Raw genomic sequence first — 56,624 nt, 5'->3', positions numbered from 1 at the left:
GCAATGAGCCGCGTTGCGGCGATCATCGGCGGTGGTGTGATCGGCGGCGGATGGGCCGCCCGCTTCCTGCTCAACGGCTGGGACGTGCGCGTGTTCGATCCTGACCCGCAGGCCGCGCGCAAGATCGGCGAAGTGCTGGACAATGCCCGCCACGCGCTGCCGATGCTCTACGATGTGGCCCTGCCCGACGAGGGGCGGCTTTCCTTTTGCCCCACCATGTCCGAGACGGTGGCCGGGGCAGAGTGGATCCAGGAAAGCGTGCCCGAACGCCTCGCCCTCAAGCGCAAGGTCTTCCAGACCATTCAGGAACACTGCGACCCGGGCGCGGTGATCGGCTCGTCGACCTCCGGCTTCAAGCCGTCGGAATTGCAGGGCTGCGCCACGCGCGCCGAACAGATCGTCGTCACCCACCCGTTCAACCCGGTCTACCTGCTGCCCCTCGTGGAACTGGTCACCAGCCCAGCGAATGACGCAGGCCTCGTCGCCCGCGCACAGGACACGCTGACCGCGCTCGGCCTCTACCCGCTCCATCTCACCCAGGAGATCGACGCCCATATCGCCGACCGCCTGCTCGAAGCTGTCTGGCGCGAGGCGCTCTGGCTGGTGCATGACGGCATCGCCACCACCGCCGAAATCGACGACGCGATCCGCATGGGCTTCGGCCTCAGATGGGCGCAGATGGGCCTCTTCGAGACCTATCGCATCGCGGGTGGCGAGGCGGGGATGAAGCATTTCATCGACCAGTTCGGCCCCGCCCTCGCCTGGCCCTGGACCAAGCTGATGGACGTGCCCGATATGACCGACGCGCTGGCCCAGCGCATCGCCGATCAATCCGACGCGCAATCCGGCCACCTCTCGATCCGCCAGCTGGAGCGAAAGCGCGACAACAACCTGATCGCGATGATGCGCGCCCTGCGCCAGCAGGGCAACGCCGCCGGACGGCTGATCAATACCCACAATGCGCAGCTGCCGCGCCCCGCCGCCGCACCGGACGGCCCGCTCATCACGCAGGATCGCGTGATCCCGGTGGACTGGACCGACCGCAACGGCCACATGAACGAGGGGCGTTACGGGCAAATCTTCTCGGATGCCGCCGATGCCGTGCTCGACCGCATCGGCGCAGGCCCCGATTACATCGCCGCCGGGCACAGCTATTTCACGGTCGAGACCGGTCTGCGCTTTCTGGCCGAGACCCACGCGGGCGAGCGCGTCGAGGTGCAGACCCGGATCACCCAGGGCACCGGCAAGAAACTGCGTTGCTGGCACGAGATGCGGCGCAAGGCGGATGGCACGCGGCTCGCCACCTGCGATCAACTGATGATCCATGTCGGCCTCGACACGCGGCGCAGCTGCGACCCAAGACCAGATATTCTTGCAAAGGTTGAGGCGCTCGCCGCCGCCCATCAGAGGCTCGCGCCGCTCACATCCGGCTAAACCCCGGTGACAAGCGCGTGAATACCGCGGTTCGCCCATTGCTTTTCACGCTCCAACTGTCAGCTTGGTAAGGGGCTGATATCGGGAGGGACGCAATGCGGCACAACCTATTGGCGACTCTAACAGCACTCTGCCTGCTCGGCACGCCAGGGCTGGCGGGAGATGCCGCGCGCGGCGAACGGCTCTTTCGAGACTGTCTCGCCTGTCATTCCGTGATCGACGAAACCGGCGCAACAGTGGCGCGCGGCGGACGCACCGGCCCCAATCTCTTCGGCGTGATCGGGCGGCATGCAGGCAGCGTCCCGGATTTCCATTACTCCACCTCGATGGTCGCGGCGGGTCAATCCGGCCTGCGCTGGAACGAGGCCGATTTCATTGTCTACGTGAAAGACGCCACTGCCTTTCTGCGCGACTATCTGAACGATTCCGACGCGCGCGGAAAAATGGCCTACAAGCTGCGCGACTCCGTCAAGGCGCGCGATGTCTGGGCCTATCTCGGCACCATCGCAAGCCCCTAGGCGCAGTTTCGGATCACCCGACATCCCGCAACGTCGTCCGTGTCTCCGGGCCGGGCGGATGGATCACGTAGCACCCGCGCCCCGCCTCCTTCGCCGCGTAGAGCGCCTGGTCGGAATCGGCCAGCATCCGCGCGATATCGGCGTGATCATAAAGACTGCGCAGCGTGGCCCCGATACTGGCCGAGATCCGGCATATCCGGCCGTCATGCTCGACCGGTTCCTCCAACCGCCGGATCAGACGGTGCGCCACATCCGCCAGCCAGTCACGCGCGTTCGAGCCGACGAAAAGCAGGATGAACTCATCCCCCCCAACCCGCGCGATCACGTCGCTCGGGCGGATCAGCGACAGCATCCGCCGTGCAACCACTTGCAACACATGATCCCCCGCCGCATGACCATGGGTGTCGTTCACCCGTTTGAAATAATCGAGATCAAGATGCATCAGCGCGAAGTCCTCACCTCCCTGCACCATACGGTCCAGTATGTGATCCAGTGCGCGCCGGTTCTTGAGCCCGGTCAGCGTGTCGGTAAAGGCCTGTTCCTGCGCCGCGATCCGCGCCCCTTCCAGCCGAAGGTTGAGCTTGCGCGACTCCTCCATCGCCGCCGATTTCGCCTCCAGCATGTAGAGCATTTCGGTCGCAAGATCGGTCGCCGCGAAATCCGCACCGGTCAGGCCAAAATCCCGCACCGCCTCGATCACCGAAATGCCGAAGGACAGGTTGACCAGCGCGCCGCGCTCCCCGGCCATGTCGAGCGGGGCCAGAACCCCCTTGAACGCATGGCGCGGCCCCGCGCGCAGCCGCAGCCGCAGCCGCGCCCCGTCCAGCGCCAGCAGCCCCGTCATGTCGTGCACCCGCGCCGGGCGCACTAGCTCGAACAGGTCGAGAAACCGCGTCCCCGTCACCGCACGCGGCATGATCACCTTGGCCAGGGTCGGCCCGGCCTGCACGATATGGCCGGTCGGGGCCAGCACCGCGTGCATCGGGCATATCCGGTCAAGCACCGCCAAGAATGCCTCATGTGACACCCGGCTCATCCCGCCTGCTGCCGCGCTGCCAGATCGAACGCCCGACCACTGGCAAAGCCCTCGTCCAGCAGCCGCACCTCGATCAGTTCCGCCGCCTCGGTCGCACCGCGATGCTCCAGGACGACCAGCGCGCCGTAATCGTCGGCCATCGCGCGCAGCACCCCCATCACCACCGGGCCAAAGCGCAACCCCTTGCACTCGTGCAAGCCGACCTCCAGCCGGTAGAGCCCGGCACCATCGGCATGCAGGCAAATCGGCGGCAGATCGAGGTCCGCCACGGCCAGCCGCGCGCGCTCCGGCAGATCCTCCAGCGAATGCAGGAAATCGGCGAAATCGACGCCGCTGAACCGCAACAGCCGTCGGATAGGCTCCACCTTGGGATGCGACACCAGATAGGTGCCCACATCCTCCAGCAGATCAGACCGCGCGCGCGCCAACCGGGCACCCAGCGCCGTCAGCACCCGCTCCGTCACCTCCGGCTCATAGCGCATCAGCGGCTCGAACGCGCCATAGCCCAGATCGAGCCCCGACATCACCTCCTGCCACAGCCCGTCGCCATAGCTGTCGCGGGTAAATCTTTCCAAGGCGCGGTTCACCAGCCCGTGCATGACATCTCTCCCCTCGTACCCGCGCAGCATGGCAAGAAAATCTTAACATTCGCTGAACGGCTGATCGCCGGCACCGGCGCACCGCTTGCCAAGGACCAGCAGCATTGTTACATCTTTCTCATCCGTTGGGGTGCCCCTTGGGGCTGAGAGGCGATGCGCCAACCCACCGAACCTGATCCGGCTCGCACCGGCGTAGGGAACGGAGACCGCGCACCCGCGCCCCTCCCCCATGCCCGCGTTCCGGCCGAGAAGAGAGGCCGCCCATGCGCCCCGACGCGCCCGCGCTTACGCTCGACGGCACCGCCCATATCGGCGGGTTGCACGTCTTCGGCCCGCTGCACCTCACCGTGCCCGCAGGCCGCATCACCTGCCTGCTCGGCCCCTCGGGCGTGGGCAAGACGACGCTGCTGCGCCTGATCGCGTGCGTCGATGACGTGACCGATTTCACCGGCCAGATCACCGCCTCCGACGACCTGTCCCTTGCCGGGCGCATGGCGCTGATGGCGCAGGGCGATCTGCTGATGCCCTGGCTCGACGTGCTCGGCAATGTCACTATCGGCGCGCGCCTCCGGGGCGAGGCGCGCGATCGCACCCGTGCCATGCGCATGCTCGCCCGCGTCGGGCTCGAGGATCACGCGCACAAACGCCCCGGCGCGCTCTCGGGCGGTCAGAAGCAGCGCGTCGCCCTTGCCCGCACCCTGATGGAGGACCGCCACATTATCCTGCTCGACGAGCCGTTCTCGGCGCTCGACGCCCGCACCCGCACGCAGATGCAGGACCTTGCAGCGGAACACCTCAAGGACCGCACCGTGCTGATGGTCACCCACGACCCGGCCGAAGCCGCACGCATGGGCCACGCTATCCACATCCTGACCGAGACGGGGCTGGAGGACGTGACACCGCCCCCCGGCACCGTGCCCCGGCCCGTGGACGATCCCGAAACCCTCACCGCGCAGGGCAGGCTCTTGTCGCGCCTGCGCGCCCCCGCCTGAAAGGACCCCCCATGCGCCCCACCGATCACCTGCAATCGCTCTGCGCCGAGGACTGGCAGGCCGCCACCCGCCACGCCTTCACCGATCAACTGGCGGCGGGCTCCCTGCCCGAGGACCGCATGCTGGCCTATCTGCGGCAGGATTATCTCTTCATCGACGGCTTCGTGCGGCTTCTGGCCTCGGCCATCGCCCATGCGCCCACCCTGCCCGACGCGATTCCGGCTGCGCAGTTCCTCGGGCTGATCTCGGGCCCCGAAAACACCTACTTCATGCGCGCCATCGAGGCCTTGGGCGGTCAGGCAGAGCCACCCGCCCCGGCCCATCCCGTCACCGCCGAATTCCAGACCATCATGCGCGACGCCGCGCAATCGGGCCGCTATGAACAGATGCTCGCGGTGCTGGTGGTCGCCGAATGGTCCTATCTCGACTGGGCCACGCCGCATGCCGACAAGGCAGACGACCTACCCTTCTGGTTCGGCGAATGGATCACGCTGCACAGCGGCGACGGCTTCGAGAGCGTCGTGGCCTACCTGCGCGGCCAGCTCGATGCGGTCTGGCCCGGCCTCTCACCCGAGGACCAGCGCGCGGTCGAGGCCACCTTCTCCCACGCCACCCGGCTGGAACGCGCCTTCTTCGACGCCGCCCTCGCAGGCTATCCCGAAAGATGAGCCGCCTGATCACCATCACCACCTCCACCGCGCTTGCCCTTGCGCTCTGGCAGGCGCTGGTGGTGCTGGCGGCCCTGCCGCCCTTCATCCTGCCCGGTCCTGCCCGCGTGGCCGAGACGCTTTGGGTCAGCCGCGCGCTCATTCTCGAACACGCAGGGATCACCGCCGCCGAGGTGCTGATCGGGCTGGCCCTGGGCGCGATCCTCGGCGGGCTGTCGGCCATCGTCCTCGCCGCCTCGCCAATGGCCCGCCGGTTGATCCGCCCGATGATGGTGTTTTCACAGGCCATCCCGGTCTTTGCCCTCGCCCCCATCCTGACGCTCTGGCTGGGCTACGGCCTCTGGTCCAAGGTCGCCATGGCGCTGCTGATCATCTATTTCCCTGTCACCTCGGCCTTCTTTGATGCGCTGATGCGCACCCCGCAGCACTGGCTCGATCTGGGCCGGATCATGGGTGCCAACGGCCCGCGCCTGATGTGGCATATCCGCGTCCCCGCCGCCCTGCCCGGCTTCGCCTCGGGGCTGCGCCTCGCCGCCGTCTACGCCCCCATCGGCGCGATCATCGGCGAATGGGTGGGGGCCTCCAAGGGGCTGGGCTACCTCATGCTCCTCGCCAACGGCCGCGCCAAGATCGACCTCATGTTCGCCGCCCTAATCGTGCTGGCCATCTTCACCCTCCTGCTGCACATGTCCGTCGACCGCGCCTGCCGCCGCTGGCTGGATGGCACGGCGATGGGGTGAGGGCGAAGATTTGCGCAGGGTGAGGCGGCGTTCGGCTGAGGTCCGCTTGGAGCTAAATTTGATGGTCGCTGCTGCTCGTCCGGATGGCCGCTCTGCACAAGACGCGAGTTTGCAAAGCACGTGAGTCGGAGAAGTGGGATAGGATGAACGGTCGAGCCATGCCACATGGAGGCACTATGCGCCAACGGAGGCGGACATAAGCTGTCTCAGCCGTTCTGCCGACGGCACAGTGCGCCGGGTCGAACGCCTTACACATCCGACTCACGCCATTTCAGTCGTCTCTTGGAACATGCGGCAATTTATGGGCGATGCCTTTGTGACAATCAATGCAGGTTGAGCCGTCCCCGAGATATTCCCCTGTTGCCACCGGTTCCATCTTGTCGCGCGCCCGAGACGACTGGTGTTCGAAATCCATCGCCTCAAAGCTGTGACAGTTTCGACACTCGCGAGAATCATTGGCCTTCATCGTCTCCCAGACATGGGTGGCCAGTTCGAGCCGCTTGGCCTCGAACTTCTCCGGTGTATCAATCACGCCTGTGAGCTTGCCCCACAATTCGCCCGAGGCCTGTATCTTGCGCACCACTTTCGGCCCCCACTCGTGTGGGACGTGGCAATCCGAGCAGATGGCCCGCACCCCGGACGCGTTTCGGTAGTGCGAACTTTCTTTGTATTCGACATACACTGTGTCACGCATCTCGTGGCAGGAAACGCAGAACGCGAGGCTGTTAGTGGCTTCCATGCCGGTGTTGAGCCCACCCCAGAAAATGATCCCGGCGACTAGCCCGATGCTCAGCAGCACACCCTGCCCGATCTGTATGCTGGGCCGTGCATACCAACGCCACAGTTTCCCAATCCATTTGAACATCGGCGCAAGTCACCTTCTTTTACGTCAGACTGCCCGGGCGGTTTCTAGCCCCGACCGCGAGTTTCATCCTGTGTCTGTCGAGTGCCGTTATTCTTTCGGAAGTGTTGCCAGGTAGGCCAGGATATCGGTCGCAACCTGATGGTCGATTGCGCGCAAGGCGGGCATCCGTTCGTTCGGCTGACCGTTCAAAACCTTGTGCATGATTTCCCATGGGTTGCCCATAAGCGAGCCAAGAGGCGGCATCTCTTTGGGCAGCTTGCCGTCGACCCCGTGGCAGTTGGCGCAGACCGTGTTGTAGACCTGCTCCCCTTGCACGGCGTTGCCCTTGGGGGCTTTGGTCGCGCGGTCGATGTAAACGTCCATGTCGATCTGACCAGCTGTGACAAAGTTTGCCAGATCCATGAGATCGGCTTCCGACAGCTTGTCGCCATAGCCATGCGCGTCGCCTGTCAAAACCGCAGTCACCGCCGCCGGATCACCGCCCGCCATACCGTTGATGCCCTTGATACCGGTCGCGTGCTTACCCGAGGCATAGGCACCATCGACACCCATTCCGTCCCATCCATGACATTCCTTGCAGCGCCAGTTGGCGCCTGGATTGTCGGCGTATTTTTCGTTCGCTGCGGGGTAAAGCTTATGGGATTCTGTCGGGACCTCCGCTTTGATCTCTTTACACCACTTATCAAAGAGCCGTCCGCCGCGCGCGATGGAGCCCTGATCTTGTGCCATCACCGAAGGCGCCATGAAAAATGTGAGGAGAAGTCCTGTGGTTGTGGCTTTCAGTACTGTTTTCATGAGGTAATCTCCAATTCGGTGCCAGAAAATGAATTTCCCCGGCCCATTCCACCGAAACAGGCTGAGCCAGAGAACACGGATCAGAAATCCGTGCGAAAGTAGGACTTTGATTTTCTTCGGTATTTGATCGGGATCATTGCGGACAGGTGTGCGCACAGGCAAGAGTGAATGCATATGAGCCCTGAGGAATGGAAGCGCGCCTAAACCGAGGTTTAGAAAACTGAACCGAGGTCTAGACGCTGGACCCGGCACTTCTGCAAAACACTTTGGGCACATTGGAGGAGTTGCATTGCTGCTCAGAGCAAGAAAAGAGCCCGGAATAGAGCGAAGCGCTATGATCGTCGCGCTCTACTTCTTCTGTGCGCTGGTATTCGGAATAGACATCATTCTAGAGATCGGCCACGAAATGCGTGAAGAGCAACACCCGTCCTTTTCGTCGACGGTCCATTTAGTCATGGAACTGTTCGCCGAAGCAGCCCTGATCTTCGCCGTGATCCTATCGTGTCAATCCTACTTTCGACTTCGGGAAATTTCAAAACACGAGCACGACCTTGGGCATGCAATTCGCACAGGATTCGACAAGATCCTCATGGCAAAATTTCATGCCTGGAGCCTGACCAAGAGCGAACGCGAGATTGCAGTTCTGGCCATCCGCGGCGTCAGTATCCGGAGATTTCTGTTCATCGAAAGTCCAAGGAAGGCACTGTCAAAAGCCACTTGCACAACGTCTATGTGAAAGCCTCGGTGGGGTCGCGTTCAGAGCTCCTCGCGGTGTTGATGGATGAATTGTTGTACAGCCATGATTTGTCGCTGGACCCTGTGCATACTCCGACCGTGGTTCACGATATCAACCAAGCACGGGGACAGTCGGCCGGATAGGTTGGCATATCTGTTGGGTGCACAAGCATTTTCGTTGCATCGTGAACAGCCTTGTCCCGGCTTCATCCACATCGCTAAAGCTTGTGTCGCGCTAAAATGAATATCAGCTTTTGGGTCGGGAGCAGACGTCGCCTTGAGCGGCACCCCGCAAAACTGTCGCTCAGAAATTTATTCCCAAGCCTCCCCAACCCTCTTCATCTTGCCCCAAATACTCAATCCCCGACCAGCCTCAAGCGCACCGCCGGAATACCGACAGAATACCGACGCAATACAGCCCCCGGTTTCACCCCCCCCCTCAGAAATCCGTCGGGGCCCCGCCCTCGGCCTTGCGGCGCTCCACGAACGCCGCCAGTTCCTCGCGGATGCTCTCGTCCATCGGTGGGGCCTCGAAGCCTGCGATGATGTCCTGAAAGACCTGATGCGCCCGCGCGGGCGTCCAGACGGCCCCCGCCGCCTCCCACGCCTCGTAGTTGCGCCAGTCGCTCAGGAAGGGCGCGTAGAACGCCGTGGTATAGCGGTCCTGCGTGTGCTGGATGCCAAAGAAATGCCCCTTGTCGCCAACCTCGCGGATCGCGTCCACGGCGATCTCGTCCGGCCCGGTCGCCGTCAGCATCGGGTCCATATACCGCTGAATATGCTGCAAAATCTCGCAATCCATAATGAATTTCTCCGGGCTCGCGATCAGCCCGCCCTCCAGCCAGCCGGCGGCATGATAGACCATGTTGGCCCCCGCCTGCACCGCCGACCACAGGCTGTTCGAGGTCTCCCACATCGCCTGCCCGTCGGGCACATTCGCAGCACAGACCCCGCTCGCCCGCATCGGCAGCCGGTAGAACCGCGCCAGCTGCCCGGTCATCTGCGTCGCGCGCATGTATTCCGGTGTCCCGAACGCGGGCGCACCCGATTTCATGTCCACATTCGAGGTAAACGTGCCAATCGCACAGGGCGCGCCGGGCCGGATCACCTGCGCGAGCACCACCGCACAAAGCGCCTCCGCGAGGCTCTGCGCCACCGCCCCCGCCATCGTCACCGGCGCCATCGCCCCCGCCAGCGTGAAGGGCGTCACCACCAACCCTTGCCCGCGCCGCGCCAACCGCATCCAGCCGTCGAGCATCGGGTAATCGTGCTTCAAGGGCGAGGTGGAGTTGATGTTGGTATACATATGCGGCGAGGCCTCGAACTCCTCATGGCTCAGCCCGCCCGCGATGCGTACCATCTCCATCACATCCTCGACCCGCTCTTTCCCGAGGCAATAGGCATGCGCCACCTTGTCGGTCAGTGTCAGCTTGTCATAGAGCACGTCGAGATGCCGGACGCTCGCGTGGATGTCCTGCGGCTCCACCGGATAGCCGCCGACGAAATGGATGCAGTTGAAATACTGGCTCAGTTTCAACAGGTTCTGGCACATCTCGCGGGTGCCCGTCACCTTGCGCCCGATCTTCATGTCCCAGTAGCTCGGCGGTGACGACACGTTGCCGAAATTGAGATGATTGCCGCCGATGGTCAGCCGCCGGGCCGGGTTGCGCGGCGTGATGGTCCAGCTCTCGGGGGCCTTACCGATCATCTCCATGACGAAATCGCGGCCCATGCGCACGTTCTCACCATTGATCTCGCAACCGCCCGAGGCGCGCAGGATCTCGACCGCCTCGGGGTTCAGAAACTCGATCCCGATCTCTTCGAGAATGCGCATCGCGCCGTCATGGACCGCCTGCACCCCCTCGGGGCGCAGCGGCTCGGTGGGTCGGTCGGTATTCACCGGCGGGTTCCACGGCATCTGTTCGATCACCGCCGTGCCACGCCGCGCAGCACTGCCCGCACGTCCGCCCGTCCGTTTCCTGCGCTTGAGATCCTCGGCCATGTCACGCCCTCCCGGTGCTCGTCTCCGTCAACGAAACACCGCGCAGATGCGCTCTACATGCCGCTTTGCGACTCATCTTGTCGTTTTTGCCTTGGCCGGTTTCACGTTTGCAGCGCGAGCCGCCGCCGCCCCGTGTGCCAGAGGTAAATGGCGAGGCTGCCGACCACGATCACGCCGCCTACCAGCATCATCGGCGTCGGCTCCTCACCCACCCCGATCCAGACCCAGAGCGGCCCCAGCACCGTCTCCAGCAACAGCAGAAGGCTCACATTCGAGGCATGGGTATAGCGCGAGGCAAGCGACAGCGAGAAGAACGACACCGGCAGGATCACCAGACCGCAGACCACGATCGCCCAGACGGTGCCATCGGCCATTTGCGCCGGACCGGTGATCACCACGCCCGTCACCCCGGCAAGCGCCGCCCCAAGCCCGATCAACAACGGAATCGGCAGATCAGGACGCGCCCGCAGGATCACGAAGTTGAGCGCGAGCACCATCGCCACGCCAAGCCCCGCAAGCGCCCCCAGAAGCGCATCCGAGGTCAGCGTCACCGCCCCCTTGCCGCCAAATACCGCGAGCGTGATGCCGCAGAGCACAACCCCGATCGTCACCCATGTGGCGCGGCGGGTCGGCTCGCCGATGATGATCCGGGCGAAGATGGCGGCAAAGACCGGCACCGTCGCCACCGCCAGCAGCATCACCGCGACCGGTGCATGCGCGATCCCGAGGCTGAAAAGCGTCGCATTGAAATACTGACAGACCACGATAGCAAGGCCAAAGCCGGTGCCCAAAAGCGCCACATCGCGGCCCAGCCGACGCGAGGTGATCGCCCAAAGCGCCACCATCACAGCGCCCATCAAGAGGCCGCGCCAGCCGACCATCTGATACCCGCCCATTCCAGACCACCGCATGAAGAGCGCATCAGGCGTGAGCGTCAGCGCGCCGAACGTGGCGAGAAACAGGCCGAACAACGGGTGTCGCGTCATGCCAGAAGCCAATCCGGCAGATGTCCGATATCAGGCATGACCACATCGGCCAGTGGCGCAAGATCGGCCTCGACCGCCGTGCCGGTCAGCACGCCCACCGTCTGCATCCCCGCCGCGCGCCCCGCGATCAGGTCATGGGCGCTGTCACCCACCATGACCACGCGTGCAGGCTCCAGCCCCATGGCGCGGGCAAAGGCCAGAAGCGGCCTGGGCGCGGGCTTGGCCCCGTGCCCCGAGTCGAAACCCGCGACGAAATCGAAATGCCCCAACACCCCCGCCGAGGTCAGATGCGCCTTGGCGCCGTATTCGGTATCGTTGGTCATCACACCGAGACGCAATCCGCGTGCTGCCAGCCCCTCGAGGAGGGGCGCAAGCGGCACGGCGGGCGCAAGCGGCGCACCGGCCGCGCTCAGCATGAGATGGGTTTCGATATCCTCGACCAGACGCCCCGGCAGCGCGCGGCCCAGACATTCGGCGGCCTCGCGATTGGTGCCCGCGACGATCGGGCTCGTGGGCCGGAAGCAGCGCGCCGCCAGATCGTAATGCGCAACCTCGGCGATCCGCGCCATGACCTCGGCCTCTCCCTCGGCCAGATCGCGGATCACCTCATGCGCCCAGACACTCCAGGTCGCGTGAAAATCGAAAAGCGTGCCGTCCTTGTCGAAGAGGACCCCGTCGGCGCGGCTCATGTCCAGCTCATCTGCGCGCCGCCCGGCAGGGCCACACGCGCCATCATCGGCGTCTCGTAGCTCAGCCCCTGACCGTCGCAGAAAGCGACAACCCAGGCATCGTCCATCATCAGGAAATCCAGAACCGACCCGAGGAATTCCGGCTCGGTCGCGCGGGCCCGCAGATCGGCCTCCGACGCCCCGGTCGCCCCCAGAAACACCGGCAAGAGCTCTTCATTTCCAGCCAGCCAGCCCAGGGCCTGCAAGGCGATCGTTTCGGCGGATTCCTGCTGCATCTTCATCTCGGTTAATTTCTGGAAAGGTTTTCTTAACCTCTGCCATGGATAGTCGATGACGTGCAAAGGGCAAGTCAGAAAGGCGCTCCGCCGATGTCAGGGAAAATTCTGATCGTCGATGAACTGGCCACCAACAGGATTGTCCTGAAGGTGAAGCTTTCAGCGACGCCGTATGACGTCCTGCAAGCGGCCAGTGCGCAAGAGGCGCTCGACATCGTAAGGCGCGAGCGGCCCGATCTTATCCTGTCCAGCAGCCAAGTCGCGGGTCTGGCACTGGACGACTTCATCGCGGCGCTGCGCCGCCTCACCGGGGCGACAGGCACGCCGATCCTGATACTGCAAGCGCATGATTGCCGTGACGAACGGCATGCCGCCTTGCGCGCCGGGGCCGACGACATCCTGACCAAGCCCGTGACCGAACCGCTGCTGCTTGCGCGTCTGCGCAATCTCCTGCGCCAGCATCACACCGACCACGAACTCGCCGCACAGGCCTCGGGCGGACGGATTGAACCGGGCTTTTCCGATCAGCGATCCGATTTCATGACCGCAGGTCGCATCGCAGTGATCGGGCAGACCCGGGCAGAGGCGATTCAGCTGCGCGACCGGATCACGGCGCATAGCGCGCATGCCTGTACGGCTCTGACACTGGACGCCCCGACGGCACCGGGACTGACCGATATCTACATGATCCGCATTTCCATGGCTCAGGCCGAGGACGGTTTGCGTCTGCTGGCCGATCTGAAGGCGGCTCAGCGCACCCGGGGCTGTCCGGTCATCGCCCTGCTTGACCGCGATGCCCGCCCCCTCGCCGTGACCTTGCTCGATATTGGGGCCGACGACGTGATCGCCGCGCCCATCGACCATACCGAACTCGCCTTGCGGCTCGACAATCACCTGCGCCGCAAACAGCGCAACGAGGGATTACGCGCCCGCTTGCTCTCGGGCTTGCAGGCGGCCATTGTCGATCCGTTGACCGGGGCCCATAACCGCCGCTATGCCCTGCCGTTTCTTGAGCGCCAGATCAGCGAAAGTCGCGCCAGCGACACGCAGACCGCCGTCATGATCGCCGATCTCGATTTCTTCAAACGGGTCAATGACCGCCACGGCCACGCTGCGGGCGATGCGGTGCTCTGTGCCATCACGCAGCACCTGCGCAGCCAGTTGCGCGACGGCGATGCGCTCGCCCGGATCGGCGGTGAGGAATTTCTGCTCATCCTGCCCGATACACCCCGCATGCGCGCGCTCCAGATCGCCGAACGCCTCTGCCACAGCGTGCGCGAAACACCGATCCCCCTGCCCGGCAGCGGCATGTCGCTCACCGTCACGATCTCGATCGGCGTGACCATCGGACGGCATCGGCCCGGCCTGCCCGCCCCCACCGTCGAGGGGCTGCTCAACGAGGCCGATCGCGCGCTCTACCTCGCCAAGGCACAGGGCCGCAATCAGGCCAGCTTCTGCGCCCGCTCCGCCGCCTGATCACCTCGCTCCAGAAACACGCGGGTCGAGGTGCCGCGGCTGGCAAATATCTCCGGATTGGACAGGGGCATGTCAGGGCAAAGCGTCCGGTTGGCGAACTATTAGACTTTCGTCTCTCCGACCTTATCAAGTTTGCGCCATTTCGGAGTTTCCAACACGATGCAGATCGAGCCAAGAATGAAGCCCAAGAAAACAGATTGCAAAACAAGCGGACCGACGAGAATTGCAAACCCGAGCAACCTCGTCGCATACGAGTTGATCGCAATATCGGCAAGCATGACGCTCAGAGCTAGAACGACACCCAAACGCCTCTTTCGGGACAGCAAAACGACGACCACCAGTATATCGATCCAGATCAGGCCGCTCCAGAACACTTCAATTGGAAGCGGGGCGGCCTTGTAAGAACGCCACCCGTAGTAGATGAAATCTTTGCCCTGTGAGAGCGCGCCTATGGCGAAGCACAGAACATAGATCGCGATTACGAAACGCTGTTTGGAGATTGGGCTGCTAATCATTGAGCCCGCTTAGCGACATCAGCATAACCGTCAACTTGGGCTCGTTCCAGGCCGCCTCCAAAGCGCGGCGTTCAACAAGCCCCGCGCTGGCCGACACAGGTTGAAGAGACACCTGCCCCCCGGCTACCGCAGGGCTCCACCCGGGCATTTTCTTTTGCGCCAAAGCCGCGTAACCCTGTGCGGGACAGCGACCAACAGGCAGGGATGGCATGCGATGGCAAAGACGATGATCGGGGTGATCGGCGGCTCGGGGCTTTACGAGATCGACGGGCTGGAAAACGCCACCTGGCAAACGGTCGAGACCCCGTGGGGCCCGCCCTCCGACGCGATCCTGACCGGCACGCTCGCTGGCGTGCCGATGGCCTTTTTGCCCCGCCACGGGCGCGGCCATGTGCACACACCCTCTTCGGTGCCTTACCGCGCCAATATCGACGCGCTCAAACGCCTCGGCGTGACCGACGTGATCTCGGTCTCGGCCTGCGGCTCGTTCCGCGAGGACATGGCCCCGGGCGATTTCGTCGTCTTGGATCAGTATATCGACCGCACCTTTGCCCGCGAGAAAAGCTTTTTCGGCCCCGGTTGCGTCGGTCACGTCAGCGTCGCGCACCCCACCTGCCCGCGCCTCTCGGAGGCCTGCGAGCGGGCCGCGCGCGACGCAGGCATCACGGTGCATATGGGCGGGACATATCTGGCCATGGAAGGCCCGCAATTCTCGACCGTGGCGGAATCGAAACTGTACCGCGAGGCCTTCGGCTGCGACGTGATCGGCATGACCGGCATGCCCGAGGCCAAGCTCGCCCGCGAGGCTGAACTTTGCTACGCCTCCGTCGCGATGATCACCGATTACGACAGCTGGCATCCGCATCACGGCGAGGTCGACATCTCCGATATCATCGCCACGCTCTCGGGCAATGCCGACAAGGGCCGCAACATGGTCCGCCGCCTGCCCGCTCTGCTCGGGGCAGAGCGCGCGCCCTGCCCACATGGCTGCGACCGCGCGCTCGAGTTTGCCATCCTGACGGCCCCCGACCAACGCGACCCGGCCCTCGTGGCCCGACTCGATGCCGTGGCGGGCCGGGTGCTCGGCTGATCGCGCGCCGCTCAACTCTTCGCGCGCGGGCTGTCACATCACTGGACGCCCGCGCGCGCCATCCCCATTAACAAGGGCATGACACGGATCATCGACACCCTCGCGGACCAGAACTGGCGCCACGGAATGGGCCGCCGGTTCGAGGCAATGACCGACGAGATTTTTCAGGTGATCCGGTGGATGCTGGTGGTGGGGCTGGCCAGCTATCTGGCGAAAACCCATGACGCGCTCATTCTGAGCCTGACCTACTGGGTACTCTCGGCCCTGCTCTTCGGCTATGTAGCCTCGCGCTTCCTGCTGCGCCCCGAGATCCCGTTTCTCGGCAACCCCTCCGGGCGCATGGGTCGCCTGACCCAATCAGCGCTCAATTTTCTGCTCTGCGTCGTGGTCTTCGGCCTCACGATCTACGCCGTCAGCGCCCTGACCGAAGCCATCGCCGCCTATCGTGGCGCGCTCTGACCCCTTGCGCCATCCGCGCCGCTGCGGCAGAAGCGATGCGCAACCGCCCGGAGAGCCGCCATGCCGCCGCCCAAGACCGTCAAGGATTACATCCGCACCATCGTCGATTTCCCGCATGACGGGGTCATGTTCCGCGACGTGACCACGCTCTTCGCCGATCCGCGCGGATTTCGCATCGCCATCGACCAGATGCTGCACCCCTATGCCGGTCAGCCGATCGACAAGGTGGTGGGACTGGAGGCGCGCGGCTTCATCCTTGGCGGCGCGATCGCGCATCAACTCTCGGTCGGCTTCGTGCCGATCCGAAAGAAGGGCAAACTGCCCGGCGCAGTGATCTCGGAGGAATACCAGCTTGAGTATGGCGAGGCTGTGGTTGAACTCCACGACGACGCGATCAGCGCGGGCGAGCGGGTGCTCCTGGTCGATGACCTGCTGGCCACGGGCGGCACGGCCGCGGCGGGCATCCGGCTCGTCGAACGTCTGGGCGGTGAAATCACCGGCTGCGCCTTCATCGTCGACCTGCCCGATCTGGGCGGCCACGCGCGCCTGACCGAGATGGGCATGGAGGTGCACACGCTCTGCGCCTATGACGGGCTCTGAGCCGCCGAACCTAGCCGATCAGTTCGAACCGCGTCACATCCACCAGCCCCCGGTCGGTGATCTTGAGGGCCGGGATCACCGGCAGCGCCAGAAACGCCAGTTGCAGGAACGGCTCCTGCAACGTGACGCCAAGCGATTTTGCCGCCGCGCGCAGCGCCTCCAGCCGGTCGCGCACCGCCTCAAAAGGCTCAAGGCTCATCAGCCCCGCCACCGGCAGCGGCAGTTCGGCCAGCACTCGCCCCCGATGCGCCACGACAAAGCCGCCCTCGATCTCCGACATCCGGTTCACGGCAAGGGCCATGTCGCCATAGTCCACCCCCACGCAGGCGATATTGTGGTGATCGTGACAGACGGTCGAGGCGATGGCCCCGGCCTGCAATCCGAAACCACGCACGAAACCCGTGGCGATATTGCCATTTCGCCCATGCCGCTCGACCACCGCGATGCGCACCAGATCGCGGGCGGGATCGGGGCGCTTGTCGCCATCCTGCGGTGCGATCTCCTCCTGCAGATGCTCGGTTAGGATCTTGCCTTCGAGAACGCCAATCACGTCGGTCTTGGCGCGGCTCCCGGTGTGCCGGAAATCCTGCGGCGTCACCACCTGCGCCTTGACCGAATGGCGGCCCACCGGCTCGACGCACCCGCGCGCGTCAAACGCCGCATCATCCGCCACCACGCCGCCACACAGCACCAGCCGCGCGTCGCACGCCTCCAGCGATCCGACGGCCACGATATCCGCCCGCCGCCCCGGCGCGATCAACCCCCGGTCGCGCAGCCCGAACGCCTCGGCCCCCGAGAGCGACGCCGCGCGATAGGCGGCAAGCGGCGATGCGCCCTGCGCGATCAGCACCCGGATCATGTGATCGAGATGCCCCTCCTCGGCGATATCAAGCGGATTGCGGTCATCGGTGCACAGGCACATGTAAGGCGCGGTGATATCGCTGAGCAGCGGCGCAAGCGCAGCGAGATCCTTGCTGACAGAGCCTTCTCGGATCAGCACGCGCATCCCCTTTTGCAGCTTTTCGCGCGCTTCCTCCGCCGTCGTCGCCTCATGTTCAGTGCGGATGCCCGCCGCACAATAGGCGTTGAGATCGCGGTCCGAAAGCTGCGGACAATGGCCGTCGATATGGCCCCCCTCGAAGAGCCGCAGCTTGGCCATCATGCCGGGATCTCGGTGGATCACGCCGGGGTAGTTCATCACCTCCGCCAGCCCGATGCCCGAGGGGTGCCTCATCACCTCCTGCAAATCGTATGCGCGGATCTCGGCCCCTGCCGTCTCCATATCCGTGGAGGGCACACAGGAGGACAGCTGCACCCGGATATCCATCACCGTGTGCTCTGAGGCGGCTTGAAAATAACGAATGCCGTCCAGACCCATCACATTGGCAATCTCGTGCGGATCGCAGATCGCGGTGGTCACCCCGCGCGGGGCGACACAGCGGTCGAATTCAAATGGCGTGACGAGCGAACTTTCGATATGCAGATGCGTGTCGATGAACCCCGGCACGAGGATGAGGCCGGTGACATCGATCACCCTTTTCCCCTCATACTCGGCGCCAATGCCGACGATGGTATCACCGCAGATCGCCACATCGCCCGCGATCATCGCGCCGGTGATCAGGTCGAACACCTCGCCCCCGCGCAGCACCAGATCGGCGGGCACGTCGCCCCGGCCTTGCGCAATGCGCTGTTCAAGATCGGCCATATGTCACCCTCCGGCTGTCACGCGCCAAGTGTCGCGCGAGTGGCGACGCGGGGCAAGCCCGCAGGTGGGGTTGGAAAGGATTATGCGTGTCACATGTTGGCCTGGAAATGGCGTTGCCGTGAGCCGCGCCGGCTCTGCCCCGCAATGGTCCGCTCAGGGCCAAACCCGCCCCCAACCCTCCATGCTAGAACCCGGAAATCACCACCGCCTCGACCCGGCGGTTCAGATCGCGACCGCTGTCGCTGTCGTTGGGCGCGCGCGGCGACAGAAAGCCGATGCCATGCGCCTCGATGCGTCCGCCCTCGACGCCGTAGGTCTCGATCAGCAGGCTGCGCACCGCCTGCGCGCGGGCGCGCGACAGGTCAATATTCGTCTCGAGCGCACCGACCGCGTCGGTATGTCCGACCAGCGCGATACGCATCTCGGGCCGCGACATCAGCAGCTCGGCCAATGCGGCGAGGCTGTCATGCCGACCCGGACCCAATGTCGCGGCCCCGGAGCCGAAATCGAGGCCACCAAGCACGGCATGACCCTGGCTGCGCAGCGTCTCGGCCAGCGGTGCGCGCCCGTTGACCTCTGCGCCGCCGTCGCCTGTCGACGCGACCGGCGCGGACATGGTCGACAGGTCTTCCGGGCGCACATGGGTCGCCTGCACATAGCCCCGCCCGCCCGCGCCGCTGACCACCAGCATCGCGTGCTCCGCCTCCGCTCCCATCCCGCGCCGGGCCAGCAGGTAGCGGTAATCGAAAAGATCGACGAAGATCGCGGGCGCGGGCAGGACCGGGGTGTTGAAGCGGAAATCGAAGCCGCCGCATTCCTCGGCGGCGCAGTCGAAGAGCACCTCCCATCCGGCCTTTTCCAGCGCCTCGCGCAGCGGGGTGAGCACTTGCAACGTGGTCAACCCGCGATCCGGCAGGCGCCAAGCGCGGCTTTGGATCGTGCCGTCGAGCCGCAGCCGCGGCAGTGTGCCGTCCGCGTAGGGCCCCGAGGGCAGACGGATCGTATCGGCCTCGCGCAGGGTATCGGCGGTCTGCTCGGAGGTCTCCGGCAGCGGCAGGTCGAGCGCGTGAACAGGAAGTGCCAGCCCGATCAGCAGGGTTGCGAGAACGACGCGCACCGGCCTTACCGGGCCTGCGCGTGGTAGTCGGGATTGGGCTGCATGGCCGTGGCCGAGGCGACCCGGTTGGTCATGTTGAAGAACCCCGCGACATTGGCGATGTCCCAGATATCGCGGTCGCCAAAGCCCGCCTCGCGCAAAGCCGCGCGATCCGCCTCTGTGATCTCGGACGACGCCTTGGTGATCTTCTCGGCAAAGCCCAGCATCGCGGTCTGGCGGGCATCGAGGGTGGCGGCGCGCCAGTTCATCACCATCGCCTCGCCCAGCGCCGGATCGCCCGACAACTGTCGCACCGCCGCGCCATGCGCCACCTGGCAATACCAGCAGCGATTGATCGAACTGACCACCACCGCGATCATCTCACGTTCCAGCTTGCTCAGCCCCGAGGGGGCGAGCATCAGGTCATTATAGAGCGGGGTGAAGGCGTTGAGCTTGTCGATATCAAACGCATAGGCTTGCAGCACGTTTGGGATCATGCCCAGCTTGTCCTCGCAGATATCGAAATATTTGCGGGTCTCGTCTGGCAGCGGGTCGACCATCGGCAGGTCGAGGGCTGTGGGCGGTGAGGTCTTGGTCATGGCTCAGTCCTTCTGGCGGTAGTGATAGTATCCCACAGGGGCAAAGCCCATGGAAGCATAGAGGCCGTTGGCAGCGGCGTTCTGCTTGGTGCAGAGCACGGCGATATGTGCAGCGCCGTGACGGGCCGCCCAATGCGCGGCCTCGATCATTATCCAGCGGCCCATGCCTGCCCGCCGGTGCGCCGCGCGCACCTCGAGCGCGTGCACCATGACGACGCCCTGATGCAGACCGGCATAGCCCACGGCGGCAGGGCGGTTGTCATGCCGCCCGAAGAGGCCCGTTTTGGGGCAGGTCGCGCGCTCCATCACCGCGATTCGGGCGGGGCCGATGCTGCCCTCAGCCCAGATTTCGCGCATGATCTCGAGCGGTTCCCAGACCGAGAAGGTGGTGACACGCGGCGGTGTCTCGACCGTCAGCGCGGCGACCGGGGCGACGTAGAGATTGACCGGATCGACCACGCGGTAGCCTTGGTCGGACAGCATGGCGTCGAGGGCGTCGTCGCCTGCGCGGATCTGGAACAAGGCCCCCTGCGCCAGCCCGCGCATCGCGGCCTCGGCGTCGGTCAGTTCATCGGGCGTCAGCGCGCGCGTCGCCGTCGCCGCCGAGACCCGCTTGCCGCCGCCCGCGCCGTCGCGGAGGGTGACCGGGCCCCGCGTCTCGATCCGCGCCGGGGGCCATGTCGCCTCGGTCACGGCATAGAGCGTCTGCGCATCGGGCGTCATCCGGCGAACATCTCGGAGAGTTCGGCCATCGCCGCGTCGACCTGTGCCCCGTCCTGTCCACGCACCACGACATTGGCCCCGTGACAGCCGTCGCGGATGAACGGGTAGGAGCCGAAGGTGAGATCCGGATAGCGCGCTGCAAGATCGGTGAGCGGCCCGGCGATATCGCCCTCGCCGCGCCGCACCTCGAGGGTCTGCGACAGAAGCGGCGCGCCGCCGGTGATCGTGGGCAGGACCGAGGCGAGCATCGCCTGAAAGATCGACGGCACCCCGGCCATGACATGCACGTTCTCGATGGTAAAGCCCGGCGCGGCGCTGATCGGGTTGTCGATCAGCGTGGCCCCATCGGGAACACGCGCCATGCGCAGGCGGGCCTCGTTCAACTCCTGCTCGCGTGCGGCGTAATGTGCGGTGAGGATGGCGCGGGCATCGTCGCGCACCGAGATGGGGCGATCAAAGGCGCGGGCCACGTTCTCGGCGGTGATGTCGTCATGGGTGGGGCCGATCCCGCCCGAGGTGAAGACCACGTCATGGGCCGCACTCAGCGCCTGCACCCCCGCGACGATGGCATCGGGGTCGTCACTGATCACCCGCACCTCGCGCAGGTCGATGCCGGTGCGGGTCAACTCGCCTGCCAGATAGTGCATGTTGGCATCGCGCGTCCGGCCGGAGAGGATTTCATCCCCGATGACAAGCATGGCGGCACTCGGGTTGGGCATGGGGGCCTCCTTGATCTGCGGATGCCTAGGGTATAGGCGCAGCGCATGCGCTTTCAAACCCCTCTCGTGCCCGCGCGGCTGATCCGTCGCTACAAACGGTTCCTGGCCGATATCCGGCTGGAGGACGGCCAAGAGGCGGTGGCGCATTGCGCCAATCCCGGCTCGATGATGGGGCTGGCGGAGCCGGGCATGCGGATCTGGGTGGAGCCCAATGACGACCCCAAAAAGAGGCTGAAATACGGCTGGCGGCTGGTGGATCACGAGAACGGACATTTCACCGGCGTCGATACGGGCCTGCCCAACCGAGCCCTGCGCGCCGCATTGGAGGTGGGCGAGGTCGCGGAACTGGCGGAGTATGCGACCGTGCGCCCGGAACAGAAATACGGCGAAAACAGCCGGATCGACTTTCTGCTGTCGGGCGCGGGCTTGCCCGATGCCTATGTCGAGGTGAAATCGGTCACGCTGTCGCGGGCACCGGGCGTGGCCGAGTTTCCCGACAGCGTCACCGCGCGTGGCGCAAAGCATCTGGGCGAATTGGCGAGGGTGGCGCAGGCGGGGCACCGGGCGGTGCTGTTCTACCTCGTGCAGCGCACCGATGCGCAAACGGTGCGGGTGGCCGCAGATATCGACCCCGGTTACGCCCGCGCGATGGATGCGGCGCGCGCGGCGGGGGTCACGGTGCTGTCATACCGCGCCGATATCAGCCCCGATCAGATCACGCTCGGCCCCGGCTTGCATCACGACTAGGTACGCGCCTCTGGTCCTTTGGGGCAAATGGGCCTAATTAAAGACAAAACAGACCACGACATGAGGCCAGATGTGAACAAACACCGGGGACGTACCACGCGCGAAGGCATCCGCATCCACGAGGCGGCGGATTTCGCGGGCATGCATGACGCAGGACGGCTTGCGGCGACGATCCTCGACGAGATCGCCGACCATGTGTTCGTGGGCCAGACCACCGGGGCGATTGATGCGCTGATCGAGGAGAAGGTGACCGCCGCAGGGGCCAAGTCGGCGACCATCGGCTACAAGGGTTATCAGCACGCCAGCTGCATCAGCGTCAATCACGTGGTCTGCCACGGCATTCCAGGCGACAAGGTGCTCAAGGATGGCGATATCCTGAATGTCGATGTGACGGTGATCGTCGATGGCTGGTTCGGCGATACCAGCCGGATGTATGTGGCGGGCAAGCTGGGACGCAAGGCCGAGCGGCTCATTCAGGTGACGCATGACGCGCTGATGAAGGGGATCGAGGCGGTGCGGCCGGGCAATACCTTCGGCGATATCGGCCATGCGATCCAGGCCTATGTCGAGGCGCAGCGCATGTCGGTGGTGCGCGATTTCTGCGGCCACGGGCTGGGCCGGGTGTTTCACGCGCCGCCCAACGTGCTGCATTACGGTCGCGCGGGTGCGGGGGCGGTGCTGGAAGAGGGCATGTTTTTTACTATCGAGCCGATGGTGAACCTCGGGCGGCCCGAGACCAAGGTGCTGGCCGATGACTGGACGGCGGTGACGCGCGACAAGTCGCTCTCGGCGCAGTTCGAGCATTCGGTGGGGGTGACGGCAGAGGGTGCGGAGATTTTCACGCTGTCGCCTGCGGGGCTGAGAACGGCGGTGCAAAACTCGGCCACGGTAGCGGCGGGATAGTCCTGCTGCGGGCGGTGTAAAAACCGGCCATTTTGCTCTTCTTGTGACGGCAAGAGGGGGCGTGGAGATGCATACCGTGGATTTGTATTTGAAGGTTCGCCTGGCGTGTGGCGAAGGCATGAGCCAGCGAGAAGCAGCGCGTCATTTCAATGTTTCGCGCGACAGCGTAGCCAAGATGCTGGCGTTTTCAGCGCCGCCCGGTTACCGGCGCCAGAAGCCGATCAAGCGCCCGAAGCTGGACGGGTTCACCGAGATTATCGACGCGTGGCTGGACGGGGATCGTGAGACCCACCGCAAGCAGCGCCATACCGCCAAGCGGGTATATGACCGGTTGCGCGAGGAGCACGGTTTCACCGGCGGCTACACGATCATCAAGGACTATATCCGGGACCGCGAGCGGCGTGGACGTGAGATGTTCGTGCCGCTCGCCCACCCGCCCGGGGATGCCCAGGCGGATTTCGGCGAAGCCATGGTGATCATCGATGGCGTCGAGCAGAAGGCCCATTTCTTCGTCTTGGATTTGCCGCACAGCGACGCCTGCTTTGTGCGGGCCTATCCCGCGGCGACGGCGGAGGCGTGGATGGATGGCCACGTCCACGCCTTTGCCTTCTTCAGCGGCGTCCCGCACTCCATCCTTTATGACAACGATCGTTGCCTGGTCTCGAAGATCCTGGCCGACGGGACGCGCCAGCGCGCCACGCTGTTCAGTGCCCTGCAGTCGCATTACCTGTTCCATGACCGCTACGGGCGGCCGGGCAAGGGAAACGACAAGGGTAAAGTCGAGGGCATCGTTGGTTACGCCCGCCGGAACTTCATGGTGCCGGTCCCGCGTTTTGCCAGCTGGGACGCGTTCAACGCGGATCTGGAGGCCCAGTGCCGCAATCGCCAGAACGAGATCCTGCGTGGCCATAAGGAAACGATTGGCGAACGGCTGCAGCGCGATCTGGCGGCGATGAAGCCACTGCCCGGGGCTCCATTCGAGGCTTGCGCGCAAGCCAGCGGCCAGGTCAGTTCGCAATCGCTCGTGCGCTACGAGACCAACGATTACTCGGTTCCCGTCGCCTATGGTCATCAGAATGTCTGGGTGCGCGGCTATGTCGATCAGGTCGTGATCGGCTGCCGTGGAGACGTGATCGCCCGGCATCCGCGGTGTTACGCGCGCGAGGATGTGGTCTTCGATCCGATTCATTATCTCCCGCTGATCGAACGCAAGATCAATGCCCTGGATCAGGCTGCGCCCTTGGCAGCGTGGGATCTGCCCGAAGAGTTCCAGACCCTGCGCCGCCTCATGGAGGCACACATGCTGAAGATGGGACGGCGTGAGTATGTGCAAGTCCTGAGACTGCTGGAGACATTCGGCCTCGACGACCTGCATGGCGCGGTCAAGGAGGCCCTGCGCCTGCGCGCGACGGGCTTCGATGCGGTCAAGCACATTCTGCTCTGTCGGATCGAGAAGCGCCCGCCCAAGCTTGACTTGGCCAGCTATCCCTACCTGCCGCGTGCCGATGTTGGGACGACCTCGGCTGCCAGCTACATGACCCTGATGACAGAGGCGACGGGATGACGGAGGCTCCGCAGATCCTGCTCAACCATCACCTGAAGACGCTGAAGCTGCCCACCTTCCTGCGCGAATACGAGAAGCAGGCACGTCAATGCGCCACTGAAGGGCTGGATCACGTCCAGTTCCTGGCGCGCCTCGTCGAAATGGAAATGATCGACCGCGAACGGCGGATGATCGAGCGTCGCATCAAGGCCGCGAAGTTCCCGGCCGCCAAGAGCCTGGACAGCTTCGACTTCAAGGCGATCCCGAAGCTCAACAAGATGCAGGTGTTGGAATTGGCCCGCTGCGGATGGATCGAGCGGCGCGAGAACACCATCGCCCTCGGGCCAAGCGGCACCGGCAAGACGCACATCGCCCTGGGCCTCGGGTTGGCGGCCTGCCAGAAGGGGTTGCCCGTCCGCTTCACCACCGCCGCAGCGCTGGTCAATGAATTGATGGAGGCCCGCGACGAGCGCCGTCTGCTGCGCCTGCAAAAGCAACTGGCCAGCGTCAAGCTGCTCATCATCGACGAGCTGGGCTTCGTGCCGCTCTCCAAGACCGGCGCCGAGCTGCTGTTCGAGCTGATCTCGCAGCGCTACGAGCGTGGTGCCACGCTGATCACCAGCAACCTGCCGTTCGACGAATGGACCGAAACCTTCGGCACCGAGCGCCTGACCGGCGCGCTCCTCGACAGGCTGACGCACCACGTCAACATTCTCGAGATGAACGGCGAGAGCTATCGTCTCGCTCAAAGCCGCGCGCGCAAGTCCAACAACAACGCCTGATCCAGCCTATCCAGATTTGGCCCTGACGGGCCAAAGCGGCCAGTCAACCGCCAGCTATTTGGGAAGCGCGGCTGACTGGCCGCCGCCTCGTGCCGCGCGTTACGCCCAAACCCAAAGTGGCCGGTTTTTGCGCCGCCCTGTGGCTGGATTTTACTCCGGCGTTGACAGCGGGGCGGTTTCATCCGACATGGGGCGGCTGAGCGTTGGGGGGATTGGTCTGAAGGGGCATAGCACCCCGCCAGAAGGTGCCGCGTGATCGCAGGGCCGGGGACTGGCGATGCGACCGTCGTGGCGGGCGCTTTATGCCAGCCAAGTCATCCTGAACTCAACACGTTGCGCGCCCTATCATATCGCCAGGCCGCGGGACGGCGTCATGCCGGAGGCATGCCTCTGGCATGACGATCGCGCGGCACCTTCGGTGCGTATCGCGCGGGAGGCGCTTATGTTCGCTCAAGGCCGAACCCGACCCAGCACATGTGCCACGTTCACGACCCCGCATGTTCTTTCAAGGGACCCGTAAGGCGTGGCCCGCCCCAGCCGCGCCGCAGCGCGCCGTTCACGCTGTCGTGCAGGCGTTCGGACGGATCGCGCCCGACCAAGCGGGGGCGGCGCATCAGCAATATCTTGCCCCAGCCGATCCATGTGCCGACCGACGGCGCGTCGGCATCCTGCGGAAACCGGGCGCGCCAGCCCTCGGGCAGAGGCAACGCGCAGCCCTCGGCCCGTTCCAGCATCCACACCAGCGGGATATTGGCCAATGGGCGCGCCGCGTGCACGCCGCATAACTGGCCCCCGACATCCGAATGACAGCCCCTGAACCAGACCTGCTCCAGATGGCCGTCGAAATCCGGCAGCGTTTCCCACAGGACCGGCCAATAGGCGTTGCGCGTCTCGTCCAATGCCAAGGCGTGAAAGCCATGCCGCGTGGTGTGCCCGAGGTGGTGACTGTGAAACCCGTGCTGATCGACGCGAAAGCGCCACAGGATCGGAATGCGCAGGCCAAGCGCCTTGACCGTGTCCCAGACGCCGACCATTTCGACATGGCAGCTGGCGTGGCAATGGGCGCGGGCGAAGGCCTCTGCCACCTTGGAATGCGGCGTGCAGCGGTAATGCCGAAAGGCAAGGCGCACGTTGCGCTCGGTCGCGGCCTCGGCCCGCACCAGGCCGACCCGGTCGATCACCCCGGCCAGCGAGCGCACCGCATAGGCGCCACGCGAATAGCCGATCAGAAAGATCCGGTCGCCGGGGCGGTAACGGCTGGCGAGATAGCCATAGGCGCGGCGGATCTGCCGGTTGATGCCGCGCCCAAGGATGATGTCGCCGGTCGCGCGCCAGTCGCGCCACTGAATTCCCGCCTCGTAATAGAGCGACAGGTCCTGCCCGGCCATTTCGTGCAACAGCTTGAAGGTCAGCCCGGCATTGGTTTCATAGCCTTCGGCGAGGCTCGACATCGTGCCATCGAGGATGAGAACATGCGTGACCGGGCCGCGTCGATGGGCAAAGGCCGTATGCTCGGCCCGCGAGCCGGGACGCAGCCAGTCGTATACCCTCTTGGTCCAGTCACGCCATGACATGCGACACCTGCCCTTGCAGGCCGCGCGCTGCGGCCTTCATGCATTCAATATAGGGCCAGTCTGCCGCGAAATTCCTGACATTTCATGAAAATTCGCGTGAGCGTGACCTTATAATCGCGCCACCGTGACCACATCGCGCAAGCCGTAGCCGTTGAAATCGGTGCTGAGGCTTCGGGTATAGGCGCCCATGCCGTGGATCAGCAGGTAATCGCCCTCGGCCAGATCATCCGGCAGGGGCAAGGACGCGGGCAGCCGGTCGATACTGTCGCAGGTGGGCCCGAAGACGACGCGCGGGCGCGGCGTGCCGCGCCGGGCGGTGCCATCGGGGGCGATCACGTCGATCCGGTCGGGCGCGCCGATGTCGCGGATCTCGGTCAGGCCGCCATAGACGCCGTCATTGACGAAAATGGCACCGCTGTCGCGCAGCGCCTTGACGCGGACCGCCATGCTGAACGCCTCGGCGACCATGGCGCGGCCCGGCTCGCAGACAAGCTCTGGCGTGTCCGCGCCGAAGTGCTGCGCCACCCGGCTGCCGATATGGGCAAAGATCGCGCCGAGGTCGGGGGCCGCCCCGGTGCGGTGCGAGGCGAAACCGCCGCCGACATTGAGCCGGTGCAGCCGCACACCCGCGCTGCGCGCCACACCGGCGGCGGCGGCGATATAGCTGCCCCAGGCGTTCGGGTCGGCGCATTGCGTGCCGGGGTGAAAGGTCATCGACGGGGTGAAACCGCGCGCCACCACGGCGCGCAGCAACTCCGCCGCGCGGTCGGGGCCGACGCCGAATTTCTCGCCGAAATCATAGGCCGCGCCCACCACAGGCAGGGCAAGGCGCACACTGATCTCGGACCCATCGACGACATGGCCGGTCAGCTTGTCCAACTCATGCAGGCAATCGACCGAGAAGGAGCGCACGCCCATTTCAGCGGCGACCGCCACCTCGGCGGGGGAGCGCACGGGGTTGTTGTAATGCAGCGCGGCATCGGGGGCGACGGCGCGCACGGCGCGCATCTCGGCGGGGCTTGCCACGTCGAATGCGGTGATGCCGGCGCGGGCGAGATTGGCCAGCACCTCCTCACCCGGGTTGGCCTTGACCGCATAGGTCACGAGGCCGGGGAAGCCGTGCCGGAACGCCCGCGCCGTGGCCTGAAGGCGCTCGGGGCTGAAATAGAGCACCGGCGCATCGGGGGCATGGCGCAGCAAATGCGTGTGCGGATCGGGGATCGGGGGGGTGTTTTCCATGGGTGTTTTCCCTCTTGGCCTGCTCTTTTTCATAGTGTCACCCGAATTTGCATCGATTCATCGCGTTATTTCGTCTAATCTTGTGACAGAGTCAGACGAAACGACAGCATGACACAGCAAATCGACGAGACCGACCGGAACCTGATCGCCCTTCTGCAGGATAATGCCCGCCTGCCGGTGGCCACGCTCGCGCGCCGTCTGGGGCTGGCGCGCACCACGGTGCAGGCACGGCTGGACCGGCTGGAAAATTCAGGCGTGATCGCGGGGTACGCGCTGCGGCTCAGCCAGATCGCGCGCCCGGCCCTGCGCGCCACGGCGCTCCTGAGCATCGAGCCGCGCACCGGCCCGGCGGTACTGGCGCGGCTCAAATCCCTGCCGCAGGTGCGCCGGGTGCATACCACCTCGGGGCGGTTCGACCTGATCGTGACGATCGAGGCCGAGACCACCGAAGCGCTCGACGAGACGCTCGACCGGATCGGTGAGGCCAAGGGGGTGAAGGGGTCGGAGAGCCTGATTCACCTGAGCACGAAACTGGATCGGGGTGCGTGAGGCACGCGGTGTAATTCGAGTATTTTCGCCATAAAGAAACCGGGGAGGTCAGCGACGGCCAAGCAATCCGGCATGGCGGAACCACAGCACGAGCGCGAGGCCGATGAGCACCAGGCCCCCGCTCACGATCCAGAAGGCGCGCGGATCCTCTGCCCCCGGCATGCCACCCACGTTGATCCCCAGAAGCCCGGTCAAAAGCCCGAGCGGCAGGAAGATCGCCGCCACCACCGACAGGATCAGCATCTGCCGGTTCATCAGTTCGGCGCGCGCATCCATGATCTGGTCATGCACCACCTGCGCGCGGTCGCGGATCGCGTCGAGTTCCTCGGCGAGCCGGGTCATGCGTTCGGTGGCCTCGCGCAGGCGCGCGCGGTCGTGGGGCCGAATCCACGGCATATCCTCGATCTCGAAGGTGCTGAGCGCGTCGCGCTGCGGGGCCATGTGCCGCCGCAGCAGGATCGCCACCCGCCGGATATCGGCCAGCCCGCGCCGGTCGAGTGCGCTCAGCCCCTCGATCACCTGATCCTCCAGTGTGTCAAGCTTTTCGTTGAGTCCCGCGACCACCGGTTCGGCGCGATCAGCGAGCCGCAGGGCGAGCCGTGCCACCAGTTCCGCCGCGCCATCCGGGCCCTGCCCGCGCGCCACGCCGTCCATCACGTCGCGCACCGCCATCAGGCGGCGCAGCTGCACGGTGACGACCACGCCCGCCGTAACCCACATGCGCAACGACACCATGTCCTCGACCTCGTCGCCGGGGTTGAGATTGACGCCGCGCAGGTTGATCAGCACGCCGTCGCCATGGGTGGTGCAGCGCGGGCGCGTCTCGGGGGCCAGAAGCGCGCGCTTGACCAGCGGATCGAGCGGCACGGCGTCGAGCCAGTCGCGCGCACCGGGCCGGGCGCAATCCACATGCACCCATGTCAGCGCGCCCTCCGCCGACCAATCCGCAGGGGCGGTCGCATCGGTCTCTGCGACCGTGCCCACTCCGTCCGGGGCAATTCGCCATACTGTCACACCGTCCATTTGCCCGTCTCCTGCCAGCTGCGCCAGCCCGACCATGGGCCATATCGCGGCCCCTGTCACGCCGCCGCAGACAGAAGAAAATGCGTCGCCCGCCTTCCCCTTGTGGCGCGCATTCGTTAGAGCATCGCAAAACCCATAACTGGCAGGACCGACACGTCATGGCGATGGACAAGACATTCAACGCAGCCGAAGCCGAAGCGCGGCTATACGAGGCTTGGGAGAAGGCCGGAGCCTTTGCCGCCGGGGCCAATGCGCGCGACGGGGCCGAGACCTTCTCGATCATGATCCCGCCGCCGAATGTGACCGGCAGCCTGCATATGGGCCATGCGTTCAACAACACGTTGCAGGATATTCTCATTCGCTGGCACCGGATGCGCGGGAATGACACGCTCTGGCAGCCGGGGCAGGACCACGCGGGCATCGCCACGCAGATGGTGGTGGAGCGGCAGCTGGGCGAGCAAGGCAAGCGCCGCACCGATTTCACCCGCGAGGAGTTTCTGGCCAAGGTCTGGGACTGGAAGACGCAATCGGGCGGCACGATAATCAACCAGTTGAAGCGCCTCGGGGCCTCCTGCGACTGGTCGCGCAACGCGTTCACCATGTCCGGCGCACCGGCCGCGCCCGAGGGCGAGGACGGCAATTTCCATGACGCGGTGATCAAGGTCTTTGTCGACATGTACGACAAGGGCCTGATTTATCGCGGCAAGCGGCTGGTGAACTGGGACCCGCATTTCGAGACGGCGATTTCCGACCTTGAGGTCGAGAATACCGAGGTGCCCGGCCATATGTGGCACTTCAAATACCCGCTGGAGGGGGGCGAGACCTATACCTATACCGAGCGTGACGACGACGGGAGTGTGCTTTTCGAGGAAGAGCGCGATTACATCTCGATCGCCACGACCCGGCCCGAGACGATGCTAGGCGATGGCGCGGTGGCGGTGCATCCGTCGGATACGCGCTATGCGCCCATCGTCGGCAAGTTGTGCGAGATTCCGGTGGGGCCGAAGGAGCATCGCCGCCTCATTCCGATCATCACCGACGACTACCCAGACCCGAATTTCGGCTCGGGCGCGGTCAAGATCACCGGCGCGCATGACTTCAACGATTACGGCGTGGCGCAGCGCGGCGGCATCCCGATGTACCGCCTGATGGATACCCGCGCGCAGATGCGCGACGACGGAGCCCCTTATGCCGAATGTGCCGCACGGGCGCAGGAGATCGCGACAGGTGCGGCGTTCACCATCGAAGAGGTGGATACGCTCAACCTCGTGCCCGATCACCTGCGTGGGCTGGACCGGTTTGCGGCGCGTGAGAAGGTTGTCGAGGAGATCACCGCCGAGGATCTTGCAGTGATGACACGCGCGGACGATCCGCGTCTGGGCATGGCCGCGCAAAAACCGGCCACCCCCGAAGAGGGCGAAGAGACGCGCGATGCCGAATGGGTGCCGCTGGTCGAGGCCAAACTGATCATGCAGCCCTTTGGCGACCGCTCCAAGGTGGTGATCGAGCCGATGCTGACCGATCAGTGGTTCGTCGATACCGCGAAGATCGTGCAGCCTGCGCTCGATGCCGTGCGCTTGGGCGAGGTGACGATCCTGCCCGAGGCGGATCGCAAGGTCTATTTCCACTGGCTGGAGAATATCGAGCCGTGGTGCATCTCGCGGCAGCTGTGGTGGGGGCATCAGATCCCGGTTTGGTACGGGTTCGATCTCAGTTCACCCGATTTCCGCGATGATGAGGGCGATGGTGCGCTCGACCTTGTGGAGATGCTGCGCGGGCTAAACGAGGGGCATACCGGGCATCTGATGGGATGCGGCGCGGATTTCGACACGGTGTCCGATGCCTGGCACGACAGGCTGGCAGGGCTACCGGTGCCACTGTCGGCGATGCAGGTTGTCGAGGTCGCGAGTCGCGAGGAGGCCTTGCACCGGCTGGCCTCGTCGCTGGCTGATTACACGAGTTCGCAAGACCCGACGCACCTTGTCTACCCGGTCTGGCGCGACCCCGACGTCCTCGACACGTGGTTCTCCTCCGGCCTCTGGCCCATCGGCACGCTCGGGTGGCCCGAGGACACGCCGGAATTGCAGAAATATTTCCCCACCTCGGTGCTGATCACCGGGTTCGACATCATCTTTTTCTGGGTCGCCCGGATGATGATGATGCAATACGCGGTGGTGGGGCAGAAACCGTTCAGCCATGTCTATGTGCACGCCCTCGTGCGCGACGAGACCGGCAAGAAGATGTCCAAATCCTTGGGCAACGTGCTCGATCCGCTGGACCTGATCGACGACTATGGCGCGGATGCGGTGCGCTTTACCCTCACGGCGATGGCCGCGATGGGGCGCGATCTGAAGCTCTCGAAAGAGCGGATCGCGGGCTATCGCAACTTCACCACGAAGCTGTGGAACGCCGCGCGGTTTGCCGAGATGAACGGCGCCACCGCCGGTGCCGTGGCACCGACGCAAGACCGACGTGTTACCGACGCGACACAGACCGTCAACACCTGGATCATCGGCGAGACCGCCAAAACCCGGGTCGCGGTGGACGAGGCGCTGGAGAATTTCCGCTTCAACGACGCGGCGAACACGCTCTACGCCTTCGTCTGGGGCACGGTCTGCGACTGGTATGTGGAGTTTTCCAAGCCGCTCCTGATGGATGGTGACGATGCGACAAAGGCCGAGACACAGGCGACGATGGCCTGGGTGATCGACCAATGCCTGATCCTGCTGCATCCGATCATGCCCTTCGTCACCGAAGAGCTTTGGGGCACGCTGGGGCAGCGCGCCAAGATGCTGGTGCATGCCAATTGGCCCACCTACGGCGCGGACATGGTGGACAGCGCGGCAGATCGCGAGATGAACTGGGTGATTTCGCTCATTGAGCAGATCCGCTCGGCGCGCGCGCAGATGCATGTGCCCGCCGGGCTGCATGTGCCGCTGCTGGTGACCGAGTTGAACGAGGCGGGCCGTGCCGCCTGGGCGCGCAACGAGGTGATGATCAAGCGGCTGGCGCGGATCGAGAGCCTGACCGATGTGGCGAGCTTCCCCAAGGGCTGCGTCACCGTCACCGTGGAGGGCGGCAGCTTTGGCCTGCCCTTGGCCGATATCATCGACGTGGACGAGGAGAAGGCGCGGCTGGAAAAGACGCTGGCCAAGCTGGAGAAAGAGCTGGGCGGGCTGCGCGGGCGTCTCAAGAACCCGAAATTCGTCGAAAGCGCACCGGAGGCGGTGGTCGCGGAAACCCGCGAGAACCTTGCCCTGCGCGAAGAGGAAGAGGCCAAACTGCGCGCGGCCCTCGACCGGCTCGCGGAACTCGGCTGACGGGACGCCTCCGGCGGGGGTATTGTCAAGCGACAAAATACCTATATATCAAGTCGTTGTCCATTAGGAGGTTTGTTCTGTCCACTATCTGATCAACGTCGTGACCTCAATCTGAATTCTTGTTTTCCACTTTAAGTCGATCAGGTCCATACGGCCTAAAGGCCGTGAGTTCAAAGCCTACTTCTTGAGTTACTCTCCAATGTTTGAACAGATTACGTCAGTGTCCAAATTTCCGGGGTAGCTCAATTAAAACAACAACAATAGAAGTCTGTTCTTTGGCAAATACTTACCGATCGCCCAAATCAAGTCTGACAACCCGACCGTCGTCATTCTCAAGCCATTCCTTTTGCGGATAGGCAACCAGGCCATTGTTACTGTTTTTGCCTGAACTGGACTCTCCGGAGCGGAGCGGATGAAGACAGAGGCCATCTGCGACACTAATGCTCAGTCGCCCCGGCTTCGCACACTCAAACTCAGCTTCTGCATAAATCGCGGTCTTCTTCCGGACCCGCTCAATGACGCCCATCTCGATGAGCATCTTCTTGAAGCCCGAATATTCGGCGTTTGGCGTTTGATCTTCAAATAAGTGCTTGCCGTGCCTGTTGTAGACCTTGTGTAGAGTGCCATCGTCGAATTCCCTCGGCAGCTCTGGGATGCACTTGTCACAAACTCCGTAAGCCAACGGATACTTGTGAAGATATGCCGTGAACACCTCTTCGCAGAGAGTGCTTTCGACTTGCGAAACCGCATTTACTACCTTCTGTCCAGTCACCCGGTGGATACGAGAGGATTCGGAGCTAGCATTTACAACTATCTATTCAAAATCAGGACGACTTTTACGCCGCCCGCAGCAGGCTCATCCCGCCGCTACCGAGGCCGACTTTCGCACCGCCGTTCTCACGTGGGTTGCTCAGCCCAACCGTTTTTTCTTCCGGACAATGAAAAAGCCCGACGGACCTAGGTCCGCCGGGCTATCGCGTCTTACTTACAGATTGAGTTAGGGCAAAAGCACTTTGTCGATGACGTGGATAACGCCATTGGTCGCCATGATATCTGCGGACGTAACGTTTGCATCATTCACGCGGACAGCGGCACCGTACTTGCCACCGGTACCGTCTACATTGACGGTGCTGCCCTGCACCGTCGCGACGTCCATCTGGGTGCCAAGGATCTGGTCGGATGTCACTGCGCCCGGCACAACGTGATAGGTGAGAATGCTCGTGAGCTGATCTTTGTTCTCGGGCTTCAGAAGAGTTTCCACCGTGCCTTCGGGCAGAGCGGCGAAGGCCGCATTGGTCGGTGCAAAGACGGTGAATGGCCCCGGACCTTTCAGCGTGTCCACCAGACCGGCAGCCTTAACAGCGGTGACGAGCGTAGAGAAGTCGGGATTTGAGGCTGCGATATCGACGATATCATCTCCGTCGTCAGTTTGTGCGCAGGCACCCACAGAAGCGAGGATGCCAGCTAAAGCAAGCGACTTAACAATATTACGACGGTTCATGCACTGTCCTTTCATTTCCATTCAAAAAACGGTTCAAATTACTCGCCCCATACAAGCCTTTTCTACGTCTATGTTGGCTGGCTGGATTAAATTGACGCACATCCGAGCGGATTTTTGTTAGTGGGGCTGATCGACAAGAACATCAAGTTGTCGCAACTTCTGAACTATTTCCTCGGGCGTGTGTCGCTCGTTCGCCATTCTCTGTCCTCCCTCTGCTAAACGTAACGGTGGACCAATTCAGATGGGGAGGCTCACTGTCACCTTTTGTTTCGCTCAATGCCGTTCGGTTTGAATGGTTTTTAGATAGGCGATCAGGTCAGCGAGATGCTGCGTCACCATCATAGGTTGACCGCTCGGCAGTTTGATCGCCACTGACTGCGCAGTCTCCAAATACGGTCCAAAAATAGGCATATCACCGTGGTTGGCAACGATTAGTCTGCCGTCGATTTGCTTTGCAACCGCTTCGGCCGGAAATTCCCCCTCATTTCGTTCCGCAAGCGTCGTCAGTTCTGGTGTATCAATAGCCAGCATTTCTGCCATTGGCCCAATGCTCTCGGCATCTTTTCCATGACACTCCGCGCAAAAATATAAAAAGAGGTCCTGTCCATTCTGTACGTCAATGTTTTGGGCAGAGGCTGCGCCTGACAATGTTATTGCTGCCAAAACCATTCTAAGCTGCACGAGTGTTCTCCCTTCATTGCACTATGCTAAACGATTTCTGAACCGGCCTCCAACTCTAAACTTGATCGTGTTCGCAAAGCAGGCATTGAAGTGATTGGAGGTAAGGGCAGCTTCGAGCCCATTGTGACCGATGCCGCGCCGTGGATGAATGGCGGGAAATGCGAAAAGTAGCTCGGCCTAGGATTTGCGGGCAAATTTTCGGCGCAGCCCTAGAAAGGTTGTGCGGTTCAGGTACCACAGAAAGTAGCCAACTGCATTATTGCGTGCGTCCGTTTGGGGCATCAAGCCGCGTGACATCCGGTTCATCTGCCAAGCATAATATTCAACCCGGGACACAGTGTTGACTAGATTTATGAACCAGTTTCTGGCGTTCACCCCGAACCGGCCCCGCCCGATAACCAGACCATCTTCTTCGATGCCAATCTTTTCGACCAAACCGTCAAGTATCCCTGCTACAGCATCCGGCTGAACGCATAGGGGGCGCGCAAGACCGATCATGTCGATCCCATCGTCAACGATTGCGCGCTCCATCGCAGCGACGCTGCGAAACCCTCCTGTCACCATAAGAGGGACACTCACCGCATGACGCACCTCGCGGGCATATTCCAAGAAATAGGCCTCGCGTTTGATTGTGCTATCGCGCTGTTGTTCCTCGGTTCCATTGACAAAGCTCATCTGCTCGTAAGTTCCGCCGGACAGTTCAATGAGATCAATGCCGTCATCTTCGAGCCATCGCGCAACCTGGCAACTGTCCTCGATCGAAAATCCACCTTTCTGAAAGTCCGCCGAGTTCAGCTTGACTGCAACGGGAAAGTCCTTGCCGACGACAGCGCGCGTCGCTGCATACACTTTGCGCAGGAATTTCGCGCGGTTTTCAAGCGACCCGCCCCAGTCATCCTTGCGTTGGTTGGTGATCGGCGACAGGAACTGGCTGACGAGATAGCCGTGCGCGGCATGTATCTGCACACCGTCAAACCCCGCCTTTTTCGCAATTGCGGCCGTTGTGGCATAGCGCTGGACGGAACGTGTCAACGACTTTGAGACAGCAGCTTCTGGACTTTAAGCTTGATTTCCTTCGGTTGTCTTTGGTGGGTTGATCCAGACGGCAGTCGGGATTTTTGGTGGTTGCGGCGGTTTGCGCACGAACCGCTCTGGCGTGCTCAGGAACGCGGCGTCGAGGGTTGCTTGACGGGCTGTCTGGATTGCTTCGGCCTGTCCGAAGTGGATCTGGTCGGGTGTCATCAACCCGATGCCGGCGTGATGATGCTCCTGGTTATACCATGCGAAGAAGCGACGGCAGAAGGTGCGGGCCTGTTCGATGGTTTCGAAGTTCCTGGGAAATTCCGGCTGGTATTTCAGCGTCTTGAAGTGAGCCTCCGAGAACGGATTGTCGTTCGAGGTGTGCGGCCTGCCGTGGGACTTGAGCACGCCGAGATCGACCAGCATAAGGGCGGTTGTCCTTGCCTTCATGGGCCCTCCGCGATCGGCATGCAGCGTTAACTGATCGCGCGGGACGGCATGCTTTTCCATCGCGTCGATGAACAGGGCTTTGAACAGGGTTGCGCTCTCGGCGTGCTCGACGCGCCAGCCGACCACGCGGCGGCTGAAGATGTCCAGTATGACATAGAGATAGAAGTAGGACCATTTCACCGGGCCCATCAGCTTGGTGATGTCCCAGGACCAGACCTGGTTGGGGGCCTCGGCCAGCAGTTCGGGCTTTTGGTAGACGGGATGTGTGCGTTGACGGCGGCGCTCGGCAACTTCGCCTTGCGCGGCCAATATCCGATACATCGTGCGGATCGAACACAGGTAGGTGCCTTCATCCAGCAAGCTCGCAAAGGCCTCCGTGGGCGTCTGATCGGCGAAGCGGGGACTGCGCAGATAGTCCAGGACCCGAGCCCGCTCACGCTCCGGCAAGGCGCGTTGCGACGGCGGGCGCGGCTTTGCTGCGCGTGGCGGGGCCGTGAGGGCCGCGCGGTGCCGCAAAACGCTTGCCCGCGACACCGGCAGCGCGGCACAGACGGCCGATGTCAAACCGCTGCCGGCTGGCAAGGCGATCGCCGCGGCCATCATGATGTTCCGCCGCGCTCGGATGTCTGTTCCATCTCCTCCAGCAGCGCCGCCACTTTTTTTTGGATGGCGATGACGGCTTCCGCCTTGTTCAGGCGGCGCTGCAATGCCGCAACCTCTCGGTTGGCCTTGTCCAGCTCGGCCTGCAACGGGTTGACCGGCGCCTGTTGCGGGCCGCGTCGGCGGGGCTGCAATGCCCCCAGCGTGCCTGCCGCACGCGCCCGGCGCCAATCGGTCAGGGCCGAGGAATAAAGCCCCTCACGCCGCAGAATGCTGGAGACCTCGCCAGTGCCTGCTGCTCGATCCGTCTCATCCAGAATGCGCAGTTTGTATTTCGCAGTGAAGCTGCGCCGCTTCGGCGTGCGCGTCAGCTCGGCCGTGGGGGCTGCCGGTGCGGCTACGACGCGGGCAGGTGTGACGTCGGGCGAAATGGCGTCGGACCCGGCATCCGATGAAAGTGGTGTCCGTGAGGGCATGACCATCGGTTCGTTCTCCTGCGCCCTCAAGTGTAAACTTCAGCCGGTCGAATGTCTCACTATTATTGGCACGGAGGGGGATGGCATCCTGAATATCTTCTGAAGTCATTGCCGTTGGTTTTCCGAACAGGCCAAGAATGCGCAGCTTTTCCGCGGACGGGGACAAAGGCCGCGTATGCACCACAATGGGGCATTGGCGCCCTGGATGGCTGATTTGCATCCAGACTTGACTGCCACCGGACTTTGCGGCCCGGGCCCAGTCTTGCAGCACGTTCAAAACACTTTCATCTTGGACAACCACATTGCCCGGCCGTTCAAGGTAGCGTTTGTCGACCATAACATTGCCGGTCATTTGCATGGCCATACCACCATAGGACCAGCGCTCGTAGAGAGTTTGATGCGCTTTGTTCGGCGCATCGTGAACATCCGCGAGGGCTTCGGTCATGGCGCTACGTGCGAAGCGGTTTTTCAAACGCACGCCGCAAGGCAGTTCGAGGTGGTCTGAATAGCTTCGTTTTGTCATCGCGTGTCACGCCAATCAAACTGCGGAAATCAAATCTGGTTTATTTAAGTTGAATGAGCGTGCCCGAAGTGTTCCGTCGTGGCAAACATTATCGCCCTGTTCGGCAGGCGGGCTAAGCGGCTGTTGGGGCCAGACGATCGGATGGCAGCAAAGCCCGCTTCGTAGTCATTGGTGGGCGGCGTAGCGAACGGCCGCTCCTGCCCTCTGACTCATCCTACACTTCCTCCACGACACCGTTCACTTACGGGTGATCGGACCCCCGGTGGACGTCCAACGGTCGGGAGTGCTGGGGATTGATCGGGGCCATGGGTGATCCTTATGATCCTACGAGGACCCTCCTACGTAGGTTCTGTTCTGGATGGATTTTAATGGGGGGTGAGTGGTGAGGAGGAGGAAACTTGGAACGCCTCCGACCTCCCTTTACCCCTTTCCCATTACTTATCCTTAATCTCCCGAGTGTTTTCCCATACTAATCCCTTTTCGCCCGACTACCTCTGATGCCTCGGCGTGGGGAAGGCCTGCGCCGCACCGACCGATCCGCCACCCGAGCCACCCGTTGCCGGATTTCAGCTGTCCATGGTTAAGACCAACCCGAGCAGAAGCCCTCCGATGACCACCAATCCGACCAGTTAGCATCTGCACGGGTGGAATGCGGTTTTTTCCAATGGCGAACGCAACCATCTTGTCAGTATTCACTGGCGTTGGCTGATGAAGAAGTCTCTGCTTGAGTTTTAGATGGCCATCAAGGGAGGAGAGCGGCAGGCCAGTCCCGTGATCAATTCATTGCCATCTTCGCTTTCGTTGCAGTTTGCACGAATGGCGGCTGTTTCCGCTACTGGGCAGCGTGATTTATTTTCGCCATCGCAGCGAAACCTGCGCTGCGAGCACACGCATCAATAATCTAGCACGTCTGGTGTGGCGCTTTAGCCGAGCCATACATCCAAGAACAGCATGACGACCAATCCGATAGCGAAACCAAAGGTCGCCTTATTTTGATGTCCGCTCCGGTGCGTCTCCGGGATAACCTCGTGGCTGATGACGTAGAGCGGGGTCAGGAAAGCCCGAGGTCCTGATCGCGGGGCTGGCTGGGCTTGTGGTTGGTGCGATCGCCTTCTGCTCTGGGCGCCGAAGGATCCAACACTAACGGGCTGGTTTAGGCCGCCAGGGGGATTTTTCAGGCCCAAAGTGCAAAAGCGACCTTGCCCTGCGGTAGGTCGAAACGTTCTAGTGTTGGCTAGGGCACATAACGCGTTGGTGACGGGGATTGGAGTCCTTCGAGATATTCCGCCAGGGCGATAAGGCGTGCTGGCGTTGGGGTCATATCCCCGTTTCCACTGTCGAAATCAACCATCGGGCCGCCGGTTACTCCGGTGATGATCGGCATATCCTTCCGCGGGTCGGTCCGCCTCGTATAGCCGTCAATGATTGACATGACCTCAAGCATCGGCCAGACGCCGCCCCGACGTGCGGCGATTTGGGTAAGGTCGGCTGACCGTGTGTCGAGTTCGGTGGCCAATGGCCCGCCACCTCGGGCATCAAAACCGTGACATATAGCACAGTTTTCGGCGAAGAGCGCCTGTCCATCGTCGCGGGAAATGTCCGGTTCAGGAGCCGTTGCACAACCAAGCAGAAGAAGACCCAGCGGGATCAGGCTCTTTCTCATGATGCAGGAGTTTCTTTTTCGACGAATCATGGGCCGTGCCCTGGCATCGAAAGTGGAAGAAATGCGATCATGGGTTGGCGGCGCTCTGATTGCGCTTTCGCTTGCTGGAATTTCCGACGAGCGGCTTCCATCTGGAGGAGCGCGCGTTGCCGTTTTTCATGGACCTTACGAAGGGCTGATTCAGGGCTACCTATTGTCCCGCGATAAGGCTGGCTGCTTGGCGGAAACCAGGCACGCGCGGCTCTTCGTGCCCGGATCCAGCCAAGCTCAGCATCCAAGTAGCGACGATAAGTCAGAACAAGCAGGTAACGGCTGCGGTCTACATCATTGGTCATCAGAGTGATTTCTCCCAGATTGAGCATAATTTCTCCGCGCGTGGGCGACGTCATTCCATTTCTTCACGCAAGCCGGCATAGCGGGTGATGATATCACGGCGGATATCTTCGGGTTGATCTTTCAGAGCACTCTGCAAGCAGCGAAATTCCCGCAGGGTCATGTTCAGCCGGTCGATCAGGGACAGAACAAGGGGCAGTGTATCCTTTGGAATCGACATGTCTTTCTTTAGATCGCGCAAGAGCCGGACCCGCGCGATATCCACGTCGTCGAATACCGGCCCTTTTTCACCCTCCATAGGTCGCACCCAGCCTTCGCGAACCCATAGCCGAAGGTCCCTGAGAGTCAGCCGTTGAACATGAGTGATAACCGTTCGTTCATCGTAGCTCATAGCATCCCCCGAAGGACCTCTCGCGGGTCCAGCTTAACATGATCCCGCCATTCTTGGGCTAATTGTGCCATCTCATCATCGACCTTTTCAGGCAGAACGATCTTTAGCCGCACAATCTGATCTCCGGTCGATCCGTTCTCTCTGGACAAGCCCTTGCCCTTCAGTCTGAGCCTGCGGCCCGAGGATGCGCCCTTGGGGATCGTCATGGATACAGTGCCAGTGAGTATCGGCACATCCACTTTTGCGCCCAGAATGGCCTCGTCAAAAGTTATCGGCAGTTCGATTTCCACGTCGTCACCCACGCGTGTGAACACCGGATGCGGCCGAACTGTGACGGTTACCAAAGCGTCGCCCGGCGGGCCCCCGCCGAAGCCCGGTGAGCCTTTGCCCCGCAAACGAAGCGTCTGTCTGTCCTTCAGGCCGGCCGGTATAGACACCTCTATCCGGTTACCATCGGGCATCGTTACCTGCTGCTTTGCTCCCTTCGCCGCATCCATGAAGTCCACGTCGAGGTGATAGCGCAGGTCGGTGCCGCGCGCGTGAAACCCCTGCCGAGGGCCACCTTGGCCAGCGCGCGTCCTTTGACCGAAAAGATCAGAGAACAGATCAGAAAAACCCTCGTGATTCTCCATGCCTTCGTTCGGGTCGTAACGGCGGCCACCCTGTTGGTCGGTATACTGATGGTAGAAGTTCCGCTCTGGCCGTTCATGGCCCTTGGCGTCTATTTCGCCTGCATCGAAGCGGCGGCGCTTTTCGGCGTCACCCAACAGATCGTACGCCGACGACACTTCTTGAAACTCGGCCTTTTTCTTCGGATCGCCAGGATGAAGGTCAGGGTGCAGCCTTTTCGCAAGCTTGCGATACGCCTTCTTGATCTCATCCTGCGTCGCCGCCTTGGAGACACCGAGTACCTTGTAAGGATCGTCGCTCATTTGACCGGTCCGTCCCAAAGCCATGCCACGAAGTAGTCTTACTTCGTGTTCTGCCACTATAAGGGCAAATCTGGAGCTTGCATTTGACCAGTGTCAATTTCGCCGAAACTGAAGAGGTATCTGACATCCTTGCGGTGAATGATTTTGTGGATGGCGCCTATGCGGACAAGTCAGGCGTGAGGCTTCACAGTCCCTCTAGCTGCGATTACCGTTTCGTGTAAATATGTCGTTACTCGCGGGACATTTCCTTTAATCTACTAGGTTTGGGAAGCAGGAGATGTTCATAAAGCTCTCGCGAATTCAATAGTTTACTTGCAGGTACTATAGCGGAAGTTAGGCATCTCAGGCCTTGTTTTGAGACAGCGCTGGGAGCGCTGCCCGATATCAATCCAGGTCTTGACTCAGGTCAATGTGGTGGCCCGGGAAACGTTTATTCCGATGTCCGAGAAAGCGAGCATCATGGGCACAGTGTTCCGGACGCATGAACTGACCAAGATCTATGACACCGGCGAGTTGAAAGTCCGGGCGCTCGATGGTGTGGACCTTGAGCTTTATTCCGGCGAACTTGCCGTGCTGCTGGGGCCGTCGGGTAGCGGAAAATCCACGCTGCTCAACATCTTGGGCGGGCTTGATCACGCAACCTCCGGAAAGGTTTGGTTTCGCGACCTGGAACTGTCGTCGCTCAACGATCGTGACCTGACGCGCTACCGGCGCGATCACGTTGGTTTCGTATTTCAGTTCTACAACCTCGTGGCCAGCCTGACCGCGCGCGAGAACGTGCAACTCGTCACTGATGTCGCGCCCAACGCGATGCCCGCCGAGGAAGCGCTTTCGCAGGTCGGGCTAGAGCACCGGATGGACCATTTTCCGGCCGAGATGTCGGGTGGCGAGCAACAGCGAGTGGCCATCGCGCGGGCCATCGCCAAGCGGCCCGAGGTACTGCTCTGTGACGAGCCGACCGGCGCGCTCGACAGCAAGACGGGCGTTCAGGTGCTGGAGGTGCTGCGCGACGTGAATGACCGGCTGGGCACCAGCACGGCGGTGATCACCCACAATGCCGCCATCCGCCAGATGGCGCACCGGGTGGTGTATTTCCTTGATGGACGGATTGACCGGGTCGAGCAGAACGACACCCGCACCGCCCCGTCCGAGATCAGCTGGTGAGGGGCCGGGAATGACCACGCTTGACCGCAAGCTGCTGCGCGATTTCCGACGCCTCTGGGCGCAGGCACTGGCCATTGCACTGGTGCTGGCTTGCGGTGTGGCGATCCTGCTGACGACCTTCGGCACGTTTGTGTCCCTCGAGGAAACCCGCAGCGCCTATTACGAACGCAATCGCTTTGCCGATGTTTTTGCAGATGCCAACCGGGCACCGCTCTGGCTGATGCAGGATATTCGACAGATCGAGGGCGTGCGCGCCGCGGAGGAGCGCATATCGCAAATGGCGGTATTGGATGTGCCGCAGCGCGTCGAGACCGTCACGGCTCGGATTCTTACCCTGCCATCCACCGGAACATCGCAGTTGAACCAGCCGGTTCTTCAAGCCGGTCGTTTACCATCCCCCGATGCATCGGGCGAAGTGGCGGTCAACGCCCCGTTTGCCGAGGCCAACAAGTTGCAACCGGACGATACCTTCCGCGCCAACCTCAACGGGTTCCGGCGCGAACTGACACTCACCGGCACGGTCCTGTCGCCCGAATTCATCTATACGATCGGCCCCGGCGCGCTGATGCCCGACAATGAAACTTTCGGCGTGCTCTGGATGCCCGAAACCGCCGTTGCGGCGGCCTTCGACATGGACGGGGCCTTCAACAATGTGACGCTCAAGTTGAACCGCGGCGCGAATACCAGGGACGTGATCGACCGCCTCGACGACCTGCTCGACCCCTATGGCGGGCTTGGCGCGTATGGCCGCGACATTCAGCTCTCCAACAGCTTCATCGACTCCGAGCTGGAACAGTTGAAGACCAGCGCGATGATCCTGCCGCCGATCTTCTACGCGATCTCGGCCTTTCTCGTGGCGATGGTGATGAGCCGCATCATCGCGCTGGAGCGCAGCGAGATCGGGCTGCTGAAGGCGGTCGGCTACTCGGATGTGGAAATTTGCGTGCACTACCTGCTGCTGGCCGTGTTGATCGCGATGGCGGGCACACTTATCGGCTGGGGGGCCGGCACCTGGCTCGCGCTGGCGCTGGCGCGTCTTTACGCCGAGTTCTTCGACTTTCCCTACGTTCGCTGTCACCAAGGTCTGATCAAGGGCGTTAACCCGGACAATCCACGACACCCGTATGATTGGCCTTGAGACCATGTTTTGCGCGAGGGTGCCATGACGAGCGCAAGCGTGATCTGCGTCCGGGTTAAGACGAAATTGCGATTGCGATCTGATGCGCGTGTTGGGTGAAGCAATCACGAGCTACGGACACCCCAGTTTACGGCACGCACAATGGTACTGAACCCCTCATCAAAGGGCTGGGCAAGGACCAAGGATGACAGCAAACGTTTTAGTTAAGATCTTGTGAAATTCCTTTCGCAATAAAATCAGTCTGTTGGCAGTTTTTCCCTCAAAAAAGCGTCAATGGCTCTCTGGGAAAAAATGAAAAATCCATCTTCTGACCAGCCGGATTTCGTGGCTTTGTCGCGGGTCGGCTGGCCACTGAACTCAAACTGTCAAAGGACATCAATATGACCAGGAAAACTACTCTTCAGAACACTGCTGGCGGTGTCGGAACGACCGCCGGCGCCAGTGCAGCCGCAGATCCCGCCCAGAAGTTTCTGGACACCTTCCTCAAGGCCACTCGGAAACAGGTCTTGAAGGACCAGACCCAATCCGGGTTACTGTGGGCTTTGCCACTTCAGGGGCGGGTCATTTTTAAAATGATCAAACCGGGTCAGTTTTGAATGCACATTGACCTTGAGTGTACTGAGAAGCTGGGGCATGGCAACTTGGAGAGGTGCCTTGTCTGCAAGGATGTTGGACGGGTCGGATCGGAGGGAGACGGCGAGTTTTGTCCAAGAACCAGGATCATGTATGGGGGCGCGGTGACACAGGCGTCCCGCATTTTCTAGGCCCGATTAAATGCCTTGGCCCTCCCGATGTGGTCCGCCCCCAACTTGGGACCGCCCGTTCACAACAGACATTCACTCTCATCGAGCCCCCCAACGGTTTGCCACAAGTACTGTAAACTCAATTATTGAATTGGCGAATGGCAGAATGATGAATATGCGAACGACGTGAAATGCCGTCACAATTGCCAATCCGTCCTCGAGGATCTTCGCCGTCAGGGCCATTTCAGTCACGCTCCCTGGAGCCGTTGCCAACAGCATTACCTGCCATGTTTGATCCGTGACCCAAGTCAGCACGAGGCCCATGGCAATACACAAGGCAATGAGAAAAAGAGAGGCTGCTATAGCACCCGGTATGAAACCCCGCGCATGGCGCAAAAGATCACGATCAAATACCGCGCCGAGCCAAACGCCCAAGAACACCTGCGCCAAGACCAGCAAAGGATAGGGATACGCCGTGATCGGAAGGCTGAACGCGGCGGCGAACGCCGCCCCGCCCAGTGAGCCAACAAAAAATGGGTTGGCCAGATGCAAGACTCGCGCGGCCAAGGCACCGCCCACGCCTGTAACCGCCAGCAGCATGGCACCCGACACGGTCCAGTCGACGCGGCTGAGGGCCGCGACCGGGTCTTTCACCGTCCCGTCGAGCGCGACGATCGCGGGGGGAATCAGGATGACGAGCAACATGATTCTGAGCGTTTGTGCGAAGACTACCGGCCCGGGAAGTACGTTGTGCTTGACCGCCAGATTTGCGCTTTCCACAGGCCCCATAGGAATGGAGGCCAGAACCGCCGTGATGACATCGACGCCGGTGGTGCGCATGAGAAATGCTGCAACCACGAAACCAAGACCAATTGTAAGAACCGCGGCGCCAACCATTGGTATCACCAGCGAAACCATGGCACCGACCGCCTCGGGCGTGAAGGAAAGGCCAACAGATGTGGCAACAAGGACTTGCCCGATCTGTCGCGTTTGCCCGGGCACCCGAAGAGGTAGTTCTGCCATTCGGACGGTCGAGGAGAACACCAGGGCGCCGATCATCCATGGCAGGGGAAACTGCATCCAGTGGGCAACAAGTCCAAACGCGAGAGCCCCAGAATAGATGAGCAGCAGATGAAAGAGGCGGGTGAGTGAAGTGTCAGGTTTCATTTTGATGATCGTTCAAATGGACCGCGCGTATATCATGCGTTCTCGGGCCTGAGATTGGCCTGTCGAGATCGGAAACGCGCTCAGTCATCTGGCCGCAACAACTCCCATGCGGTCTGCACAGTCGTATAATCGCGATATCCCATCCGTGCTATGGGGCGTGCTCCAACCGTGTCGAAGCGCCCATCCTTGACGAACTCATCGCGAATGTGGGTTCTTACGACTTCTCCGATGACCATATAGCGATCGATCAGCTTCCCGGTGCGGTCTTCAAGCTGCATGGTATGGATCGTGACACATTCAAAGGCTGCAGGGCTTGCCGCAACGAACGGGGTGCGGATGTTTGCTGGCTGGCCCTTGTCCAGCCCCGCAACGTCGAACTCGCTGACACCATGGGGCAGGGTCGCAGCGGACTTGTTCATGGCCTGCGCAAGCTCTTCGGTGGCCAGCGAGAAGGTGAACTCTCCCCTGTCACGGGCATTCACATAGCTATGCTTGGCCCCATCGCTCGCAAAGAAGACCTGATCGGGATAGGCACCCAACCCGTTGAAAAACGAATAAGGCGCAAGATTGGGGGTGCCTTGGTCATCCAAAGTTCCAATCCACCCAATCGGACGGGGTGTCACGATCGCTTTGAAAGGGTTGAAATCGAGACAATCAGGTCTGGTGTCGCCGTAGTTCATCTAGTGCCCTTTGCAAGCGTAGCTTCAAGATTGCGACCGAAACAGTGTCAGCTCCAACTCGAACAGGTCTTGATGTCGGATGATCTGACCCGGTAAGCCACGCCATCTCGTCCCGGATCGGCCATTCCGTCGATTTTGCCAGAGGTCAGGCCAATCGCATGCACCCAGCCAATCGTATGGCTGTAAGGATTGCGGATCACCGGACGACCCTCCGCCTCAAGTGATCTGGTCACGGCGCGCGGAATACGGTTCGAGACATCAATGGCATTGCTGGTGGAGGAAAAGCGCGGGGCGATGACCGCCTCGGCAACCGACATGCCGAAATCTACGGTGTTCAAGATAGTCTGAAGTACCCCCATCACGATCTGCGTGCCTCCGGGTGCGCCCAAAACGAGCGTCGGGTCATCCCCTTCGAACATGATGGTCGGGCACATCGCACTGAAGCGCGATTTACCCGGGGCGATTGAACCGGGGCGACCGGGGCGCGGATCGAACACTCCCATGCATCCGTTATACATGAAGCCAAGTCCCGGCGTTATCACTCCAGAGGGCATGCCGAGTGAGTGGGTCATGGCAACGCAATTTCCATGACCATCCACGACGGAGATATGCGTGGTATCTCGCGGAACAACGTCTGTGGCCTGCAACCTCTGGACTGTCGCCCGTTCGCCCCGGCGGATCTCACTCGCCAGATTCGCCGCATAGTCCTTGCTTATGAGTTGTTCCAAGGGGATATCCACAAAGCGAGGGTCGCCGACAAACTGATCCTTGTCGATCGTGGCGCGTTTCATGGCCTCGGACACGAGCGCGATGTATGCCGCGCTATTGTGCTCGTATTCCGAAAGCTCGAAGTTCTCCAGGATATTGAGCATTTCGAGCAACATCACACCACCGCCCGGAGGAGGGTTGGTGACAATGCGCCGCCCCCGATAGCTTCCCTCGAGCGGCGCGCTCCAGTCAGCGGTGCAATCGTCCAGATCCGCCGCGGAAAGCAACCCCCCATTATCCGCCATGTCGGCAAGAATACGTTCCGCAATCTGCCCTGAATAGAAGGCTTCAGCACCCTCTCTGGCGATTTCACGCAGGGTCCGGGCATAGTCGGGATTATGAATTGTTGCTCCTGTCGGCTTGGGGCGTCCGTCCTTCTGGCAGTAAAGCGCGCGGCCTGCCGCGGTGAAGGCCAGCCGTTCCGCCGTGGCCGCACGCCCCATGGCAGACCCTTCCGCGAAGAAGGTCTGCATCGCAGGGCGGACGAAATAGCCATCCTCTGCCCAACGGATCGCAGGTTCGATGAGCGTTTCCCAAGGCAGCGAACCATGACGGCGATGCGCCTCGGCATAGGCACGCAAGGCTGGCGGCGCGCTGATGGACTGATAGCCCAGATCATTCACCCGTCCCTTCAGGACAAAGCCGAACCCATCCCGCGTCTCACCCTCTATCAGGTCGGCCCACATGTCAGGTGTGGCCGCCTTTGGTGCCTTGGCGTGGAAATCCAGATAGTCGGTCTTTCCTGTCTGAGGCGTGAAAAGAGCCATGCTTCCAAATCCTGCGATACCGCACATCAACGGATCAACGACACCTTGCGCAAACGCGCACGCGATTGCCGCGTCGACGGCATTGCCACCCATACGCAGAATATCCGCCCCAGCTTCCGCGGCTTCGGGTTGCGGGCAAACGATCATTCCATCACTTGTCATGGCCGGGTGTCTCCGTCATCGGGGTGGTATGTGTCTTTAGCGACCGGCAGGCGCGTCAGATGACGGGGGCGGCCCCAATCGCGCGATAAGGCCACGCAGTTCTGAATGTCACTTTCCAGCATATGCCCGCGGGCCACCAAGTCTTCCGCCGCGCGGCCGATAGCCTCGCTATAGGCCTTCGAGTCCTCAAACCGTGACATGATAGAGGCGCGGGGGTCGCCGATTTGCTGGCGCTCCTCTTCGATATCGGGGAACGGGATATAACTGCCCGTGATGCCGACCATCGCGCCATGTCCCGCATCGCAGCGCCGCAGGCTCCACCCCGTGTAGGTGCCGAGCGGAGCGGCCGCCATCGGAGCACGCAAACCGCCAAGATCGTTTCCGTCCTCATCGACCGCAGGCACCAGAACTGCGTATTGACCATCCGAAAGCCTGAGCGGCGGTGCGGAAACCACGCCGCTCTCCTCGAACGCAGCGCCAAAGTCGAGATGCTCCAAACCGCTGGGGCCAAGAGGTAAGGCAATGCCGGGGATATTGGGAAAGGTTTCGCGCCACTCTTGCGTGCCAACAAGGGTTCTGTCTGCCCGTCTAGGGTAACAGCTTGGCGGCGGCGGAATATCCTCACTCGCCCAGTTGTCCAACTGATCAAGAGTCGTGCGGAAAAAGTAATGCGTGGCCACGACGTTGCACGGTGTTTGCGCAATCCCCGTCGGGGGCACACCCAGCTTGGGATCGGCGAAGTGCTGCGAACTGGCCCAGAAATAGATCCGCACGCCTTCGGGCTGTTCCAGATCGGCACCAGCCGTATCGGTGTGAACCAGCGAAGCGCGGCGGTGCCAGTACTCGCAGGAGGTATCGGTGTGGATCACCAAGGGATCCGTATCCGGCCGTTTTAGAATGGCATCCTCGGCACCGGTCAGGTGATTCCTGCTCTGAGTGTAGGAAAATGGGAAGCGATCGACCGGTGAGAAATGGTTCTCATGCTCTTGGCCGGGTAAGAGCGTGATGTTTGCAAACCGGTGATTCATCCACATCTTTCCTGCTCCCGCCACATGCGGCAGCACGCCATCGAAGACCCGCCGCCCTTGCCCGTCGGAATTGAAGCCCTGGTAGATGAAATCCCGGATACAGCGCCCGGATTGAGAGCGTCCCCACGCATAGGCCTTGTCGAATGGGATAGTTGCCAGTTCGGGTTGGTCCTCGAAGGTCGCAGTCCCGTTCTTCAAGAAGCTGATGAAATCACGAACGGCGATATGCCCGAGTCCGAGAACAAGCGGGTCCTGAGCCTCATAGATAAGCTCATAGATCCAGCCGGGCTCAAAGCCGTCCCGAAGGTACAGGTTGCTATGCGAAGGAATGATCGCCGTATCGGTTTTCTTGTTGTCGACGGCGCCGCCGCGTTCCAGCCGCGCGAACGCCCACGCGTCAGCTGCGATTTCCTGTCTGGCTGCATGAGCATAAGGCCGTCGGGTCAATCTCGCTCGGGATGTGTCGAGGGATGTGGTTGGATAGCTTCGGGTCGAGGCCAAGGAGCTTAACGGCATATCGTGACAACCCGCCTCCGGCGCTATGAACTCGACGCACGTCGTTCCGGTGATTGGCTGCCCATTCCGTGTCGCCACCGGAACATCCAGCACAAGGCGCCCGTCCCCTGGAAGCAGATCACCCTGCCATCCCAGCCAAACCACAGTATACCCATGACGCATCAGGAAGCCGTCACCGGCGTGGTGTTCATCCAGCGGATCATTGCTTGGCACTGCCGCGTTGAAGAACTGCAATGCACGTTTGTCGCCTCGATTACCATAATCATAAAAAAGCTTGCCGTTGCCCCGCTCTGGATCAACCGGCCGCAAGATGCAGAAATCCGCCTCGAACGTGACCTTGCCGGTTTCATCGCGGGGGGCCCATTCGATATCGGTTACATCTCGGACCCCTGGTGCAGAGGGGTCGACATGAAAGGTCACGCGTCCCTTTAGGCGCTCATACGAACCGCCTTCACCAAAACTCATGCCCTTGGCAAAGGGACGGTGGTCGGTCACGCGATAGTCGATCAAGGTCGCAGACATTCTATTTCTTTCAGTTATTCGGAAAATGACAGCGATAGATGTGCGCAGTGCCGCTTTTGTCCGGCATCTGCCTTGCACACAGCGCCTCGGCCTTGGGACAGCGAGGGTGAAAGGTGCAGCCGCTCGGTGGATTGAGGGGGCTGGGAAACTCTGCCTCGAGCCCCATCTCCGGCAGGCGTGCCCCTGCGCGCGGGGGCAAGACAGCTTTCAAGAGGGCCTCGGAATAGGGATGACGGGCCCGTTCAAATATTTCGCGACTTGGACCACGTTCGACAATCTGGCCCAGATACATCACCGCGACCTCATCCGCGAGGTGGTGGACCACCGCAAGGTTGTGGCTGATCAGGATCATCGTCAGATTCAGCTGGCGCTTTAGGTTGTGCAACAAGTTCAGGATCTGGGATTGGACCGATACATCGAGTGCCGATGTCGGCTCATCGCAAATCAGGATTTCCGGCTCACCAATCAGGGCGCGAGCGATAGCGACGCGCTGACGTTGGCCGCCAGAGAGCTGGCTTGGATAGGCCTCGACCAGATGACGAGGCAGGCCAACTTCGCCTGCAAGCTCCCGGACACGGGACTGCAACGCCCGTCCCCCCTCGCCGCGCACACGCATCGGCGCGGCGATAATCGCCTCGACGGTCATCCGAGGGTTGAGCGAAGAATAGGGGTCTTGGAACACGGGTTGGATCAAACGGGCACGCGCGATCCGGTCATAGGAGTCAATCGGTCGGCCACCAACCAGAACCTCGCCTGAAGATGGGTTCTCAACCCCCAGAAGAATACGCGCGAGTGTGCTTTTGCCACACCCTGACTCACCGACAAGCCCCAGGGTGCGCCCACGCTCAAGAGCCAGATCAATTCCGCGCAAGGCACGCAGGGTTTGCTTGCGCGCAAAGCTTCCGCCGACGCTATAGTCGCGGGTCACGCCCCGCATTGACAGAACTTCGGCCATCAAACGCTCCCGTAACTGAGTGGGATTTCGGTGTTTTCTTCGTCAGGTAGCAACCAGACCGCCGGGTCACGCCCGCTGCCGTCTACTGGCATGACGCATCGCATGACCCGTCCGTCCCCAGCTTCCCGCAGACTGATCGGTCCGGCGCGACACGCATCAGCCGCGTAGGGACATCGGTCGACGAAACCGCATGTCTTGAGTTCGCCGACCTGTCTGGGAACTACGCCAGGAATATATCCGAGGGTCTCGCCCTGCTGGGTCTCACCAGGAACCGGAATCGATCGCACGAGCCCTTCGGTATAAGGATGCAGCGGTTTCGCCAGCACCTGATCACAAGTGCCGACCTCAACCACCTCGCCGCCGTACATGACGACAATCCGGTCGGCCATCCCGGCAACAACGCCCAGATCATGCGTGATCAACAAGAGACCGATCTTGGTCTCCCGCTGGATATCCCGCAAGAGCCGCAGGATTTGCGCCTGAATGGTCACATCGAGGGCGGTTGTCGGTTCATCCGCAATGATCAATTCCGGCTCACAAAGCAGCGCCATTGCAATCATCACACGTTGGCGCAAACCGCCTGAAAGCTGGTGGGGATACTGCTTCAATCTTTCTGTGGGTGCAGGAATGCCCACCTTTCCGAGCAGGTCGCGCGACCGAGCGAGCGCATCGGACCGCGACATCTTTCGGTGCTGCAACAGTATCTCGCACATCTGATCCCCGATCCGATAGCACGGATCAAGAGCCGTCATGGGATCCTGAAAGATCATCGCAATCCTGTCACCGCGCAACTCACGCCAGCGCTTGGCACTGGCTGCGTCGAGAGATTCACCATTCAGATCCAATGAGGTGGACTGCACCTTTGCCTGACGCGGCAAGAGCCCCATGATGGCAAGCGCTGTCAGGCTTTTCCCGCAGCCGGATTCCCCGACCACCGCCAAGGTTTCACCGCGACCGACATTAAGGCTGACATCACGCACCGGACGCAAGGTTGCGCCGGGAACGGGTATTTCGACATTCAGGCCAACGACACTGAGAATTGAGGCGTCTTTGGTCATATCAGGCTTTTCCTTCGGGGGTTGTCACATCACGCAGCGCATCGCCCACGAGGTTGATTGCAAAGACCAGCAGCACCAGCGCGGCGCCAGGAATGGCAATCATCCAGGGACGGAACAGGAGCTGCGCCTTTGCCTCTGCGACCATCAGGCCCCACGACACATCAGGCGGCTGAACACCCAGGCCGAGGAAAGACAATGCTGCCTCGAGCAGGATGGCGTGGGCAATCTCGATTGAGGCGACGACGACCAGCGGCCCGGTGATGTTCGGCAGAATCTCGCGAAACAGAATGCGCGGAGTCGAACTGCCGATGGCACGGGCTGAGGTGATGTATTCACGTTGCGCAAGCTGCTGCGTGGCACTGCGCACAACGATAGCAAAGCGGTCCCATAACAACAGCCCAATCACCAAGATCAGAAGCCAGAGCGAACTGCCAATCAGCGCGACCACCACAAGAGCGACCAGCACCACTGGCAAGGTCAGCCTCACGGTGATGAAGAAATTGATGATCATATCCGGCCAACCGCCCCAGTATCCGGCGGTGATCCCCATCGCAGTCCCGATAGTGCCCGAGATCAGCACTGTCAGGATACCGATACCAAGTGAGATGCGCGCTCCGTATAGCAGACGTGACATGTAATCGCGTCCGAGGTTGTCGGTGCCAAGCGGGTGTTGCCAGCTTCCGCCTTCCGCCCAGAAGGGTGGCACGTACCGCTGTGCCAAGCCCTGAACGGAGGGATCATAAGGCGTAATCAGCGGCGCGAAGACAGCCATCAGAATGATCAGTAGAATGATCGTTCCACCAATCCAGAAGCCACCATGGCGAAGTGCGCGCCGGAGCGCCACGCGGCCAGGAGATAGTGAAACGGGCGCCGTATCTTGAGCGGGGTTTGTCATATCAGTCATGAAATCCGGATGCGCGGATCAAGGGCCGCGTTCAGTAGGTCGGCAAGAAGCGTGAGGACGGCATAGGCTGCCGCGATGACCAGCAGGATGGCCTGTATCACCTCGATATCGGCGCGCTGGATCGACTCCCAAGCCAAATGGCCGATCCCTTTTAGTGAGAAGATCGTTTCGATCACGATCGACCCCCCCAGCATGAACCCAAGCTGCACCGCTGCGAGCGAGACGACGGGAATGATCGCATGGCGAAGCCCGTGACGCACAACCACGCGCCACGGGGCGAGCCCATAAGCGCGCGCGGTGCGCACGTGATCGGATTGCAGGACATCGAGCATGCCCGAGCGCGTAAGGCGCATGATCGCCGGGGTCGCATAGTAACCCAAGGCAATCGACGGCATCAGATAATGCAGCCACGTGTCGCTTCCGGAGATTGGCAACCAACGTAGATAGACACCGAAGAGATACATGAGGCCCAAGGCGAACAGAAACGATGGCAGAGCCTGTCCCGCGACGGCCAGCCAAAGTGCGAACCGGTCAATCATGGTATTGGGTCGGAGTGCGGCAAAGACACCAAGCGGGATTGACAACGCAAGCGCAAAGCCCAAAGCACATGCACCAAGCGTTGCGGTAACCGGCATATGCCGCGCGAGAACCTCGGTGACATCAGCACGCAGATAAGTCGAACGACCAAGATCGCCTGTCAGAACGCGGCCTGCCCATTCCAGGTATTGAACGTAGAGCGGACGGTCAAAGCCATACGTCGCGCGCACGGCCTCGATATCGGCGTCGCTCGCGCCTTCGCCGGCCATTGCCGCCGCCGGATCACCTGACAAGTGCACAAGCAGAAAAGCGATCACCGAGGTCACGGCGATCACGAGGACCGTCATGAATAGCCGTTTTGATAGATATACGATCATGTCGTCTCCTGACCGAGTATGTGGAGGGCAGGCTGCCCTCCACATGGTCTTTTGCTGGATCGGGAAGGTTTACTTCCACTTGGCCATGTAGAAATGCGCCATCTCATCGGGCGTTACCGGATAATCGAGGTCCTTGTTGAAGGCGTAGGTCCGGCCATAGATGAAAAGCGGAATGTAGTAGGCCTGATCTGCGATCTTGTTCAGTGCCTTCGAATACAGTTCCTTGCGCTCTTCCTGATCTGTGGTCCGATCAGCTTCTTCAAGCCATGCGATCACCTCTTCATCACGGGCGTAGTCATCCGAGCTTCCGGTGAAGTAGTAGCTTGTCGAGGCAGACACATCGAGAATGCCGTTCGAGCCAAAGGTCAGGTGGCCGATCTGCACCTCGTCATCAACGATCTTCGGACGCAGGGCACGCCACTGCAGGAATTGCAGATCTGTATTGATGCCAACCTGGCGGAGGTCATTCAGAACAGCCTCGGTGTAGGCGCGATCACGGTAGGCGTGAAACGGCACGCTGAAGCCGTCCGGGTATCCCGCTTCTGCCAAAAGCGCCTTGGCCTTTTCCGGGTCATAAGGGTATTGCTTCACATCGGTTTCACAGCCGAACTGAACCGGTGCACACATCGATTTCTGGACCTCCGCACCGTCTCCGACGAGGTTTTCGGTGATGGCTTCGCGATTGATGGCGTGGGCAATCGCCTGACGCACCTTGAGGTCGGTCATCGGGGTATCCCCGGTCCGGCCTGCGGCATCCAATGACAGGAACGACATCCTCATCGTGGGCGCGGATACAACTGTCAGATTGCCCATCGTTGCGAGCATCTCGGCATTCTCTGGCGGCACGCCCCAGATCCAGTCCACGCCACCGGTCACGACTTCGGCGATCTGCGTCTCCGGATCCTTGATCGTGCGATAGACAAGCGTGCCGATCGAGGGTTTTCCTTTCGGGCTATCTTCGAAATAGTCGGGGTTCGCTTCAAGCGTCAACGACTCGCCCGCAACGTAATCCGCCAGCTTGTAGGGGCCTGTGCAGACCGGTTGAACCGCGCCCCAGTCTCGCCGTTCCGCACCGTCAGATCCAGGCACGACGGGTGCGTCCTTGTAGTGGCCGGACGGATACATCGGCGACGTCCCTGTAAGATATTGCAGCGCGGCCGGCGTTGGGCGCTTGGCATTGATGCGCACCTTATGCGGGTTGACCGCCTCGACGCTGTCGATCCAGTCCACAAGCACCCGAATTTTCATGTCGCTGTCCGGGTCCGCCACGTGATTTAGCGTATAGGCCACGTCCTCGGCATCAAACTCGGTGCCGTCGTGGAACGTGACGCCCTCGCGCAATTCCAACTCCAGCGTGGTGTCGTTCGTCCACTCCCAGCTTGTGGCCAAAAGAGGCTGGAACTCGTTCGTGATGGGATCCCGATGCAAAAGCCCGTCACACATCGCATAGGCGTTGATCAGCGCCTCACGCTGATTGCCGTAATAGATGTCGGCGGTGTCCATTTCGGTTGAGGTTGACCAGACAAAGGTGTCGTTTTCCTTGCCGGCATGGGCAGACGCGGTTGCGACCGCAAGAATCCCGCTCGCCAGTATCGTTCTCGAGAGTAACATTCGTTATCATCCTCCTTGTTGATGGTTCTTCGTCAGTTGATGGTCTGCCAAGGCAGTTCGATCCACGATGCGTGTGCATCGGCGTCACCCCCGCGCTGGATCGCAATCTCCGGTGGGCGACCATATGGCAGTTGCACGTAGTGGTCGCGATCCGCGGCAGCGACAGACACGCGGATGCAACTGCCCTTGGCAAAGCGCCACGCGGTCGGCAAAAGCGCAAAGCGCAGTTCTGCTGGCTCACCGGGAACAAGTGGGGCGCTGTTCTTCCTGCTGTAATCCCGATACGGCCATGACCAGTTCTGATCCGCAGGCGCAGGAATGAGTTTGCGATGCAACGCACGCAGAACGCCCTCGGTCACATACCGCAAGGTTCCGTCTGCCTCCAACTCGGACAGATAGACGTGCAAAACCGCATCCGCCTCGCTGGCGGAGATGTTCAGGTTCACGATCGGGTGGCCAGCGATGTCGGCATCGGTGCCAAGCGGGTGCGTGGTCCATGACAGCATGCCGTGCTCTCGCTCCGTCCAGTCGGTATAATAATCGGTGATGGGCAAGGCCGACAGTCGCTCGTGCCGCGTCGCCGTTCCGGTTCCGCGCGTGAAATCGGCGCGAAAGCTATCCTGATCCGCCCCCCCAGGCGCCGCGGACAGCTGGCCATTTGCATCGGGATAATAGCGTCGTGTCTCGGAAATTGGCGGCCATTGTTGCGCTGCTTTCCACGTCTCGGCATGCATGCTGAAATAGTGGATTGGCGCTTCCTCCTGCAGCTTGGTGTCCAATTGCATCAGGTAGTGATCAAAGAACCGAAGGACGGCCCCCATCAAGGGAAACTCACTGCTCGCAGAGTCGCGCCAGGGCGATGCATTGGCTCGCGCGCCATGATCCCAAGGGCCAAGCAGGACATGCTGGTTCCGGTTCGGCAAAGACAAGAACCGGGCGATCGAGCCGTTGGCAAAGCCAG

At 62.0% G+C, this 56,624-nt stretch carries 57 protein-coding genes, 1 pseudogene and 1 riboswitch (2 of these 59 running past the window's edge); of the genes and pseudogenes, 20 read left to right on the top strand and 38 right to left on the bottom strand.

Going from position 1 to position 56,624, the window contains the following annotated elements; translation table 11 throughout:
- From PVU19_RS04380 to PVU19_RS04370, 3 genes are all read left to right on the top strand, one after another.
- Positions 1-7, top strand: partial view of a beta-keto acid cleavage family enzyme gene (locus PVU19_RS04380; RefSeq protein ID WP_050663243.1) — the final stretch only. 905 nt of this gene lie to the left of the window's left edge; 7 of the gene's 912 nt are visible here — the last part of the coding sequence; its start codon lies beyond the left edge, outside the window; it ends in the stop codon at positions 5-7.
- Positions 4-1,434 (top strand): carnitine 3-dehydrogenase, encoded by a 1,431-nt coding sequence (locus PVU19_RS04375; RefSeq protein ID WP_050663244.1) that lies wholly within the window; start codon positions 4-6, stop codon positions 1,432-1,434. Before PVU19_RS04380 ends, PVU19_RS04375 begins: the two co-directional genes overlap by 4 nt.
- A 95-nt stretch (positions 1,435-1,529) precedes the next feature.
- Positions 1,530-1,952, top strand: a complete 423-nt coding sequence (locus PVU19_RS04370; RefSeq protein WP_050663245.1) for a c-type cytochrome — start codon at positions 1,530-1,532, stop codon at positions 1,950-1,952.
- A 13-nt stretch (positions 1,953-1,965) separates the two neighbouring features.
- Here PVU19_RS04370 and PVU19_RS04365 read toward each other — a convergent pair whose 3' ends face one another.
- The gene (locus PVU19_RS04365; RefSeq protein ID WP_050663246.1) at positions 1,966-2,988 is read right to left on the bottom strand and encodes a diguanylate cyclase domain-containing protein; all 1,023 of its coding nucleotides are present in this window, start codon (positions 2,986-2,988) and stop codon (positions 1,966-1,968) included.
- Positions 2,985-3,587: a heme NO-binding domain-containing protein gene (locus PVU19_RS04360; protein WP_050663247.1), complete on the bottom strand. Its 603-nt coding sequence runs from the start codon at positions 3,585-3,587 to the stop codon at positions 2,985-2,987. Before PVU19_RS04360 ends, PVU19_RS04365 begins: the two co-directional genes overlap by 4 nt.
- A gap of 116 nt (positions 3,588-3,703) precedes the next feature.
- Positions 3,704-3,803: riboswitch (TPP riboswitch) on the top strand.
- A 47-nt stretch (positions 3,804-3,850) separates the two neighbouring features.
- Here PVU19_RS04360 and PVU19_RS04355 point away from each other — a divergent pair.
- The 3 genes from PVU19_RS04355 to PVU19_RS04345 are packed head-to-tail and all read left to right on the top strand — an operon-like array spanning position 3,851 to position 5,987.
- Positions 3,851-4,579 carry an ABC transporter ATP-binding protein gene (locus PVU19_RS04355; RefSeq protein ID WP_050663248.1) on the top strand — a complete coding sequence of 243 codons (729 nt, stop codon included), beginning with the start codon at positions 3,851-3,853 and terminating at the stop codon, positions 4,577-4,579.
- Between the two features lie 11 nt (positions 4,580-4,590).
- Complete coding sequence (locus PVU19_RS04350) at positions 4,591-5,247, top strand: TenA family protein (protein WP_050663249.1); 657 nt, start codon at positions 4,591-4,593, stop codon at positions 5,245-5,247.
- Entirely contained in the window at positions 5,244-5,987 is a 744-nt protein-coding gene (locus tag PVU19_RS04345; RefSeq protein WP_050663250.1) for an ABC transporter permease, read from the top strand. The genes PVU19_RS04350 and PVU19_RS04345 overlap by 4 nt, the downstream gene beginning before the upstream one ends.
- Positions 5,988-6,258: 271 nt before the next feature.
- On the opposite strand, the gene PVU19_RS04340 is transcribed toward PVU19_RS04345, so the two are convergent.
- Together PVU19_RS04340 and PVU19_RS04335 are read right to left on the bottom strand one after the other, a co-directional pair.
- On the bottom strand, positions 6,259-6,852 hold the full coding sequence (locus tag PVU19_RS04340) for a NapC/NirT family cytochrome c (RefSeq protein ID WP_050663251.1): 594 nt from the start codon (positions 6,850-6,852) through the stop codon (positions 6,259-6,261).
- Positions 6,853-6,939: 87 nt separating this feature from the next.
- On the bottom strand, positions 6,940-7,647 hold the full coding sequence (locus PVU19_RS04335; RefSeq protein ID WP_160316372.1) for a c-type cytochrome: 708 nt from the start codon (positions 7,645-7,647) through the stop codon (positions 6,940-6,942).
- 289 nt (positions 7,648-7,936) lie between these two features.
- Here PVU19_RS04335 and PVU19_RS04330 point away from each other — a divergent pair, with 289 nt between their 5' ends.
- The gene (locus PVU19_RS04330) at positions 7,937-8,383 is read left to right on the top strand and encodes a hypothetical protein (protein WP_152911655.1); all 447 of its coding nucleotides are present in this window, start codon (positions 7,937-7,939) and stop codon (positions 8,381-8,383) included.
- A gap of 438 nt (positions 8,384-8,821) precedes the next feature.
- On the opposite strand, the gene PVU19_RS04325 is transcribed toward PVU19_RS04330, so the two are convergent.
- The 4 genes from PVU19_RS04325 to PVU19_RS04310 all read right to left on the bottom strand — a co-directional run bounded on the left by PVU19_RS04325 (position 8,822) and on the right by PVU19_RS04310 (position 12,340).
- Positions 8,822-10,384 carry a trimethylamine methyltransferase family protein gene (locus PVU19_RS04325; RefSeq protein ID WP_050663254.1) on the bottom strand — a complete coding sequence of 521 codons (1,563 nt, stop codon included), beginning with the start codon at positions 10,382-10,384 and terminating at the stop codon, positions 8,822-8,824.
- Between the two features lie 101 nt (positions 10,385-10,485).
- The gene (locus PVU19_RS04320; protein WP_050663255.1) at positions 10,486-11,370 is read right to left on the bottom strand and encodes a DMT family transporter; all 885 of its coding nucleotides are present in this window, start codon (positions 11,368-11,370) and stop codon (positions 10,486-10,488) included.
- Entirely contained in the window at positions 11,367-12,059 is a 693-nt protein-coding gene (locus PVU19_RS04315; RefSeq protein WP_050663256.1) for an HAD family hydrolase, read from the bottom strand. Before PVU19_RS04315 ends, PVU19_RS04320 begins: the two co-directional genes overlap by 4 nt.
- Complete coding sequence (locus tag PVU19_RS04310; protein WP_050663257.1) at positions 12,056-12,340, bottom strand: DUF3572 domain-containing protein; 285 nt, start codon at positions 12,338-12,340, stop codon at positions 12,056-12,058. The genes PVU19_RS04315 and PVU19_RS04310 overlap by 4 nt, the downstream gene beginning before the upstream one ends.
- Before the next feature lie 87 nt (positions 12,341-12,427).
- Here PVU19_RS04310 and PVU19_RS04305 point away from each other — a divergent pair, with 87 nt between their 5' ends.
- Positions 12,428-13,810, top strand: coding sequence for a diguanylate cyclase (locus PVU19_RS04305; RefSeq protein ID WP_050663258.1), 1,383 nt, complete (start codon positions 12,428-12,430; stop codon positions 13,808-13,810).
- Between the two features lie 101 nt (positions 13,811-13,911).
- On the opposite strand, the gene PVU19_RS04300 is transcribed toward PVU19_RS04305, so the two are convergent.
- Positions 13,912-14,325, bottom strand: coding sequence for a hypothetical protein (locus tag PVU19_RS04300; protein WP_050663259.1), 414 nt, complete (start codon positions 14,323-14,325; stop codon positions 13,912-13,914).
- Positions 14,326-14,539: 214 nt separating this feature from the next.
- On the opposite strand from PVU19_RS04300, the gene PVU19_RS04295 reads away from it, so the two are divergent.
- From PVU19_RS04295 to PVU19_RS04285, 3 genes are all read left to right on the top strand, one after another.
- Entirely contained in the window at positions 14,540-15,415 is an 876-nt protein-coding gene (locus PVU19_RS04295; protein WP_050663260.1) for an S-methyl-5'-thioadenosine phosphorylase, read from the top strand.
- Positions 15,416-15,493: 78 nt separating this feature from the next.
- Positions 15,494-15,874, top strand: a complete 381-nt coding sequence (locus PVU19_RS04290; RefSeq protein WP_050663261.1) for a hypothetical protein — start codon at positions 15,494-15,496, stop codon at positions 15,872-15,874.
- Between the two features lie 60 nt (positions 15,875-15,934).
- Positions 15,935-16,474: an adenine phosphoribosyltransferase gene (locus PVU19_RS04285; RefSeq protein ID WP_050663262.1), complete on the top strand. Its 540-nt coding sequence runs from the start codon at positions 15,935-15,937 to the stop codon at positions 16,472-16,474.
- A 10-nt stretch (positions 16,475-16,484) separates the two neighbouring features.
- Here the strand turns inward: PVU19_RS04285 and ade are convergent, their stop codons facing one another.
- The 5 genes from ade to PVU19_RS04260 all read right to left on the bottom strand — a co-directional run bounded on the left by ade (position 16,485) and on the right by PVU19_RS04260 (position 21,316).
- Positions 16,485-18,179 (bottom strand): adenine deaminase, encoded by a 1,695-nt coding sequence (gene ade, locus PVU19_RS04280; protein ID WP_050663263.1) that lies wholly within the window; start codon positions 18,177-18,179, stop codon positions 16,485-16,487.
- A 184-nt stretch (positions 18,180-18,363) separates the two neighbouring features.
- Positions 18,364-19,296, bottom strand: coding sequence for an OmpA family protein (locus tag PVU19_RS04275; RefSeq protein WP_050663264.1), 933 nt, complete (start codon positions 19,294-19,296; stop codon positions 18,364-18,366).
- A gap of 5 nt (positions 19,297-19,301) precedes the next feature.
- Complete coding sequence (locus PVU19_RS04270; protein WP_050663265.1) at positions 19,302-19,874, bottom strand: peroxidase-related enzyme; 573 nt, start codon at positions 19,872-19,874, stop codon at positions 19,302-19,304.
- Between the two features lie 3 nt (positions 19,875-19,877).
- Positions 19,878-20,597 carry a GNAT family N-acetyltransferase gene (locus PVU19_RS04265; RefSeq protein ID WP_050663266.1) on the bottom strand — a complete coding sequence of 240 codons (720 nt, stop codon included), beginning with the start codon at positions 20,595-20,597 and terminating at the stop codon, positions 19,878-19,880.
- Positions 20,594-21,316 (bottom strand): competence/damage-inducible protein A, encoded by a 723-nt coding sequence (locus PVU19_RS04260; RefSeq protein ID WP_050663267.1) that lies wholly within the window; start codon positions 21,314-21,316, stop codon positions 20,594-20,596. Before PVU19_RS04260 ends, PVU19_RS04265 begins: the two co-directional genes overlap by 4 nt.
- Positions 21,317-21,361: 45 nt before the next feature.
- Here PVU19_RS04260 and sfsA point away from each other — a divergent pair, with 45 nt between their 5' ends.
- From sfsA to istB, 4 genes are all read left to right on the top strand, one after another.
- Positions 21,362-22,063 carry a DNA/RNA nuclease SfsA gene (sfsA, locus tag PVU19_RS04255; protein WP_050663268.1) on the top strand — a complete coding sequence of 234 codons (702 nt, stop codon included), beginning with the start codon at positions 21,362-21,364 and terminating at the stop codon, positions 22,061-22,063.
- A gap of 72 nt (positions 22,064-22,135) precedes the next feature.
- Positions 22,136-22,966, top strand: a complete 831-nt coding sequence (gene map / locus PVU19_RS04250) for a type I methionyl aminopeptidase (RefSeq protein WP_235575851.1) — start codon at positions 22,136-22,138, stop codon at positions 22,964-22,966.
- A gap of 67 nt (positions 22,967-23,033) precedes the next feature.
- Positions 23,034-24,530, top strand: a complete 1,497-nt coding sequence (gene istA / locus PVU19_RS04245; RefSeq protein ID WP_420833234.1) for an IS21 family transposase — start codon at positions 23,034-23,036, stop codon at positions 24,528-24,530.
- Entirely contained in the window at positions 24,527-25,291 is a 765-nt protein-coding gene (gene istB, locus PVU19_RS04240) for an IS21-like element helper ATPase IstB (RefSeq protein WP_274789796.1), read from the top strand. The genes istA and istB overlap by 4 nt, the downstream gene beginning before the upstream one ends.
- Positions 25,292-25,776: 485 nt before the next feature.
- Here the strand turns inward: istB and PVU19_RS04235 are convergent, their stop codons facing one another.
- Together PVU19_RS04235 and PVU19_RS04230 are read right to left on the bottom strand one after the other, a co-directional pair.
- The gene (locus PVU19_RS04235) at positions 25,777-26,865 is read right to left on the bottom strand and encodes a DUF2235 domain-containing protein (RefSeq protein ID WP_050664296.1); all 1,089 of its coding nucleotides are present in this window, start codon (positions 26,863-26,865) and stop codon (positions 25,777-25,779) included.
- 108 nt (positions 26,866-26,973) lie between these two features.
- Entirely contained in the window at positions 26,974-28,104 is a 1,131-nt protein-coding gene (locus PVU19_RS04230) for a type III PLP-dependent enzyme (RefSeq protein ID WP_050664295.1), read from the bottom strand.
- A 108-nt stretch (positions 28,105-28,212) separates the two neighbouring features.
- On the opposite strand from PVU19_RS04230, the gene PVU19_RS04225 reads away from it, so the two are divergent.
- Complete coding sequence (locus tag PVU19_RS04225) at positions 28,213-28,653, top strand: Lrp/AsnC family transcriptional regulator (RefSeq protein ID WP_050664294.1); 441 nt, start codon at positions 28,213-28,215, stop codon at positions 28,651-28,653.
- Positions 28,654-28,701: 48 nt separating this feature from the next.
- On the opposite strand, the gene PVU19_RS04220 is transcribed toward PVU19_RS04225, so the two are convergent.
- Positions 28,702-29,676 carry a zinc transporter ZntB gene (locus PVU19_RS04220; protein ID WP_050664298.1) on the bottom strand — a complete coding sequence of 325 codons (975 nt, stop codon included), beginning with the start codon at positions 29,674-29,676 and terminating at the stop codon, positions 28,702-28,704.
- 158 nt (positions 29,677-29,834) lie between these two features.
- Between PVU19_RS04220 and PVU19_RS04215 the strand changes: the two genes are divergently transcribed.
- Positions 29,835-32,996 carry a valine--tRNA ligase gene (locus PVU19_RS04215; protein ID WP_050664293.1) on the top strand — a complete coding sequence of 1,054 codons (3,162 nt, stop codon included), beginning with the start codon at positions 29,835-29,837 and terminating at the stop codon, positions 32,994-32,996.
- A 286-nt stretch (positions 32,997-33,282) separates the two neighbouring features.
- Here the strand turns inward: PVU19_RS04215 and PVU19_RS04210 are convergent, their stop codons facing one another.
- The 11 genes and pseudogenes from PVU19_RS04210 to PVU19_RS04160 form a co-directional block, all read right to left on the bottom strand.
- Positions 33,283-33,768, bottom strand: a complete 486-nt coding sequence (locus PVU19_RS04210) for a hypothetical protein (RefSeq protein ID WP_050664292.1) — start codon at positions 33,766-33,768, stop codon at positions 33,283-33,285.
- Between the two features lie 225 nt (positions 33,769-33,993).
- Positions 33,994-34,497, bottom strand: a complete 504-nt coding sequence (locus PVU19_RS04205) for a fasciclin domain-containing protein (RefSeq protein WP_050664297.1) — start codon at positions 34,495-34,497, stop codon at positions 33,994-33,996.
- Between the two features lie 273 nt (positions 34,498-34,770).
- Positions 34,771-35,178, bottom strand: a complete 408-nt coding sequence (locus tag PVU19_RS04200) for a c-type cytochrome (protein WP_235575900.1) — start codon at positions 35,176-35,178, stop codon at positions 34,771-34,773.
- Positions 35,179-35,355: 177 nt separating this feature from the next.
- Positions 35,356-36,210 carry an oxidoreductase gene (locus PVU19_RS04195; protein WP_050664290.1) on the bottom strand — a complete coding sequence of 285 codons (855 nt, stop codon included), beginning with the start codon at positions 36,208-36,210 and terminating at the stop codon, positions 35,356-35,358.
- Between the two features lie 27 nt (positions 36,211-36,237).
- Positions 36,238-37,619, bottom strand: a protein-coding gene (locus tag PVU19_RS04190; protein WP_420833267.1) for an IS3 family transposase whose coding sequence is annotated in 2 segments (ribosomal slippage) — positions 36,238-37,301 and positions 37,301-37,619 — 1,383 coding nt in all. Because the reading frame shifts where the segments join, the coding sequence is not laid out codon by codon here.
- On the bottom strand, positions 37,558-38,247 hold the full coding sequence (locus tag PVU19_RS19380; RefSeq protein ID WP_420833244.1) for an oxidoreductase: 690 nt from the start codon (positions 38,245-38,247) through the stop codon (positions 37,558-37,560). Before PVU19_RS19380 ends, PVU19_RS04190 begins: the two co-directional genes overlap by 62 nt.
- A 923-nt stretch (positions 38,248-39,170) precedes the next feature.
- A pseudogene (locus PVU19_RS04180) lies at positions 39,171-39,293 on the bottom strand (ZIP family metal transporter); the annotation flags it as partial.
- Positions 39,294-39,481: 188 nt separating this feature from the next.
- Positions 39,482-39,910, bottom strand: a complete 429-nt coding sequence (locus tag PVU19_RS04175; RefSeq protein ID WP_160316395.1) for a c-type cytochrome — start codon at positions 39,908-39,910, stop codon at positions 39,482-39,484.
- Between the two features lie 26 nt (positions 39,911-39,936).
- Positions 39,937-40,299, bottom strand: a complete 363-nt coding sequence (locus tag PVU19_RS04170) for a hypothetical protein (protein WP_152911715.1) — start codon at positions 40,297-40,299, stop codon at positions 39,937-39,939.
- Complete coding sequence (locus PVU19_RS04165; protein ID WP_050664344.1) at positions 40,296-40,634, bottom strand: MerR family transcriptional regulator; 339 nt, start codon at positions 40,632-40,634, stop codon at positions 40,296-40,298. Before PVU19_RS04165 ends, PVU19_RS04170 begins: the two co-directional genes overlap by 4 nt.
- A complete protein-coding gene (locus tag PVU19_RS04160; protein WP_050664343.1) occupies positions 40,631-41,566 on the bottom strand; it encodes a DnaJ C-terminal domain-containing protein in 936 nt (311 codons plus the stop codon). Before PVU19_RS04160 ends, PVU19_RS04165 begins: the two co-directional genes overlap by 4 nt.
- 438 nt (positions 41,567-42,004) lie before the next feature.
- On the opposite strand from PVU19_RS04160, the gene PVU19_RS04155 reads away from it, so the two are divergent.
- From PVU19_RS04155 to PVU19_RS04145, 3 genes are all read left to right on the top strand, one after another.
- On the top strand, positions 42,005-42,730 hold the full coding sequence (locus PVU19_RS04155) for an ABC transporter ATP-binding protein (protein WP_050664342.1): 726 nt from the start codon (positions 42,005-42,007) through the stop codon (positions 42,728-42,730).
- 10 nt (positions 42,731-42,740) lie between these two features.
- Positions 42,741-43,868, top strand: coding sequence for an ABC transporter permease (locus tag PVU19_RS04150; protein ID WP_082238004.1), 1,128 nt, complete (start codon positions 42,741-42,743; stop codon positions 43,866-43,868).
- Positions 43,869-44,248: 380 nt separating this feature from the next.
- Positions 44,249-44,464 carry a hypothetical protein gene (locus tag PVU19_RS04145; RefSeq protein WP_050664341.1) on the top strand — a complete coding sequence of 72 codons (216 nt, stop codon included), beginning with the start codon at positions 44,249-44,251 and terminating at the stop codon, positions 44,462-44,464.
- A gap of 246 nt (positions 44,465-44,710) precedes the next feature.
- Here the strand turns inward: PVU19_RS04145 and PVU19_RS04140 are convergent, their stop codons facing one another.
- The 10 genes from PVU19_RS04140 to PVU19_RS04095 all read right to left on the bottom strand — a co-directional run.
- A complete protein-coding gene (locus PVU19_RS04140; protein ID WP_050664340.1) occupies positions 44,711-45,778 on the bottom strand; it encodes an AbrB family transcriptional regulator in 1,068 nt (355 codons plus the stop codon).
- An 80-nt stretch (positions 45,779-45,858) separates the two neighbouring features.
- Positions 45,859-46,458: a flavin reductase family protein gene (locus PVU19_RS04135; protein ID WP_050664339.1), complete on the bottom strand. Its 600-nt coding sequence runs from the start codon at positions 46,456-46,458 to the stop codon at positions 45,859-45,861.
- A 47-nt stretch (positions 46,459-46,505) separates the two neighbouring features.
- Positions 46,506-48,155, bottom strand: coding sequence for a gamma-glutamyltransferase (gene ggt, locus PVU19_RS04130; RefSeq protein WP_274789888.1), 1,650 nt, complete (start codon positions 48,153-48,155; stop codon positions 46,506-46,508).
- On the bottom strand, positions 48,152-50,221 hold the full coding sequence (locus PVU19_RS04125) for an alpha/beta hydrolase domain-containing protein (protein ID WP_050664480.1): 2,070 nt from the start codon (positions 50,219-50,221) through the stop codon (positions 48,152-48,154). The genes ggt and PVU19_RS04125 overlap by 4 nt, the downstream gene beginning before the upstream one ends.
- A 10-nt stretch (positions 50,222-50,231) precedes the next feature.
- A complete protein-coding gene (locus tag PVU19_RS04120; protein ID WP_274789887.1) occupies positions 50,232-51,176 on the bottom strand; it encodes an oligopeptide/dipeptide ABC transporter ATP-binding protein in 945 nt (314 codons plus the stop codon).
- Positions 51,176-52,234 carry an ABC transporter ATP-binding protein gene (locus tag PVU19_RS04115; protein ID WP_082237766.1) on the bottom strand — a complete coding sequence of 353 codons (1,059 nt, stop codon included), beginning with the start codon at positions 52,232-52,234 and terminating at the stop codon, positions 51,176-51,178. The genes PVU19_RS04120 and PVU19_RS04115 overlap by 1 nt, the downstream gene beginning before the upstream one ends.
- A gap of 1 nt (position 52,235) precedes the next feature.
- Positions 52,236-53,138, bottom strand: a complete 903-nt coding sequence (locus PVU19_RS04110) for an ABC transporter permease (RefSeq protein WP_082237761.1) — start codon at positions 53,136-53,138, stop codon at positions 52,236-52,238.
- Complete coding sequence (locus tag PVU19_RS04105; RefSeq protein ID WP_338049920.1) at positions 53,135-54,010, bottom strand: ABC transporter permease; 876 nt, start codon at positions 54,008-54,010, stop codon at positions 53,135-53,137. The genes PVU19_RS04110 and PVU19_RS04105 overlap by 4 nt, the downstream gene beginning before the upstream one ends.
- 111 nt (positions 54,011-54,121) lie before the next feature.
- Complete coding sequence (locus PVU19_RS04100; protein WP_082237757.1) at positions 54,122-55,663, bottom strand: ABC transporter substrate-binding protein; 1,542 nt, start codon at positions 55,661-55,663, stop codon at positions 54,122-54,124.
- 32 nt (positions 55,664-55,695) lie between these two features.
- Positions 55,696-56,624, bottom strand: the 3' portion of a protein-coding gene (locus tag PVU19_RS04095) for a CocE/NonD family hydrolase (RefSeq protein ID WP_050663593.1). Its footprint extends 919 nt past the window's final position; the window shows 929 of its 1,848 coding nt (coding positions 920-1,848); the start codon falls outside the window, past its right edge — the gene reads right to left on this strand; it ends in the stop codon at positions 55,696-55,698.

It is taken from the genome of Roseovarius tolerans, assembly GCF_028885395.1.
GTDB lineage: Bacteria > Pseudomonadota > Alphaproteobacteria > Rhodobacterales > Rhodobacteraceae > Roseovarius > Roseovarius tolerans.
This window is presented reverse-complemented; position numbering and strand designations above follow the sequence as displayed.

Coding starts and splice junctions, on each gene's coding strand:
- PVU19_RS04375 (WP_050663244.1), top strand. CDS start 4: ATGAGCCGCGTTGCGGCGATCATCGGCGGTGGTGTGATCGGCGGCGGA.
- PVU19_RS04370 (WP_050663245.1), top strand. CDS start 1,530: ATGCGGCACAACCTATTGGCGACTCTAACAGCACTCTGCCTGCTCGGC.
- PVU19_RS04365 (WP_050663246.1), bottom strand. CDS start 2,988: ATGAGCCGGGTGTCACATGAGGCATTCTTGGCGGTGCTTGACCGGATA.
- PVU19_RS04360 (WP_050663247.1), bottom strand. CDS start 3,587: ATGCACGGGCTGGTGAACCGCGCCTTGGAAAGATTTACCCGCGACAGC.
- PVU19_RS04355 (WP_050663248.1), top strand. CDS start 3,851: ATGCGCCCCGACGCGCCCGCGCTTACGCTCGACGGCACCGCCCATATC.
- PVU19_RS04350 (WP_050663249.1), top strand. CDS start 4,591: ATGCGCCCCACCGATCACCTGCAATCGCTCTGCGCCGAGGACTGGCAG.
- PVU19_RS04345 (WP_050663250.1), top strand. CDS start 5,244: ATGAGCCGCCTGATCACCATCACCACCTCCACCGCGCTTGCCCTTGCG.
- PVU19_RS04340 (WP_050663251.1), bottom strand. CDS start 6,852: ATGTTCAAATGGATTGGGAAACTGTGGCGTTGGTATGCACGGCCCAGC.
- PVU19_RS04335 (WP_160316372.1), bottom strand. CDS start 7,647: ATGAAAACAGTACTGAAAGCCACAACCACAGGACTTCTCCTCACATTT.
- PVU19_RS04325 (WP_050663254.1), bottom strand. CDS start 10,384: ATGGCCGAGGATCTCAAGCGCAGGAAACGGACGGGCGGACGTGCGGGC.
- PVU19_RS04320 (WP_050663255.1), bottom strand. CDS start 11,370: ATGACGCGACACCCGTTGTTCGGCCTGTTTCTCGCCACGTTCGGCGCG.
- PVU19_RS04315 (WP_050663256.1), bottom strand. CDS start 12,059: ATGAGCCGCGCCGACGGGGTCCTCTTCGACAAGGACGGCACGCTTTTC.
- PVU19_RS04310 (WP_050663257.1), bottom strand. CDS start 12,340: ATGAAGATGCAGCAGGAATCCGCCGAAACGATCGCCTTGCAGGCCCTG.
- PVU19_RS04305 (WP_050663258.1), top strand. CDS start 12,428: ATGTCAGGGAAAATTCTGATCGTCGATGAACTGGCCACCAACAGGATT.
- PVU19_RS04300 (WP_050663259.1), bottom strand. CDS start 14,325: ATGATTAGCAGCCCAATCTCCAAACAGCGTTTCGTAATCGCGATCTAT.
- PVU19_RS04295 (WP_050663260.1), top strand. CDS start 14,540: ATGGCAAAGACGATGATCGGGGTGATCGGCGGCTCGGGGCTTTACGAG.
- PVU19_RS04290 (WP_050663261.1), top strand. CDS start 15,494: ATGACACGGATCATCGACACCCTCGCGGACCAGAACTGGCGCCACGGA.
- PVU19_RS04285 (WP_050663262.1), top strand. CDS start 15,935: ATGCCGCCGCCCAAGACCGTCAAGGATTACATCCGCACCATCGTCGAT.
- ade (WP_050663263.1), bottom strand. CDS start 18,179: ATGGCCGATCTTGAACAGCGCATTGCGCAAGGCCGGGGCGACGTGCCC.
- PVU19_RS04270 (WP_050663265.1), bottom strand. CDS start 19,874: ATGACCAAGACCTCACCGCCCACAGCCCTCGACCTGCCGATGGTCGAC.
- PVU19_RS04265 (WP_050663266.1), bottom strand. CDS start 20,597: ATGACGCCCGATGCGCAGACGCTCTATGCCGTGACCGAGGCGACATGG.
- PVU19_RS04260 (WP_050663267.1), bottom strand. CDS start 21,316: ATGCCCAACCCGAGTGCCGCCATGCTTGTCATCGGGGATGAAATCCTC.
- sfsA (WP_050663268.1), top strand. CDS start 21,362: ATGCGCTTTCAAACCCCTCTCGTGCCCGCGCGGCTGATCCGTCGCTAC.
- istA (WP_420833234.1), top strand. CDS start 23,034: ATGCATACCGTGGATTTGTATTTGAAGGTTCGCCTGGCGTGTGGCGAA.
- istB (WP_274789796.1), top strand. CDS start 24,527: ATGACGGAGGCTCCGCAGATCCTGCTCAACCATCACCTGAAGACGCTG.
- PVU19_RS04235 (WP_050664296.1), bottom strand. CDS start 26,865: ATGTCATGGCGTGACTGGACCAAGAGGGTATACGACTGGCTGCGTCCC.
- PVU19_RS04230 (WP_050664295.1), bottom strand. CDS start 28,104: ATGGAAAACACCCCCCCGATCCCCGATCCGCACACGCATTTGCTGCGC.
- PVU19_RS04225 (WP_050664294.1), top strand. CDS start 28,213: ATGACACAGCAAATCGACGAGACCGACCGGAACCTGATCGCCCTTCTG.
- PVU19_RS04220 (WP_050664298.1), bottom strand. CDS start 29,676: ATGGACGGTGTGACAGTATGGCGAATTGCCCCGGACGGAGTGGGCACG.
- PVU19_RS04215 (WP_050664293.1), top strand. CDS start 29,835: ATGGCGATGGACAAGACATTCAACGCAGCCGAAGCCGAAGCGCGGCTA.
- PVU19_RS04205 (WP_050664297.1), bottom strand. CDS start 34,497: ATGAACCGTCGTAATATTGTTAAGTCGCTTGCTTTAGCTGGCATCCTC.
- PVU19_RS19380 (WP_420833244.1), bottom strand. CDS start 38,247: ATGACAAAACGAAGCTATTCAGACCACCTCGAACTGCCTTGCGGCGTG.
- PVU19_RS04175 (WP_160316395.1), bottom strand. CDS start 39,910: ATGAGAAAGAGCCTGATCCCGCTGGGTCTTCTTCTGCTTGGTTGTGCA.
- PVU19_RS04170 (WP_152911715.1), bottom strand. CDS start 40,299: ATGACGTCGCCCACGCGCGGAGAAATTATGCTCAATCTGGGAGAAATC.
- PVU19_RS04165 (WP_050664344.1), bottom strand. CDS start 40,634: ATGAGCTACGATGAACGAACGGTTATCACTCATGTTCAACGGCTGACT.
- PVU19_RS04160 (WP_050664343.1), bottom strand. CDS start 41,566: ATGAGCGACGATCCTTACAAGGTACTCGGTGTCTCCAAGGCGGCGACG.
- PVU19_RS04155 (WP_050664342.1), top strand. CDS start 42,005: ATGTCCGAGAAAGCGAGCATCATGGGCACAGTGTTCCGGACGCATGAA.
- PVU19_RS04150 (WP_082238004.1), top strand. CDS start 42,741: ATGACCACGCTTGACCGCAAGCTGCTGCGCGATTTCCGACGCCTCTGG.
- PVU19_RS04145 (WP_050664341.1), top strand. CDS start 44,249: ATGACCAGGAAAACTACTCTTCAGAACACTGCTGGCGGTGTCGGAACG.
- PVU19_RS04140 (WP_050664340.1), bottom strand. CDS start 45,778: ATGAAACCTGACACTTCACTCACCCGCCTCTTTCATCTGCTGCTCATC.
- PVU19_RS04135 (WP_050664339.1), bottom strand. CDS start 46,458: ATGAACTACGGCGACACCAGACCTGATTGTCTCGATTTCAACCCTTTC.
- ggt (WP_274789888.1), bottom strand. CDS start 48,155: ATGACAAGTGATGGAATGATCGTTTGCCCGCAACCCGAAGCCGCGGAA.
- PVU19_RS04125 (WP_050664480.1), bottom strand. CDS start 50,221: ATGTCTGCGACCTTGATCGACTATCGCGTGACCGACCACCGTCCCTTT.
- PVU19_RS04120 (WP_274789887.1), bottom strand. CDS start 51,176: ATGGCCGAAGTTCTGTCAATGCGGGGCGTGACCCGCGACTATAGCGTC.
- PVU19_RS04115 (WP_082237766.1), bottom strand. CDS start 52,234: ATGACCAAAGACGCCTCAATTCTCAGTGTCGTTGGCCTGAATGTCGAA.
- PVU19_RS04110 (WP_082237761.1), bottom strand. CDS start 53,138: ATGACTGATATGACAAACCCCGCTCAAGATACGGCGCCCGTTTCACTA.
- PVU19_RS04100 (WP_082237757.1), bottom strand. CDS start 55,663: ATGTTACTCTCGAGAACGATACTGGCGAGCGGGATTCTTGCGGTCGCA.